Origin of the sequence: Pseudomonas graminis (assembly GCF_001705435.1) — a bacterium.
GTDB lineage: Bacteria > Pseudomonadota > Gammaproteobacteria > Pseudomonadales > Pseudomonadaceae > Aquipseudomonas > Aquipseudomonas graminis_B.
The window spans coordinates 1-57,671 of sequence record NZ_MDEN01000046.1; the positions used below are offsets into that span (position 1 = coordinate 1).

Sequence of the window (57,671 nt, forward strand, 5' to 3'; positions counted from 1 at the left end):
CGACGACGCTCCGTGGGCCCGCGCCGAACGGACATCCATGTCCTGACGGCGCTCTCGCCGCATCCATGCGGCTCGACCCACTACGCATCGTCTACGTTCGGCCTGCACCCAAGTCGCGTTTTGCGGTGACTGGGCTTTTTGCGTATGAAGATCAAAAGCAGATCAAAAGCTTCCCGGCTGAAGCCGGTCCTACGGGCGTACGCGCTGCTGTCAGCAGGACCGGCTATAGCCGGGAAGACGGCCTCACTGACTGCACGCGTTGCTTTAGTGGGACCGGCTTTAGCCGGGAAGGGGCCGGTGTGGGCGAGGGCAATTTCACGGCCTGGCACGTTGATCGTTCCCACGCTCCGCGTGGGCATGCATCCCGTGACGCTGCGCGTCACAACGTGCGATATCCATGCTTCTAGCCGTAGCCACGGCCGCAATCAGCCGCTTAGACTGTCCCCTCTTTCTGTTTTCAAAGGATGAATCCAGTGAATGTTGCTGTTGATCAGGTGGTGATCCATCGTTTTACCGAGGCCCATATCGAGGGTGTCACTGCGTTGTATAACGACCCTGAGGTGTGCCGTCAGGTGCTTCAGATGCCGTATCAGTCGGCCGATGTCTGGCGCAAACGGCTGGCGGGGGCGGATGACCGGTCTGTGAAGCTGGTCGCTCTGCATCAGGGTCAGGTGATCGGCAACATTGGTCTGGAGCAATACGCGCGCATTCGCCAGCGTCATGTCGGCGCGATCGGCATGGGCATCGCGGCGGCCTGGCAGGGCAAAGGGGTGGGGTCGAGGCTCATGGCCGCTGTGCTGGAAGTCGCGGACAACTGGATGAACCTGCACCGGGTGGAACTCACTGTGTTTGCCGACAACGAAGCCGCTTTGGCGCTGTACCGCAAATTCGGCTTCGAAACCGAAGGCCGCCTGCGGGACTACGCCATACGCGACGGCGTCCTCGTCGACGCTATCAGCATGGCGCGCTTTAAATAACCGATCAGCCTGTGGAAGAGCGACGCAGAGCGTCTGGGGATGCATACCCACGCGGAGCGTGGGAATGATCAACAGCATTCGCGAGCAAGCTCGCCCCCACAGGCAGGGTGTCCGATCAGCAAAACTGCCAGCATCCCCACTGGCCGCTTCCCGGCTAAAGCCGGTCCCACTAAAAGCACACCGCGTACACCCTGTGGGACCGGCTTCAGCCGGGAAGCTGTTGATCTGCCTTGCTTTTGATCTTTGAACACAAACAGTCCAGACACCGCCAATCGCGACTTGGGTGCAGGCTGAACGCAGGTTTCGCGCAGTGGGCCGAGCGGCATGGATGCCGCGAGAGCCGCCCCCCGCCATGGATGGCGGATGGCGGCGGTCCCACGTAGCGAGACCGGAGTGAAGGAACCCTGAGGAACGAAGGGCCAAACCAGGAGCAAGCACCCTTGGTTACTTGGGGTGCTTTTCCAAGTAACTCGCCGAAGGCGAAACAGTCTGCCCCCAGGCAGGCGCCCTTGACCTTGATCTCCCAAACGCAAAAACTAAAAAGCCCCGCGTCTCACAACGCGGGGCTTCCGATTACAGACGACTAAACCATCACACCACCGCCGTCTGCCCACTCATTGCCAGATCCAGCAACTCACGGTTAGCGACCGCATACATCGCATAATCATTACCACTCGCCGCACGCAACTCCACCAACATCGCGCGCCAGCGCTCGACCATCGGCAAATGCTGCTCCAGCCACAGACTCAAACGCTCCTCGACATCCGCAGGACCATTCGCCATCTGCAACACCGACACCGTAATCGCCCGCTGCTGCCAATCGATATCATCACGGAACGCCTCACGGGCCAGCGCCTGCCAATTGTTCTCCACCGGCAACGCACTGATCTGCTGCAAATACCACGTCACATCCAGCGAACTGCCCACCGCGAAATACACCTTCGCCACGTCCGCTGCATTCTGACCAGTCACATCAGACGCCTCGATGATCGGCAACAGCGTGTACAGGTGACTGGTACCCGCCACCATCCGCGCCAGCAGCTCCGGCACGCCGGCCGCGACGTACTCCTGATAACGCGTCTGCCAGACCTCACGGGTCGGCCCTTCCAGCAACTCGTCCAGCTTCAGACCCAGCGCCGCGATGTGCGGACCGAAGTGCGCCACATCACGCCCTGCGTCCAGCTCATTGCGACGGCTGCGCAAGAACCAGCGCGTCGCGCGACGACCCAGACGCATCAACTCATCCATCAACGCCAGCTGAATCTCCGCCGGGACCTTGTAGTCCAGCGCCTCGATCTGACGGAACCAGTGCGGGAGGTGGAAAATGTCACGCACGATCACGTAAGCACCGGCCACGTTGGCGGCGGTCATGCCGGTCGACTCTTTGAGCCGCTGCACAAAGGTGATGCCCATGTGGTTGACCAGATCGTTGGCGATCTGCGTGCTGACGATTTCGCGCTTCAGACGGTGGCGACGCATCGACTCGGAGAACTTAGCGCCCAGTGACGGCGGGAACGCCGTTTCCATGTCACGCGCCAGATAGTCGTCGTCCGGAACGCGGGATTCCAGCAGCGCTTCCTTGAGGTCGATCTTGCTGTAGGAGATCAGCACCGACAGCTCGGCCCGGGTCAGGCCTTTCTTCTCGGCGATGCGCTCGGCCAGTTGATCTTCCGCCGGCAGGAACTCGATGGCACGGTCCAGCTTGCCCCGCACTTCCAGGTCGCTCATCAGGCGCTTGTACTCGGCGATGCGCTCGTAGGCACGGCGCTCCGCCAGAGACAGGGCCTGGGTCTGCTTGTAGTTGTTGCCGAGGACGAGGTTGCCCACTTCGTCGGTCATGCTTTCGAGCAGCAGGTTGCGCTGCTTCTCGGTCATGTCGCCGGCCTGGACCACTTCGTTCAGCAGGATCTTGATGTTCACTTCGTGGTCGGAGCAGTCCACACCACCGGCGTTGTCGATGAAGTCGGTGTTGGTCGCGCCGCCCATCAGGCCGAATTCGACGCGGCCCAGCTGGGTCATGCCCAAGTTGCCGCCCTCGCCCACTACCTTGCAGCGCAGCTGATTGCCGTTGACGCGCAGTGCGTCGTTGGCCTTGTCGCCGACGTCTGCGTGGGTCTCGGTGCTGGCTTTGACGTAGGTGCCGATGCCGCCGTTCCACAACAGATCCACCGGCGCCATGAGCAGCGCGTGCATCAGCTCGGTCGGGGTCAGTTTGTCAGCGGTGATGTCGAAGCGCGCTTTCATCTGCGGGGTGATCGCGATGCTTTTCGCACTGCGCGGGAAGATACCGCCGCCTGCGGACATCAGGCTGGTGTCGTAATCGGTCCACGCCGAACGCGGCAGGTCGAACAGACGCTGACGCTCGGCAAAGCTGCTGGCCGGGTCCGGATTCGGGTCGATGAAGATATGCAGGTGGTTGAAGGCCGCCACCAGTTGCAGCTTGTCGGACATCAACAGGCCGTTACCGAACACGTCACCGGCCATGTCGCCGACGCCGATCACGCTGATGCTGTCCTGCTGCACGTTGATGCCGCGCTCGCGGAAGTGGCGCTGTACGCCAACCCACGCGCCCTTGGCGGTGATGCCCATTTTCTTGTGGTCGTAACCTGCCGAACCGCCTGACGCGAAGGCGTCGCCGAGCCAGAAACCGTAGTCGATGGCGATGCCGTTGGCGATGTCGGAGAAGGTCGCGGTGCCTTTGTCGGCGGCGACGACCAGGTACGGGTCATCGTCGTCATGGCGCACGACGTTGGCCGGCGGCACCAGTGCGCCTTCTTTCAGGTTGTCGGTGATGTCCAGCAGACCGGAGATGAAGAGGCGGTAGCACGCGATCGCTTCGGCCTGAATCTCGTCGCGGGTGCCGGTGGTCGGCAGACGACGGGGCAGGAAACCGCCCTTGGCGCCGACCGGCACGATGACCGAGTTCTTCACTTGCTGGGCTTTGACCAGACCCAGCACTTCGGTGCGGAAGTCTTCTTCACGGTCGGACCAGCGCAGGCCGCCACGGGCCACGTTGCCGAAGCGCAGGTGAACGCCTTCGACGCGCGGCGAGTAGACGAAGATTTCAAACTTCGGCACCGGCTTCGGCAGCTCGGGGATCAGGCGCGGGTTGAACTTGAAGCTGAAGTAGCTCTTGCTCTGGCCGTTGGCGTCGGTCTGGTAGAAGTTGGTGCGCATGGTCGCCTTGATCAGGTCAAGGTAGCGACGCAGGATGCGGTCTTCGTTGAGCACTTGCACGCCGTCCAGCGCAGTCAGAATCGCCTGCTCCAGACGCTGCTGCATGTCGTCGAGGTCACCGCCGCTCAGCTTGCGCGCCAGATAGAAGCGGGTCTTGAACAGACGCGTCAGCTCGCGAGCGATGTCGGCGTGGTTGTTCAGCGTGCTGGCGATGTAACCCAGGTCGAAGCCCAGACGGATCTGCTTCAGGTAACGCGCGTAGGCACGCAGCAACGCCACGTCGCGCCACGGCAAACCGGCGGTCAGCACCAGACGGTTGAAGGCATCGTTCTCGGCTTCACCACGCACGATGTGGACGAAGGCGTCCTGCAGCGTGTCGTTGAGCTGCTGCAGGTCCAGGTTCAGGCCTTCGCCGTAAGTGAACGCAAAATCGTGAATCCAGAACTCGCGGCCGTTGGTGTGGCGCAGGCGGTACGGGAATTCACCGAGTACGCGCAGGCCGAGGTTTTCCAGGATCGGCAGCACGTCTGACAGCGCCAGCGGCGTGTCAGCGTGGTACAGCTTGCAGTGCAGCTGCGCCTTGTCGCCGGACAGCGGCTGGTAAAAGCTCATGACCAGCGGATTGGCTTCGGACAGGCTCAGCACGTGTTGCATGTCGACCACGGCGGAGTGCGCGGCGAAACGCTCGCGGTAGCCGGCCGGGAAACCTTTCGGGAAGTCGGCCAGCACGTTGGTGCCCTGAGCTTCGCCGAAGCTTTCGATGACCAGACTGGCGTAGTCGTCTTTCCACGAACGGCAGGCCTGGATGACTTCGTTTTCCAACTGCTGCGGATCGATGTCGAGGGTGACTTTCGGGTCCACACGCAGGATCAGCTGCACGCGCGCCAGCACCGACTCGGAGAAGAAGGTCCAGAACTCGCAGTCGGTGGCTTTCAGGCGATCCATCAGCACTTGCTGAATCTTCTGACGGACTTCGGTGGAATAGACGTCGCGCGGCACGTAGGCCAGGCAGTAGCAGAAACGGCCGTACGGGTCCTTGCGCAGGAACACGCGAATCTTGTTGCGCTCCTGGATCTGCACGATCGACATGACGGTGGTGAACAGCTCGTCCACCGGGGTCTGGAACAGGTCGTCGCGGGGCAGCACTTCAACCACTTGCGCCAGTTCCTTGCCCAGGTGCGCCTTGGCGTCGAACCCGGAGCGGCGCTCGACTTCAGCGACCTTGCGGCGGATGTACGGAATGGCACGCACGCTTTCGCCATACACCGAGGAGGTGTACAGGCCCATGAAGCGCGATTCCTTGATGACCTTGCCGTCGGCGTCGATCTGGCGGATGGACACGTAGTCCGGGTACGCCGGGCGATGCACGCGGCTCGGGTGCGCAGCCTTGGCGAACGACAGCAGGGTCGGCTCCTGCAGGTAGTTCACTGCATAGCCTTCGATGTGCAGGTCTTCGGCGGTGAGCCCTGCGCGCAGCAGTTTGGTCAGGCCAAGGAAGGACGACGGGTCGTACTGGAGCTGACCGCCCTCGCCTTCGCTGCTGACGGTGAATTCTTCATAGCCGAGGAACGTGAAGTGGTTGTTGACCAGCCATTCGAGGAACACCTTGACCTCGGATTTCTCCTCCGGGTCAATGGTGTACTCCGTGGCGTCGATGCCGGCCAGCAGCTCGTGGAGCTTGGCTTTCATCGGCTCGAAGTCTTCCACCGCGACGCGGACTTCACCCAGCACCTGCTCCAGTTCGCGGGCGAGCACGTTCAGCTCCGCGGCATTGGCGCAACGGTCGATCTCCAGGTACATCAACGATTCTTGCAGCACGCCGTCGCCGCTGGTGCCTTTTGGCAGCAGTTCGAGCAGTTGGCCTTTCTCGTCGCGACGCACGCTGAGCACGGTGGTCTGCAGCGTGTGGATGCTGTAGCCGCGGCGGTTCAGTTCGGTGCGCACCGAGTCGACCAGGAACGGCAGGTCGTGGTGCAGCACTTCGACGGCGGTGTGGGTGGACTGCCAGCCGTGACGTTCGTAATCGGGGTTGTAGACCCGTACCTGCGGCGTGCCGTGCTCGAAGCGTTCGAGCAGGCGCCAGGCCGAGAGGGTGCAACCGGCCAGGTCAGAGAGTCTGCGCTGGGTGAGTTCGTCGAGGGAGATGATGCCGAAGAATTGTTCGGCGAACAGCGCCACTTGTGGCAGTGCCTGTTCGCTGATGTGCTGAGCCAGTGCCGCTCGCAGTTGGTGCTGGAAGTCGGACTTGCTGGCTGCGGTGAAGAACGCCATCTGTGGTACTCCGATTGGCTTGAGCTTTTATATAGGAGAGATGCGTGTGTCGGGTGGAGCTTTGTGTTTGCCTCGTTTGCGTCTGGTCGATGATAGTCAGCATAACGTGACAGAGGGCAATGCGATTGGCACTGCGTGAATTACTAACGCTTTTGGTGTGTGTGCCGTCACATTTGTTCGGCTCGGGTGCAGCTTAACGAGTGGCGCCCTGAATCTGCTTGCGATGCTGCGACATATTCGGACATCGGGTTGCAGACAGCGGCTTGAGGGAGCGGCTTGAGGGGACTGATTTATTTACAGTGCTTCATCGTAAATCAATCTGTCCCCGGGGTACGCGGTGCGGCTAGAAGAAGATCAAGAGCGTCGGCCTAACGGCCTTGGTTTCGCCTTCGGCGAGTTACTTGGAAAAGCACCCCAAGTAACCAAGGGTGCCTGCTCCTGGCTTGGCCCTTCCTTCGTCAGGGTTCCTTCACTCCGGTCCCGCTCCGTGGGCCCGCGCCGAACGGACATCCATGTCCTGACGGCGCTCTCGCCGCATCCATGCGGCTCGGCCCACTGCGCGAGACCTGCGCTCAGCCTGCACCAAAGTCGCGTTTGGCGGTGCCTGGACATTTTGTGTACGAAGATCAAAAGCAAAAGCTTCCCGGCTGAAGCCGGTCCTACAGTCATCGCCAATCCCACTTAGTGCTAAGGGGACTGATTTATTTACAGCGCTTCACCGTAAATTAATCTGTCCCCGGCGGATCGGTCATTCAACTGCCAACCGCAATATCCAGCAAATCTCCCACAAGACTGGCAAAATCCATCCCTGCCCTGCCCCCCAGCCACAGGAATCACCGCCATGCAAATGACCACCGACAGCTTCATCTATAACCCATGCGACGAGGAGGAAGATGATATGGCGCTGGCCTGTTGCTATGGCAGCAGCACCGGTGATCTGTTTCTGCTCGCGCGTTTCCCCGATGAGGATGAGGTCGATATCACGTTTCGTGACGACACTATCCATGTCGAAGACAACATCACCGTCACCCTGAGCGCCACTCGGCTGTTGGTCGAAATCAACGCCGCCGACGCCAAACCCTTGGGCGGCGACGCCACGTACGACATTACCCACAGCACACCTGCCAATGAGCTGACCGAGCTGGACGCCACGCTGCGGATCATCCTCAGCGGTGTCGGGACGTACGTCAGCCAGATCAACTGAGACCTCCCCGGCATCGGGCCCCAATTGACGCAAATGTAAGACAGTTCTTGTTTTTGCCCCGTCCTTTGCTGAAAAGCCGAAAAAACCCGCCGGCCGATTAGTCGGCGCCCCTGCGATGGATTAAAGTAACGCCCCCAGCTTCGGCGCCACTTGGCGCTGCTGCCTCTCCTGCCAGGAACTGTCATCGATGGAACATCGTGAAGCGTTGATCGCGCTGCGGACCTTTCTCTCCACCCAGATTCTCGGGCAGGAGAAACTGGTTGAGCGCTTGCTGATCGCGCTGCTGGCCGACGGTCACATGCTGGTCGAAGGCGCGCCGGGACTGGCGAAGACCAAGGCGATCAAAGAGCTGGCTGAAGGCATCGAAGCGCAATTCCATCGCATTCAGTTCACCCCCGACCTGCTCCCGGCCGACATCACCGGCACCGAGATCTATCGTCCGGAAACCGGCAGTTTCGTGTTCCAGCAAGGCCCCATCTTCCACAACCTGGTGCTGGCCGACGAAATCAACCGCGCGCCGGCCAAGGTGCAATCGGCGCTGCTGGAAGCCATGGCCGAGCGTCAAGTCAGTGTCGGGCGCAGTACCTACGACCTGTCGCCGCTGTTTCTGGTGATGGCGACGCAAAACCCCATCGAGCAGGAAGGCACCTACCCGCTGCCCGAAGCGCAGCTCGATCGGTTTCTGATGCACGTCAAGATCGGCTTCCCGGACGCCACCGTCGAACGCAAGATCCTCCAGCAGGCCCGGGGCGAAGCGCTCAACGGCGAGACCAAGCCCGAGCGCCGGGTCAGCCAGCAGGCGATTTTTGCCGCGCGCAAGGAAATCCTCGGCCTGTACATGGCCGATGCCGTTGAGGAATACCTGGTGCAGCTGGTAATGGCGACCCGCACGCCCGCCAAGTTCGATGCCGAGCTGGCCGAGTGGATCGGTTATGGCGCAAGCCCCCGCGGTTCGATTTCCCTGGACCGCTGCGCCCGGGCCCACGCCTGGCTGGCCGGGCGGGATTTCGTCAGCCCGGAAGACATCCAGGCCATGGTCTTCGACGTGCTGCGTCACCGCATCATTCTGTCGTTCGAAGCAGAAGCGGCGGGTATCGATCAAGACCGCGTGATCCAGCGCATTCTCGACGTCGTGGCCGTCGCCTGACCCCATGCAACCCTATCTGATTTCCCAACCGGGCATTCGCATCAGCCTCGCCGAGCTGATTGAAATGCGTCATCGCGTGCGGGAAGTGCAGCTGTTCTCCACCCCCAGCCAGCGCAGCCCGCTAATTGGTCTGCACCATTCCAAGCTGCGGGGGCGCGGGGTGGACTTCGATCAGGTCAGGGTCTATCAGGCCGGCGACGACGTCAGGACCATCGACTGGCGCGTCACCGCCCGCACGCAAGAACCCCACACCAAGCTGTTTCACGAAGAACGCGAGCGGCCGATTTTCATCATGGTCGAGCAAAGCCGCCGCCTGTTTTTCGGGTCCGGGCTGATGTTCAAGTCAGTCCTCGCCGCCCAGGCTGCCGCGCTGGTGGGATGGGCCGCACTGGGCCACAACGACCGGGTCGGCGGGCTGGTGTTCGGTGACAACGAGCATTACGAAATCAAGCCGCGACGCAGCAAGCAAAGCCTGCTGCAACTGCTGAACCGGCTGGTGCGAGTCAATCAGTCGCTGCATACCGAGGCGGCTGCCGACCGTGACACCTTCGGCGTGGCGCTGCGTCGTGCGCGGGAGGTGATGCGTCCGGGCAGTCTGGCGATCATCCTGTGCGACGAGCGCGCGCTGTCCGATTCGGCCGAACAGCAACTGGCCTTGCTGTCACGGCATTGCGACCTGTTGCTGCTGCCGCTGTCCGATCCGCTGGACCATGCGTTGCCCGCCGCCGGTTTATTGCGCTTCGCTGACCGCGGCGCGCATCTGGAGCTCGACACCCTGAACGCCGACCTGCGCCAGAGCTACCGTGCCCAGGGCGAGGCGCGTCAGGCGCGCTGGGAACTGCTGGCGCAGAAACTGCGCGTGCTGTTGATGCCGCTGAGCACTCAGCGTGAAATGGTCGAGCAATTGCGCGAGTACCTCAACGGCCAGCGTCCGGTGAAACAGCCATGAGTGCGCTGGACCAGCTGCAACCGCTGATCCTGCCGGAGCCGGTCGGGTTCTGGCCGCCCGCGCCGGGCTGGTGGCTGTTGCTGATCCTGCTGCCCGCGCTCGGCTACGGCCTGTGGCGAGCGCGCACGCTGCTGCCAAAAAAGGCCAGCGCTGACACCGTCGAGCCATTGGACCCCTTGCGCCAGGCCGCACTGGTCGAACTCGCGCAGATGCCCAAACCCTACGACGGCGCACCGGCCGGAGCCTGGCTGCAACAGATCAACGGCCTGCTCAAGCGCCTGTGCCGCAATCACTACCCCTACAGCCAGAGCCACACCCTCAATGGCCGCAAATGGCTGGCGTTCCTCGACAACCGCTGCCCGGCCGCCGGCCTCACGCGCTGGATGATCCTCGTCGAGGGCGCCTACAAGCCCGAATGCAAACTCGACGACAAGGCCATCAACGGCCTGACCCAGTCGGTCGAGACCTGGATTCGCAAGCATGTTTGAGTTCGCCTGGCCGTGGCTTTTCGCCCTCCTCCCGCTGCCCTGGCTGATGCGCCTTGTGCTGCCCGCCGCAGACAGCGGCGAAGCGGCGCTGAACGTCAGCTTTCTCCAGGAGCTGGAAGGTCTGGCCGGGCGCCGTGCGCGAACCCATTTGCCGGGCTGGCGGCGACAATTGCCGTTCGTGACCGTCTGGCTCCTGTTGCTGGTCGCTGCCGCCCGTCCACAATGGCTGGGCGAGCCGTTACCGGTTGCCGCCAGCGGCCGCGATCTGCTGGTCGCAGTGGACGTGTCGGGATCGATGGATTACCCGGACATGGTCTGGAAAAACGACGAGGTCAGCCGCCTGACCCTGGTAAAAACACTGCTGGGGGACTTTCTTGAGCACCGTCAGGGTGATCGCATCGGACTGATTCTGTTCGGCAGCCAGGCATATCTGCAGGCGCCGCTGACCTTTGACCGCAAGACCGTGCGGGTCTGGCTGGACGAAGCGCGGATCGGCATTGCCGGCAAGAACACCGCTATCGGCGACGCGATCGGCCTGGCGTTGAAGCGTCTGCGCCAACGCCCGGCCCAGAGCCGCGTGCTGATTCTGGTCACCGACGGCGCCAACAACGCGGGCCAGATCGACCCGAGAACGGCCGCGCGTCTGGCCGCCAGCGAAGGCGTGAAAATCTACCCCATCGGCATCGGTGCCGATCCCGATAAAGGCGCCACCAGCATTCTTGGCCTCAACCCCAGCCTGGATCTGGACGAGCCTGCGCTGCGGGAAATCGCCGCAGTCAGCGGTGGGCAGTATTTCCGCGCGCGCAACGGTGCCGAACTCGCCGGCATCGGCAAGGCGCTGGACCGGCTTGAGCCGGTGGCACAGCAACCGACCCAGGCACGTCCGGCCCGGGCGCTTTATCACGTGCCGTTGGCGATGGCCCTGTTGCTGAGCCTTCTGCTGGTGGTCCAGGAGCGCTGGCCGAACAACCCGGTTTACCGCCTTTTTTCGCGCCGCCCGACGCTTGTACAGGCCACGCTGTGGCGTGAACGCTTGAAGCGCCTGACGAGGCGCCCATGATCGACTTTCTCTCCGGTCTATGGCCCCATTGGTCCCGCCCTGGCTGGCTGCTCCTGTTGCCCGCGCTCGGCTGGCTGTTGTGGCGGTTATGGAATCGGCAGAAGCGCGTCGGGCGCTGGCAGATGATTTTGCCCAGCGCGTTTCATTCAGCGTTGCTCAGTGGCGGCGGTGGCCGGGACAGCAAATGGCCGTGGGTGGTACTGGGTCTCGGCTGGTTGCTGGCGGTCCTGGCACTGCTCGGCCCGAGCTGGCAGCGTGTCGAGCAGAACAGTCAGCGGCCGGTTGATCCACTGGTGGTGATGCTCGAACTGACGCCGGAAATGCTCGCCGCCGACAGCCCGCCCACCCGCCTGGAACAGGCGCGACGCAAAGTGCTCGACCTGTTACAGGCGCGCAGCGATTCACAGACCGCGATCATCGTGTATGCCGGCAGCGCCCACACGCTGGTGCCGCTGTCGGACGACCTGGCGACCAGCAAAAACCTGCTGGATGCGATCAAGCCGTCGATCATGCCCGAAGCCGGCCAGCGCGCAGACCTCGCCGTGCGCAAGGCTCTCGACTTGCTGGAACAGGGCGACCTCGGTCAAGGGCGGCTGCTGTGGATCGGTTCGTCCCTCAGCGACGCCGAGCGTCAGGGCATTCGCACCGCGATGACCGGCCGCGACGCCCCTCCTTTATTGATGCTCGGCGTCGGCACCGCTGAAGGCGCCCCGGTCACCCAGGAGAAAGGCGGTTTTCTGAAGGACGCCCAGGGCGGCATCCTTGTGCCGCGTCTGGACGGGCCGGTGCTCAAGGATTTCGCCGACGGCATGGGCGGTCGCTACACGTCGCTGCGCCTGGACAACCAGGACCTCAACGACCTCGGCCTGCTCGACGGTCCGAAGAGTCTGATCAGCCAGGGCCAGAAAGTGCGCCTCGACCGCTGGGCCGACCAGGGCTACTGGTTGCTGTTGCCGCTTCTGCTGCTGGCCGGTTGCGCCGGGCGACGCGGTTGGTTGTTGTGCCTGCCGTTGCTGCTGATGGCCGTGCCGCAACCCAGCTATGCCTCTGGTTTCGACGACCTGTGGCGCCGCCCCGATCAACAGGGCGAGCACCTGCTCAAGCGGCATCACCCGGCAGAAGCCGCGCGGCATTTCGAAGACCCGCAGTGGCAAGGTGTCGCGCTATACCAGGCCGGTGACTACGCCGGCGCCGTCCAGCGCTTTGCCCAGGGCAGCAGCGCCGCCGACCATTACAATCGCGGCAATGCGCTGGCCCGAAGCGGTGAGCTGGAAGCCGCCATCGACGCCTATGAACAGGCGCTGGAGCGTCAACCGGACTTCCCGGCGGCGTTGGCCAACAAGGCGTTGGTGGAACAGGTGCTGGAGCAGACCAAGGCATCGGATCAGGGGAAAGCCGACGAGAAGGCGAAGACTGACGAGAATGCCGACAAGGCCCGCGAAGGCAATGCCGGACAGTCGTCGTCGAGCGCGCAGTCGGCGCCGCAGGAGGCCAATGCCGACCGCTCGGCCAGCGATCAGCAAAGCGCCGCCGACGAGCAGGCTTCCGGCGCAGGATCCGACAGCGATGAGCCGGCGCGTGCCTCGGGTAAGCCGGGCGACGGGCAAATCGATGGCGAGCAGAAACAGGCGCTCGAACAATGGCTGCGGCAGATCCCCGACGAACCCGGTGAGCTGTTGCGGCGCAAATTCTGGTACGAACAACAGCAGCATCAGGAAAAGACCCGATGAGTCGTCTGCACAGGTTGCTGATTGCAGGAATGTGGTGCCTGTTCGCTCTAGTGGCGCAGCTGGCCCAGGCCGACAGTGCGGGCTCCACGCTGCAATCCAGCGTCGACCGCACGCGCGTCAACACCGGCGAAACCGTTGAACTGACCCTTGAAACCGACGACGCGACCGTCTTCGGCAGGCCGGACATGACCGCGCTGGACACCGACTTCGAAGTGCGCGACACCCGCCAGCTCAACAGCCTGACCACACTGGAAGGCAACGTTCACGCGACGACTCGCTGGCTGATCACGCTGATGCCGCGCCACAGCGGCTCGATTGAGATCCCGTCGCTGAAGCTGGGCGAAATGATCAGCAAGCCCATCGTGCTGCAGGTGGTCGATGTCGGCCCCGTCACCCAGGGTCAGGAGCAGAAGCTCGCCCCGGTGTTCATGGAGGCGAGCCTCGATCAGGACAGCGTGTATGTTCAGGCGCAGGTCTTGCTCACCGTGCGCATCTACCACTCGGTGTCGCTGTTCGACGACAGCAGCCTGACGCCGCTGCAAGTGCCGGACGCGCGCATCGAAAAGCTCGGCGACACCCGCACGTACGAGAAGCAGATCAACGGCATTCGCCACGGCGTGATCGAAATGCGCTACGCGCTGTACCCCCAGCACAGCGGTAAGCTGACCATCCCGGCCCAGGCGTTCAGCGCCACGCTGGTTCAGGACACCACCGACGCCAGTGCGGCCGCCGCCATGGCACCGGGCGCAATCGCCAGCGGGCCGAAGCCGGGCCGATTGATGCACGTGACATCGCTGCCCCTGACCCTCGACGTCAAGCCGCAACCGGCGCACTACCCCGCCGACACGCCATGGCTGCCGGCGCGCAGTGTCAGCCTCAGTGAGAACTGGAGCCCGGAGCCGGCCCACAGCCAGGTCGGCGATTCCCTCACGCGCACCTTGCAACTGAAAGCCGAAGGCTTGTCCAGCGCGCAGTTGCCGCCGCTGCCTGCCACCGACGTCAGCGCATTGCGGCGTTACCCCGATCAGCCGCAACTGAGCAACAAGCCCGGTGAGCGCGGTTTGACCGGCGTGCGCGAGGAGCGGGAAGCGCTCGTCCCCAACCGTCCCGGCGCCATCGAGATTCCCGCTATCGATCTGGTCTGGTGGAACACCCAGGAAGATCACCTTGAACACAGCGCCCTGCCCGCCCGCACCTTGCAGGTCAGCCTCAATCCGGCGTTTGCCGTGGACACGCCCGTGAGCGACAACAGCAATGTGACGGTGATCGGCCCGCCGGTGTGGCCGTGGCAGTTGAGCACAGTGCTGTTGAGCTTCACCACGTTGCTGGGCTTCGGCCTGTGGTGGCGCGGTCGTTGGCAACCGGCGCTGGCCCGGGTCGCGCAAACGGGGCCGAGTCCGCGTACAGTGCTTGACGACCTGAAACGCGCCTCCCTGGCCAACGATCCCCACGCCACCCGCCAGGCGCTGGACGCCTGGGCCCGACAGCAGCCGGAAACCCTGGCCGATATGGCTGCGCGCTTCGTGCCGCTGTCCCATGCGCTGGACGGCCTGAACGGCGCGTTGTACAGCGAGACCGAAAAATTGTGGCTGGGCGAAGACCTCTGGCGCGCCGTCAAAGCGCTGCCCGCCATCGAAAACCCCCAGGACCCGAGCGGGGGCGACAGCTTGCCGCCGCTTTATCCGAAATGATTTCCATCGATCAGCGCATTCTCCGGTCACAGATAAAATGCGCTGATTGTTAAACCAAGGTACCCCCATGCGTCTGTTCCACACCTCCGACTGGCACCTCGGCCAGAACCTCCATGGTCAGGAGCGAGATTTCGAACACGCCGGCTTCCTGACCTGGCTGCTGGCCCGTCTCGCCGAGCGCAAACCGGATGTCCTGCTGATCGCCGGCGACATCTTTGACACGGTCAATCCGCCGGTCAAATCCCAGGAGCGGCTGTACGACTTCATCGTCAGCGCCCACGAACAGAACCCGCACCTGACCATCGTGATGATCGCCGGCAACCACGACTCCGGCTCGCGCATCGAGTTGCCCGCGCCGCTGATGCGACGCCTGCGCACCCACGCGCTGGGTCGGGTGCTGTGGCTTGACGATGGCGTGCTGGACGTTGACCGACTGCTGCTTCCACTGAGCAACGCCAAGGGCAAAGTCCTCGGCTGGTGCCTGGCGTTGCCTTTTCTGCGGCCGGCCGAAGTCACCGGCGCGGCGTTGGGCGACAACTACCTGCGCGGCATCGGGCAGGTCCACGACATGCTTATCGCCGCGGCGAATCAGCGGCGCAAGAAAGGCCAGGCCCTGATCGCCATCAGCCACGCGCACATGGCCGGCGGCTCGGTGTCGGAAGATTCCGAACGCAGCCTGATCATCGGCAACGCCGAAGCCCTGCCCGCCAGCCTCTTCGGCGAAAGCATCACCTACGTGGCGCTCGGGCATCTGCACAAACCCCAGCGGATCAACGGCGAGGACCGCATTCGCTACTGCGGCTCTCCCATACCGCTGTCGTTTTCGGAAATCGGCTACCAGCATCAGATCCTCGAAATCGAGTGCGACGGCGACAAGCTGGTCAGCGTCAAACCACTGCTGATCCCCCGTGCCGTCAACCTGCAACGGGTCGGCCCGGCGCCACTGGCCGAGCTGTTGCTGCAACTGCGGGATCTTCCGGACATCGATTTGCTGGCTGACGTCGACCGTCAGCCGTGGCTCGAAGTCCGTGTGCGTCTGGACGAACCTCAGCCGGACCTGCGCAACCAGATCGAAGCCGCGCTGGAGGGCAAGGCCGTGCGACTGGTGCGCATCGCCGCCGAATACGCCGGCAAGGGCAGTCGTGATGAAGACGCCAATCAAGACCTGATCGAACTGGACCAGTTGAGCCCGCAGGAACTGTTCAGCCGTGCATGGCAGGACAGCTACGGCAGCGAAGTGGATGAGCAGACGCTGCAGGACTTCGCGACCCTGCTTCAGGACGTGCAGCTGGAGAGCGAGCAGCCATGAAAATCCTCGCCATTCGCCTGAAAAACCTCGCCTCGCTGGCCGGCCCGTTCGAGCTGGATTTCACCGCCGAGCCCCTCGCCAGCGCCGGCCTGTTCGCCATCACCGGCCCCACCGGCGCGGGCAAAAGCACGCTGCTGGACGCCCTCTGCCTGGCGCTGTTCGGCGCGATTCCCCGGCTCAACAACATCGGCCAGTCCCGCGTGCCGGAGATCGACGGCGACATCAGCACCAACGACCCGCGCAACCTGCTGCGTCGCGGCACCGGCAGCGGTTACGCCGAGGTGGATTTCGTCGGCATCGACAAGCGCCGTTATCGCGCGCGCTGGGAAGCCAACCGCGCCCGTGACAACGCCACGAAAAAACTCCAGGCCAGCCGCCAGACGCTGATCGACCTGGACAGCGGGCAGATTCTCAGCACGCAGAACAAGACCGAGTACAAGACCCTGCTGGAAGCGCGCCTGGGGCTGAACTTCGAGCAGTTCACCCGGGCGGTGATGCTGGCGCAAAGCGAATTCAGCGCCTTCCTCAAGGCCGACGACAAAGACCGCAGCGAACTGCTGGAAAAGCTCACCGACACGGCGATCTACAGCCAGCTGGGCCGTCGCGCCTACAGCAAAAGCAAGGAAGCCGAGGAAGCACTGAAAACCCTCCAGGCCCAGGCCGGCACGTTGACGCCGATGGAGCCTGCGCAGCGCGCCGAGCTTGAGCAGCGCTTCAACGACGCTCAGCAGCAACTGAAGCTGGAACAGGCGCAACTGCGCCAGTTGGAGCTCAAGCAGCAATGGTTCAAGGAATTGAATCGCCTGCGCGACAGCCACCAGGCCGCCAACGAACAGCTCGCCAGCGCCCAGCAGACGTGGGACGCACACAGCGCCGATCGTCAGCAGCTCGCGCTGCTGGAGCGTCTGGCGCCGCAGCGGCATCTGTTCGGTCAGCGCGCCCGGCTGCAGGCTCAGCTCGCGCCGCTCACCGCCGCGATTCAGGCCCATCAGCTCAAGCAAACCGGGCTCGATGGGCGCATCGCCGAGCTGGACAGCACACGCATCAGCGCCGAAGGGGCGTTGCAGCAGGCGCAGGAACAACTGCTCAACGCGCGGCCGGCCCTGAGTGAAGCGTTCGAACAGCAGGCCCAGCTCAATCATCTGAATCAGGAGCTGCAACCGCTCGGCGAGCAGGCGCGCGCCGCGCAGCAAGCCAGCATTGAGGGCCAGTCGATGCTCGAGCACCTGGGCGAGCAGCAACGCCAGGTCGAAGTGCGTTTGCAATCGATCGCCGAGCAACTGGAGCAGAGCGCGTCGCTGACCACCTTGAGTCAGTCGTGGAGCGCCTACAGGCCGCGTCTGCAGCAAACCGTGCAACTCAGCGCGCGCCTGATTCAGGGCCGTGGCGAGCTGCCGCAGCTGGAGAAAAACGCCACCCTCGCCGAGCAGACCCTGAGCGAACGCCGCAGCGCCCTGCAGGCGCTTTACGACGACGCCGAGGTCAAGGCCGATGCGGTCAGCCACGACATCGAGCGGCTGGGGCAACTGCTGCAAGACAACCGCCAGCAGCACAGCGCCAGCGACTCACTTGAACGTCTGTGGCAGCGCCATCAGGACGTCGCCGGCCGCCTGCTCGACGTGCAAACCCGCCAGCAGCAGGCCACCGAACGTCGTGCCCAAGGCATCGCCCAGGGCCTGAAACTCAAGGCCGAACATGAAGCCGCCGAGCAGGCGCTGAAGGTCACCGTTGAACTGCTGCAACGCCAGCGCCTGACCCGCAGCGCCAGTGTCGAGCAACTGCGCGAGCAATTGGTCGATCAGCAACCGTGCCCGGTGTGCGGCAGCGAAGACCATCCGTATCACCAGTCCGAGGCACTGCTTGAAGCGCTGTCGGGCCACGACGACGGCGAGGAAGCGCGCGCCCGGCAGACCGTCGGGCAGCTCAGCGAAAAGCTCGCCGAGCTGCGCGCCGAAGTTGCTGAGCTGAACAATCAGCTTAAGCAGTCCAAGCCGCAGCAAGACCAACTGGCCGAACAGTTGCAAACCCTCGCGCCTGAACTGGAAGCTCACCCGCTGCATCCGCGCCTGATGGAGCAACCCGAGCACCTGCGCGGGGACTGGCTGAGCGAACGCCTGCATCAACTGGCCCAGGACATCCTCAGCGCCGAGCAGCGCCAGAGCCGTCTGCTGAAAGTGCAACGGGATGCCGAATCCCTGCAGCAGCAGGTGCTCGATGCCCGCGAGGCCAGTCAGCAGGCGATGAAGCTGCTGGACGATCAGCAACGCCACATCGCTCTGGACAACCAGGAGTTCGAAGCGGTGCTGCAGGAGTTCGAGCCCCTGCTCCCCGCCGAAAGCCTGAGCCAGTGGCGCGAGTCGGCGACCCAGAGCTTCATGCAGCTGGACAACGACATTGCCGCCCGCGTCGAGCAGGTCGATCAGCAAAAGACCGAACAACAGGAGCACAGCGAGCGGGCGCAAAAACTGGAGCGCGAGCAGGTTGCGCAGCAGAGTCGCGAGACAGAACATCAGAAGTTGCAGGCGCAACTCGCTACCCGTCAGCAGCAGCAACAGACTGTGCAACAACAATTGGCGCGGACCCTCGGCGACCATGCATCGCCCGAGCGCTGGCAGCACGCCCTTGAACAGGGGGTTGAGCAGGCCCGTGAGGCTCATGCCGCCATCGCCCACGAACTTCAAGTGGCGCGCAGCGAACTGATCAAGGTGACTGCGGAGCTGGAGGGCGAACAACAGCGCTTGCAAACCCTCGAACAGGAGGTGGCAGAGCTCGAACGGCAGATCGCCGAGTGGCGCAGCAGCCACAGCGAGCTTGACGATGCCGCCCTTGAAGCCTTGCTGGGGCTGAGCGACGACAGCGTCAGCGGGTTGCGTCAGCAATTGCAGTCCAGCGAAAAAGCCATGGAGCAAACCAGGGTTCTGGTGGCAGAGCGCGCGGCGCAGTTGCAGCAGCATCAGGCCCAGCACAGTGACGGTGGCGACGCTGAGCAGTTACTTGCGGCGTTGACCGAAGCGCAGGCGCAATCGGTGGTTCAGGATCAGCTGTGCGCCGACTTGCGTGCCCAGGTCAGTGAAGACAACCGCCGTCGCGACGCCAGCAGCGAGCTGCAAGAGCGCATCGCTCACGCGCAGTCCGAATACCAGCGCTGGGGCCGCCTCAACGCGCTGATCGGCTCGGCCACCGGCGACACGTTCCGCAAGATCGCCCAGGCCTACAACCTTGATCTGCTGGTGCACCACGCCAACGCGCAGCTCAAGCAACTCGTGCGTCGCTATCGCCTGAAACGCGGCGGCAGCATGCTCGGCCTGCTGGTCATGGACACCGAAATGGGCGACGAACTGCGCTCGGTTCACTCGCTCTCGGGCGGTGAAACGTTCCTGGTCTCCCTGGCCCTGGCGCTGGGCCTGGCGTCCATGGCGTCCAGCACGCTGAAGATTGAATCGCTGTTCATCGACGAAGGCTTCGGCAGCCTCGACCCCGAATCCCTGCAACTGGCCATGGACGCCCTTGACGGACTGCAGGCCCAGGGCCGCAAGGTCGGGGTGATCTCCCACGTACAGGAAATGCACGAGCGAATCCCCGTGCAGATTCAGGTCCGGCGTCAGGGCAACGGCCTGAGCACCGTCGAGGTCAGCAGCGGCTAAACCGTTTTTTCACGACGCACGGACACGCCTGATAGCGTTTCTGTGCAACCCTGTATCCCTTGCGCGGCAGCAGTCGCGCCAAACTCGAAAGAAGGTAAACCACGTGGCAAATTCCAAAGTATTTTTCGACATCACTGCCAACGACGAGCCAATGGGTCGCATCGTCATGGAACTGCACAACGACGTCGTTCCGAAAACCGCTGAAAACTTCCGCGCCCTGTGCACCGGCGAGAAAGGCGATGGCCTGAGCTACAAGGGTTCGTCGTTCCACCGCGTGATCCAGAACTTCATGCTGCAGGGCGGTGATTTCACCAACCACAACGGCACTGGCGGCAAGTCGATCTACGGCAACAAGTTCGAAGACGAAAACTTCACCCTCAAGCACACCGCCCCGGGTGACCTGTCGATGGCCAACGCTGGCCCGAACACCAACGGCAGCCAGTTCTTCATCACCACCATCGTCACCGAATGGCTGGACGGCAAACACGTCGTGTTCGGCAAAGTCGTTGAAGGCATGGAGGTGGTCAAGGCCATCGAAGCGCTGGGTTCGCAATCCGGCCGCACCAGCAAGAAAGTCATCATCGCCGACTGCGGCGAACTGACCGAGGCCTGAGCATGACGTCGGCGCCTCACGCTGAATCGACGGTGCCGACGCTCTACTCGTTCCGCCGCTGCCCCTACGCCATGCGCGCCCGCATGGCGCTGGGGTATTGCGGCGTACCGGTGCATACCGTGGAAGTCAGCCTCAAGGCCAAACCGGCCGAGATGCTCGAACGCTCACCCAAAGGCACGGTGCCGGTTCTGGTGCTGCAAGACCGGGTGCTGGAGCAAAGTCTGGACATCATGCATTGGGCCCTGGCGCAGCATGACCCGGACGATTGGTCCCTGGCCGACGACGTCGACGGGCAGCGGCAGATCGCCGAGCTGATCGCGGAAAACGACGGCAGCTTCAAGCAGGATCTGGATCACTACAAATACGCCGTGCGGTATCCCGAATTCACCCAGGAAGAATACCGCCAGCGGGGTGAGGATTTTCTGCACAGGCTGAACGAATTACTGGCGTCACGGGACTTTCTGATCACCGATCGACTGACCCTCGCCGACATCGCCATAGCGCCGTTCATACGGCAGTTCTGCGCGGTGGATGCGGACTGGTTCTGGCAAAGCCCCTACCCCAACCTACAACGCTGGTTACAGCGATTTCTCGCATCGGACCTGTTCATCACCGCGATGGCCAAGGGCTGATTGCAACCGCGTTGGTTAATAGCCAAACCCTTTCGCTACACCACTTCCATCTGAAAGATCGGCGAAATCATTTCGCTGTGCCGTGGCGGCGGGTTGCCGGCGTTGAGCTTCTGCGAGCGCTGCATCTCGACCGCTTCCCCGACCTCAGTCTTGAACGCCATGCTGCGTGCCACACCGCCCACCGAACCTTCGCCATGGCCGAGCAATGAGCAGCCGTTGTTGATGAGCGCAAAAAACACAATCACCCAGAAGTTCGCGCCTTTCACGACGCACGCCCCTGGGACTGAACTGCCGCGCGATTGAGTTCAACGGATGCTGTTTGCGTCGACATCTGCGACGGGGCATTGAGTGGTGGGTTCGTGCTGATGACGGTGACCACTGCTATGAAAACAACATACAACGCGATGGCGGTATAAGCGCCGTGTTTGATTGAATTGAGGATGGCAGTGGCCATGTTTGAAGCTCCGGGACGTGTCTGTTTCAGGCGCCCAGAATGCTTGAAGGTGCTCTTATTAAAAAACGATGGCGGACGATTCAAAACATCGACGGGCTTGATTATTCAAGAAGTTAATCAGCTTGATAGACCAACGCATTGGTCCTATTGACATCAATCCAAGTGGGAGCGAGCTTGCTCGCGAATAGGCTGGGACATCCACCAAATCTCCAGAGGCTGAAATGCAGTCTTCGCGAGCAAGCTCGCTCCCACATGATCGGTGCCTGCTGTTGGAAACCGGGCGTCGCCCCTTGAATCCAGCCCACAAAAAAATCCCCATCGCTTATCCAGCAGACGGGGACCAAAGGGGAGGGAATCAACGCTTTCGCGAACAAGCTCGCCGACACTTGATGCATGGCCTGACACGCGGTGGTCAGTGGGTCGCATCAACCTGTAGAAGACGAAGTTGCTCGCGAAAGCGTTTTCCGGCTTTCAGAAAGTTGCAGATCAAATCAGGTTTTTACAAATCCATTCCCCGGCAACGATACGTTCGTTAACGGGGAATGGATTCACTTCGAAGTGCTGTTCATTGTTGAATCTTGTGATCCAGAGCGGCGTAGAAGTTGGCGCTTTGTTGCAGGTACTTCGGGGTGTAACTCTGGGTCGAACTGACTTTCTTGTCGGTCGCTTCAACACTGGCACTGGCGGGCAATGCAACAGTGGCGGAGATGGCGGACGCGGCGATGATGGAGAAGAGATTGAAGTTCATGGTGGGTACCTCGCTGTGGCGTATCGTTTCAAGTCTTGACCGTCGTGGCCGTGGAATGAAAGTTACGCCCGAGGATGTTCTGGAAAAAATCTTTTCTGGCACTAGCCCTTATCACCTGAATTGATACAGGCCCGGAGCCCTTGAGAACCAAGGGCTGAGCCTGCGTCAAAGTGTCGCTGAGGTGCTTGCTCGGGGATTACTTGGCCGTGAGGAAATGAAAGTCGGACGGCGAATCGAAGTCGACTTTCTGCACGGTGTCGCCCAGCAGGCCGGTTTTCGGGTCAAAGCGAACGGTCACGATCTGGTTGCTCTTCTGGTTGGCGATCAGCACAAAGTGGCCGCTCGGGTCGAAGGCGAATTCGCGCGGTTCCTTGCCTTCCACGGCGCGGCGCTGGATTTCCTTGAGCTGGCCGTTGGCAGCATTAATGCTGAACACCAGCAACTCATTCACTTCGCCACGGTTGGCAACGTAGAGGAATTTGCCGTCCGGCGAGGTGTGCAGGCCACCGGCAGCGCGGTTTTGCTGACCTTCCTTGTTGGCGAGGTCCACCAGTTGGGTCTGCTTGAACACGCCGTCGTGGTAGTCAAACACCGCCACTTGCGCCGTCATTTCCATCGTCAGCCAAGCGTGCTTGCCGTCTTTGCTGAAGGTCAGGTGACGCGGACCGCTGCCCGCTGGCAGATCGACCGAAGGCACTTTCGCGGGTTGCAGCGGCTGGGGCTTCTTGGCGTCGTAGTTGAAGACGAACATCTTGTCGGCGCCCAAGTCCATCGCGATCAGGTACTTGCCATCCGGCGTCGGTACCGCGGCGTGGACGTGGGATGAAGCCTGACGCTCCGGATTGACCTTGCTCGCTTCGTGGGTCGCGGTCTGCACCACCGGCGCGAGTTTGCCGTCCTTGCCGACCGGCACTACCGCCAGCAGGCCACCCGGATCGGGGTTCACGGCGTAGTTGGCGACGAAGAGGAAACGGCCGTCCAGGCTCAGGCTGGAATGGGTCGGCTCCTCACTTTTGGTTTCGACCTGATTGAGGAACGACACCGCGTGGGTCTTGGGGTCGATGGCGTAGCTGCTAACTTTGCCGACGACATCAGTCTGGCCCGGCCCGTTTTCGTTGACCGCGAACAGGTGGCGCTGGTCCTTGGAGAGGGTCAGCCAGGACGGGTTTTCAGTGTTGATCACCTGACGCGGTTTGGCGTCGAGCTGACCGGTTTGGGTGTTGAAACCGAGTCGGTAGATGCCTTCGCTGGCGCCGGCGGTGTAGGAACCCACCAGTACGTCGTAATCAGTCATGGGTTTGGCCTGAGCAGAGAGCGCGGAAAGGCTGCTGGCGAGCGCTAACCACGGCAGAAGTCTGGGAGTCATTTGGGGTGTTCTCTTTTTGGAGTTGTTGGCGCGGCGTACGCGCGGGGGTCTCCGGCTATGACAGCGGATTGCGGAAAGTAGTTGCCGACTGGGCGCTGTGAAACCGCGAGGGCATGAGGCTTGCCGGGGTTGGATTGACTTACGGTTGACCGCCGCATGCCCGGGGACAGATTGATTTACGGTGAAGCGTTGTAAATAAATCAGTCCCCTCGATACACACACCTACAAATCCTCTGCAGTGCAACAGTGCGCGGTTACGCCTGCTCGCCCTCTTCGTCCTCATCACTCGCCGAGATGCCATTGAACACCACGATGCGGTGGTCGGCGTTGCCGTCGTTAACGATCCAGCTTTGCAATTCGGCATCAAATTCGGCGGCGTCGATCTGCGCCAGCGAGAAGCGCCAGACCTTGCGCTCGCGGCCGTCCATGCTTTCGATCTGGAGCATGTCGTCGAGGGTAAATTCGAAGGCGTGCAGGCCGTCGATTTCCAGCATGCTGTGGGCGGTCAGCGCGTTCTGGAGTTCAGTGCGCAGGGATTGAGGTGTCGAGGTCATGGCAGTCGTTCGCATCAGTGAAAGCGCGAATGATAGGTGAAAAGACGCCGAAGCGCTGGCCTCGGCGTCTGGCGACCGCAGGTTTAGTCCTGAACCGCTTCCCTGGCGTAGTAACGCGCCGGGATGCCCCAGACGATCAGCGCGATGGCCAGCACGCTGACGGCGAACAACGCAAACAGCGCAGGCGTCGCCGTGCCGGTGAGGTCCTTGATGCGGCCAACCATGAACGGCGCGATGATCCCGCCCAGTTGCCCGAGGGAGTTGATCAGCGCGATGCCCGCCGCCGCAGCGATACCGGTGAGAAAGCGCGGCGGGATGGTCCAGAAGATCGGCATCCAGGCGATGATGCCGGTCATGATCATGGTCATGCCGATCATCAGCGGCAGCAGTTGGCCGGGAAACAACGCACACACCAGATAGCCCGCAGCCGTCAGCGTTGCGCAGCCCGCCATGTGCCAGCGGCGCTCGCCGTGGCGGTCGGAGCTGGCGCCGATCAGCAGATTGCCGATCACCGCGCCCACATACGGAATCACCGTCAGCAGGCCGATGTTCAGCGTATCGATCACACCGGCAGTTTTGATCAGCTGCGGCATCCAGAACAACAGCCCGGTCAGCGCCATGACCAGGCACAGGTAAATGCCTGACATCACGTAGGTGGTCGGGTGCTTCCAGATGTCTTTCACGGTTTGTTTGACGACGGGTTTGGCCTCTTTCGCCATCCGCGCCAGCACCACCTGTTTCTCCTGATCACTGAGCCAGGTGGCGTCTTCGATACGGTCCTTGACCAGCCAGAACACCACGCCGCCGAGCAAGATGGACGGGATGCCTTCGATCAGGAACAGCCAGCGCCAGCCGGCCAGGCCCATAACGCCATCGAAGTGACCGAGGATCAGCCCGGCAATCGGACCGCCGACAATCCCGCACAGGCAGATGGAGCTTTTGAAGTAGGAGTTCACCCGCGCCCGACGTGAGCCCGGATACCACTGGGTGAAGAAATACAGCACGCCGGGGACGAACCCTGCTTCCATTACGCCGATCAGAAAGCGCAGGGTGTAGAACCAGAACTCGGTCTGCACGAACATCATGCACGCGGACGCGATGCCCCACGACACCATGATCCGTGCAATCCAGATCCGCGCGCCGATCTTGTGCAGCAGCACGTTGCTCGGCACTTCGAACAGGAAGTAGCCGACGAAGAACAGGCTCGCGCCCAAGCCGTAAACGGTTTCGCTGAAGCCCAGATCGCTGGCCATCTGCAATTTGGCGAAGCTGATGTTGACGCGGTCCAGGTAGGCAAACAGGAAACAGGCGATGAACAACGGCACGATTCGCCAGCTCACCTTTCGATAAATGCTGTCCTCGAGCGCGTCGACATCGACCCGTTCCAGCGGGATGGCAGTGGCGGTCATGGGTCGCACCTCGTTTTGTTTTTATGGGGGTGTCGGGGTGTGCAGGACGCGGATACGAAAAGCCCTGCAGGAGCGTGCTTCTGCAGGGCTTGATGACTTAAAGCTGCTTGATGCCACCCGGCTGGAAAACGGCCTCGGCCGGTGCAATACCGTTGATCAACGGCGCGCCAAATTCATGCTGGCTGATTTCGAACTTGTCCCCCGGCCGGGTCTTGATGCCGTCGGCAAACGACAGCGTCGCGGTGCCGAAGAAATGCACGTGGACGTCGCCCGGCCGCAGGAACTGGGCGTATTTAAAGTGGTGGTACTCAAGGTTTTCCAGGCTGTGGCACATGTTGGCCTCGCCGCTGAGAAATTCCTTCTCCCACAGCACCTGGCCGTCACGGTGGATGCGGCTGGTGCCCGCCAGGTTCTGCGGCAGATCGCCAACCCGCAGCTCCGGCCCGAACGAGCAGGCGCGCAGTTTGGAATGGGCGAGATACAGGTAGTTCTTGCGCTCCATGACGTGATCGGAGAATTCGTTGCCGATGGCGAAACCCAAACGGTAAGGCTTGCCGTCGTGACCAATCACGTACAGGCCGCTCAGCTCGGGCTCTTCGCCAGCGTCTTCAGAAAAGGGAGGCTGCGGGAACGACTCGCCCGGACGAATGACGATGCTGCCGTCGCCCTTGTAGAACCACTCCGGCTGCACGCCCAGCTGACCGGCCGCCGGCTTGCCGCCTTCCAGGCCCCATTTGAAGATACGCATGGTGTCGGTCATGCCCGCTTCGTCATTGCCTTGCTGGTGCATTTTGTCCCGCGCCGAGGCGCTGCCCAGGTGCGTCAGGCCCGTGCCGCTGACCAGCAAGTGGGCCGGATCCGGATGGTCCAGCGGCGGCAGAATCATCAAATCGGCGCGCAGCTGCGAGTAATCGTGATTGTCAGCCAGGCCCAGGCTGTCGACCTGCTCGGCGAGGGAGATGTGTTTTTCGATGGCCGCCAGGGCCAGCTCACGGGTGCTGGTCGCGCCCTGGATTTCGCGCACCAGCGGACCGTCCACCAGACCGACGCGACGCTGGCCATTGCCCAGCTCGAACTGTACTAAATGCATGGGGTTCTCCTGTTTGGGGTCTACACGGCCGCTCCACGGAGCGGCCTGCGGTTAACGAGAGCCGCGCGCGCTGGCGGCAAATTTCGATTCGGGCAACACGTGCTTGCGTTCCAGAACGCGGTAGACCACACCGGTCAGGATCAGGCCGCAGATCATGACGCCGGAGAGGAAGTACAAGCCGCTGGCCAGATTGCCGGTCAGTTCTTTCAGCCAGCCGATGACGAAGGGGCCGATGTAGCCGCCCAGATTGCCCACCGAGTTGATCAGCGCAATGCCCGCCGCCGCACTGGCCCCGGCGAAGAATCGACCGGGCAAGGTCCAGAACACCGCGGTGCAGGAAAACAGCGAGAACGCCACCAGCGACAGCGCCGCCAGTTGCAGCACCGGAACCGTCAGGTACGCGCTGAGAAACAAACCGATGGCGCCGATCACATACAGCACCGCCAAGTGGCCATAGCGGTCATTGAGCCGGTCGGAGCTGCGCGGCACGATTAACAGGCCGACGATGCCGAAAATGTAGGGCACGGCAGAAATGAAGCCCGTGGTCAGGTCACTGCCGCCAAACTGTTTGATCAGCGTCGGCAGCCACAGGCCGAGGCCATAAATGCTCAGGGTCACAGGGAGATAGAACAGCGCCAGGAGCAGGACGCGTTTGTCTTTCAGCGCGTGCAGCGGATTGCCATGGCGGGTCTGGCCGTATTCTTCCAGGTCCTTTTTCAGCTCGCCGGCGAGCCATTGCTTCTCGACCGGGTCCATCCATTTCACGTCTTTCGGGCCGTCAGGCAGCCAGCGCAGCACCGGCAGGGTCAGCAGAATCGCCGGCGCGCCGATGCACAGAAACAGCCACTGCCAGCCGTGCAGACCGGCCACCCCTTCCAGGCCCAGCAAACCACCGGAAATCGGGCCGGTGATCATCATCGCGATGGGTTGGGAAAGGATGAACAGGCCGAGGATCTTGCCGCGATGGCGGACCGGGAACCATTGGGTGATGTAGTACAGAACGCCCGGGAAGAACCCAGCTTCGGCAGCGCCAAGCAAGAAGCGCATGACATAGAAACTGGTCGGGCCCTGGATAAAGGCCATGCCCATGGTGATGACGCCCCAGGTGACCATGATCCGCGCGAACCAGCGCCTCGCGCCGAAGCGTTCGAGCATCAGGTTGCTGGGTATTTCCAGCAGGAAGTAGCCGATGAAGAACAGGCCGGCACCCATGCCATAGGCCGCGTCGCCGATGCCGACGTCCGCGCCCATGTGCAGCTTGGCGAAACCGACGGCTGAGCGATCCACGTAAGCAATCAGGTAGAGCAGGATCAGGAAGGGAATGAGTTTCAGGGTGATGCGACGAATAAGCCTGAGTTCCTGGCTCATGGATGCGGTCCTCATTGTTTTTGTTATGGAAGCCTGCGGGGATCGCCTCTGCCTTCGTGTGCGCATTGCTGCGGGTGAAGCCGGCAGGGTCGTCCCTCGGTTGAGATCGACTATATAGTATTACTATTTGAGGTTACAACTCTTCCACTCGTGACATTTTCGGCCTATTTTAGTCAGCACCTGCAGCCTTTAGTCTTACAAATAAAGCCTTACAATAAGAGTGCTGATTTATGTCTGATTCCAATAAGAAACCCGTGCTGCGCTCCGCCCAGTGGTTCGGTACCGCCGACAAGAACGGCTTCATGTACCGCAGCTGGATGAAGAACCAAGGCATCGCCGACCACCAGTTCCAGGGCAAGCCGATCATCGGCATCTGCAACACCTGGTCCGAACTCACGCCCTGCAATGCCCACTTCCGCACCATCGCCGAACACGTCAAACGCGGCGTGATCGAAGCCGGTGGTTTCCCGGTTGAATTCCCGGTCTTCTCCAACGGCGAATCGAACCTGCGCCCGACCGCCATGCTGACCCGCAACCTGGCAAGCATGGACGTCGAAGAAGCGATCCGCGGCAATCCCATCGACGGCGTCGTGCTGCTGACCGGATGCGACAAGACCACCCCTGCCCTGTTGATGGGCGCTGCCAGCTGTGACATCCCGGCCATCGTCGTCACCGGCGGGCCGATGCTCAACGGCAAACACAAAGGCAAGGACATCGGCGCCGGCACCATCGTCTGGCAGATGCACGAATCCTACAAAGCCGGGCAAATCAGCCTCGACGAATTCCTTTCCGCCGAATCGGGCATGTCGCGCTCAGCCGGCACCTGCAACACCATGGGCACTGCTTCGACAATGGCCTGCATGGCCGAAGCGCTGGGCACCTCGCTGCCGCACAACGCTGCGATTCCTGCGGTGGATTCGCGCCGTTACGTACTGGCGCACATGTCCGGCATGCGGGCTGTTCAGATGGTCAACGAAGACCTGCGCCTGTCAAAAATCCTGACCCGCGAGGCTTTTGAAAATGCCATCCGCGTCAACGCAGCCATCGGCGGTTCGACCAACGCAGTGATCCACCTCAAGGCCATCGCCGGTCGCATCGGCGTGGACTTGGAGCTGGACGACTGGACCCGCATCGGTCGCGGCACGCCAACGCTGGTGGACCTGCAGCCTTCCGGGCGCTTCCTGATGGAAGAGTTCTACTACGCCGGTGGCTTGCCGGCCGTATTGCGTCGTCTGGGCGAGAATAATCTGATCCCCCATCCCGACGCCTTGACCGCCAACGGCAAGACGCTGTGGGAAAACGTGCAGAACTCGCCAATCTATGGCGACGATGAAGTCATCCGCGCCATCGACAATCCGCTGGTCGCCGACGGCGGCATCTGCGTGCTGCGCGGCAACCTTGCGCCACTGGGCGCGGTGCTCAAGCCATCCGCCGCCACGCCTGCGCTGATGAAGCACCGGGGTCGGGCGGTGGTGTTCGAAAACTTCGACATGTACAAGGCACGCATCAACGATCCGGATCTGGACGTCGACGCCAGCAGCATCCTCGTGATGAAGAACTGCGGGCCGAAGGGTTATCCAGGCATGGCCGAAGTCGGCAATATGGGCCTGCCGGCCAAGCTGCTGGCCCAGGGCGTGACCGACATGGTGCGGATTTCCGATGCGCGCATGAGCGGCACGGCATACGGCACGGTGGTTTTGCACGTGGCGCCCGAGGCCGCAGCCGGAGGTCCGCTGGCGGTGGTGCAGGAAGGTGATTTCATCGAACTGGATTGCGCGACCGGCCGTTTGCACCTGGACATTCCGGAAGCGGAACTGACCGCGCGCCTGGCCGATTGGCAAGCGCCGCCACAGTTGTTGATCGGCGGATACCGTCAGTTGTACATCGACCATGTGATGCAGGCGGATCAGGGTTGCGATTTTGACTTCCTGGTGGGTATGCGCGGCTCGGAAGTGCCACGGCATTCCCATTGATTAGGAGCCATTGATTGAATGCGCCACGCCCTTACAGGTGGAGGCAGAGTCCACCCTCGCGCTCTGTCGCCAATGCTATGATGCGCCGCATTCACCGCTCAGGATTGCCCCGCGCCCCATGGATTACCGTAAGCCCTCCGACCGTAAAAGCATGCACTCGCGCATTGTCCAGGACATCGGCATGCAGATTGTCTCGGGCCGCTTCAAGCCTGATGACAAACTCCCCGCCGAAGCCTTGCTTTGTGAAGAATATGCCGTCAGTCGTCCGGTGCTGCGCGAAGCCACGCGGGTGTTGGTCGCCAAAGGGCTGGTGTATTCCCGGCCGAGGGTGGGCACGGTGGTCAAGCCGCGCCGGGAGTGGCACATTCTTGATCCGGACGTGCTGCACTGGCTGATGCAAAGCTCGCCGCAGAATGAATTTTTCGCCCTGCTCACCAGCGTGCGCAGCATCATCGAACCGGCTGCCGCCGCGCTCGCTGCGCAACACGCGACCCCCGAAGACCTTGCGTCCATCGGCGAAGCCTACGACCGCATGGCCGCCGCGCCCACCGTCGAGGACGTGCTGCAACCGGACCTCGATTTCCACAGCCGCATTGCCGACGCCACCCACAACGACCTGCTCGCGCACTTGTGCAACATGCTGTCGCTGGCACTGCGCGAGGCGTTGAAGCATTCCAACAAGCGCCCGAACCTGCACGAACTGGCCCTGCCCCGTCATCGTGCGATCCTCACCGCCATCGAAAACCGCGATGCGCTGGGTGCCCATCACGCCACGCTGGTGCAACTGGACGATGCACGCAACGCGCTGAATGTGGTGTTGGGGCAAGGCGTGAAGCTTTAACGCCACAAAACGACGCGTGCACTTCGTAGGACCGGCTTTAGCCGGGAAGCCTTTGATCTGCTCTCGACCGCAGCAAAGCGCACGCAATCTCAGGGCAGATAAATGCTGAACAACCCGCCGCCCAGCTCGCCGCCGTTGGTAATTTCGATGTGGCCGGGGACGCCTTTTCGCTGGTGCTGCTTGGCGATGTTCGCCGCGAAATACAAACCCAGCCCTGTGCTGCCGCTGTTCTGGTTAATGCCCAGCACGTAGTCGGTGTGCTCCTCGATCATGCGCGCAGGAAACCCCGGGCCGTCGTCGTTGATGCTGATCACCAGCTGCTCGCCGACCTGGCCTGCCGTGATCAGCACTTCACTGCGCGCAAAACGAATGGCGTTGATGACCACGTTGGACACCACCGACCCCACCAGCTCCCGATCAAAGAACCCCGGCAGACCGAAATCGTCCACCGCATAGCGGGCCGTGATGCCGCGGCTGACGAGCACCTCCTGATGGAAAGCCAGCTGCGCTTCGATGAAGTCATCCAGCTCGTGATAATCCGGGCGCAACGGCAACTGGTTCACGCCCAGCTTGTACAGCCCCAGCAACTGCACGAGCATGCCGTTGAGATGAGCGAACTCGTAGTCGATGACGCCCTGATCCGGCGTACCCCGACAGGCCTCGGGAAGCTGCTTGACCCACTGGCCGTGGGCCTGGATCAACGACCCCAGCGAGTTCTTCATGTCATGGACGGTGGAAGCAATCACCATCGAGAAGTCGAGCCCGAGATCCTGATCTTTCATTCGCCGAAAGCCCTGAGCCGCAGTTTCTGGAAACGTTCGAAGCGAGCGTCGCTTTCCGGCATCTTGCCCACCATCTTCAGACTGTTCTGACATTCCGCCAGGCTCGCCGCGTCGAGGTTATGAACGCCCATGTGCAGCAGCGACTGCGCCATGTTCAGCGCGATACTGATGTTCTTCGGTTGCAGGGCCAGGCCTTGGCGGAACAGGTCCTGCGCCTCGCCGAGCTTGCCGGCGCGGTAACAGCGAATGCCCTGAATGTTGAAATCGATGGCCGCCTTGCCCGCGCCCAGAATTTCAGGATCGTCGGTCTGCCTGGCGATGTTCTGCATGACCTGAGGGTCGTCACCGTAAATTTCGGCACAGCTTTTCAGAATGCCCGCGCCAGCGTCTTCCTGGCCGAGGGCCTTGAGCTGCGAAGCCACTGCCAGTGCCGCATCGGCGCTCAGAAACTGCTCCATGCCCTCGAGCCGCTCCATCGCCTGCTCGGTCAGCTTGGCGGCCATTTCAGGGTCGGAGGACGCGACGCTGGTGGCTTTCATCAGACGCGCGCGCACTTGCAGGCCGGCGTCGTTGCCGTTTTCCTTGGCCACTTCGGTCAGGGTCTGGTTGATCTCCACGCGGGTGCGCGCATCCAGGCCGCGTTCGCCGCCACGGCTGATCAGGGCCTGCGCAAAACCCAGGTTGGTTTCCGGGTCTTTGAAGCGGGAAAACTGGCCCTGGGAAACGGCCTGACGATACGCCTTTGAAGCGCCGTCGAAATCCTCGTTTTCCAGCGCCAGCTTGCCCAACAGACGCTGACGGCGCACGGCGTAGGGCGATAAGCGCACCGCTTCTTCCAGCATCTTTTGCGCACGCTTGCTATCGCCGGTGGCCACCAGCACATCCGCCAGCCCGTCATACAGCACCGGCATGGCATTGAAGGCGCGAATGGCTTCTTCGTAAACGGTCTGCGCTTCAGCATGGCGCCCACGCTTGAACAACAGTTTGCCCAACGCCGCATAGGCCCAGGGTTGCGGACGATCAGCGAGGATCGACTTGAGAAAGGCTTCCAGCGGCTCGTGCTGATTGAGGTCACGCAAGGCGTCGGCTTTATAGCGCAGGCAAAGCGGCGCGAAGCGGGGTTCCTGTTGGGTCAGTGCGACGCAGGCGTTCAGCACCTCGGTCGGATTGCCACGGTCCAGCGCCTGCAAAATCGGCTTGAGCAACGTCTTGCGCTGGACGATCTTCTCCAGACGCTGAGCCAGGCTCGCGCGGTTGAACGGCTTGGTCAGGTAGGCATCCGGCTCCCACTCCAGCGCACTCATCACCATCGCCTGGCTGTTTTCGGCGGTGACCATGACGAACACACTTTCATGGCTGATCAGCCGATCGGTCATCAGGTCTTCGAGCACCTGCTGGCCGTTCTTCTTGCCGTCGCCCAGATTGAAGTCGTGGAGAACGAAGTCGTAGCGCTTCTGCGCGCACATCTTCAACGCCTCCTCGCCGGTGTCGGCGGTGTCCACCACCTTGACCCCCAACTCGCGCAGCATCGATCGGACCGAACTGCGGAAGTCGGAAAAATCGTCGACGATCAGAAAGTTTTTTTGGTTCCACGCCAGCATCGAGATTCCTGTCACCGGATAAAAATTCGGCCCTGAGGCACTTGCAAGAGCGGCGGTCTCGTTCCCGACGTCGGGGTAGAGACGGCCAATAGAGTTGCGGCATGACGCCACTTGTCCGAGTTATCGGCGGCAGGGGAGCAAAGCTTAGGCACCCGGCGCGGGAAAAGTGACGCATACGCGCCGTTGCGACGGAGGATCAACGCCCAAGGAAGCGCAGGAGAATGGGTAAAGTCCTCGGCCGTCCCGCCGATATCCAGTCATGCAACGCGTAGCCAACAGCCACAACCCCACCCTCTCCGAGTGCGCCCTATGTCCTGGCTGACCGATCTGAAATTGAAGACCAAGCTCCTTTCGGCATTCTGCCTGTGTGCGCTGATCACTGTAGTGGTGGGTGTGCTGGGACAGAGCGGTATCTCGCGCCTGTACGAGCTGTTTGAAAATACGGTGAGCGACAACCTGGTGTCGATCGCCAAGGTCGATTCGGTCAAGGCCAACGTCATCGCCACCAACCGCGACTTTTTCAAGGCCATCGGACTGAGCGCGCTCAAAGCCAACCCTGAAGACATCAACGCCGCGATCCAGTCACTGAAAGAAAACCAGGCCCAGGCCGAGACGGACTTCAAGACCTACCGCGCCACGCCGCTCGATCCGGATGAAAAAGCCGCAGGCGATGACTTCGAACGCGACTGGGCCGCTTATATCAGCGCCGCCCTCAATGCGCTGTCTGTGGCGCAGAGCGGAGACCTGGAGCAAGCCAGCAAACTGGCCGCGACCAGCGTGACGCCCAGCTATCGCAAGACCATGGGCGAATTGAAAATCATGATCGAATCCAATCTGCGCCAGGCCAACGAGCAGGCACAGGCCGGGGTTGAAACCGACACCCAGGTGACGTGGATTCTGATCATCGGTTCGCTGATCGCGGTGGTGTGCGCCATTGCGCTGGGGCTGATCGTCACGCGCATGATCACCCGTCCGATCTATCAATCGGTGGCAAGCGCCACTCGAGTGGCGGCCGGCGATCTGAGTCAGCCCATCCACGTCGGCGGCCAGGACGAAACCGGGCAGTTGCTCAAGGCGCTGTCCACCATGCAGGGCAGCCTCAAAGGCACGGTTCAGCAGATCGCCACCGCCTCGGATCAACTGGCTTCTGCGGCTGAAGAGCTGACCATGGTGACCGACGACAGCACCCGCGGGCTGATGCGTCAGAACGATGAAATCCAGCAGGCCGCCACGGCCGTCAACGAGATGACCGCCGCGGTGGAAGAAGTGGCGCGTAACGCCGCCAGCGCGTCGCAGGTTTCTGCGCAGACTTCCGAAGACGCCATCAAGGGTCAGCAACAAGTCCAGCAGGCTGTCACCGCGATGAACACCATGACCGTGGAAATCACCGAATCGACCGAGCGCGTCGGAGCGCTGGCCGGGCAGATCCGCGACATCACCAAAGTGCTCGACGTGATCCGCGGGATTGCCGAGCAGACCAACCTGCTGGCGCTCAACGCGGCCATTGAAGCCGCCCGCGCCGGCGAGCAGGGTCGAGGCTTTGCGGTGGTGGCGGACGAAGTACGTGCCCTCGCCCACCGCACCCAGACCTCCACCGGCGAAATCGAATCAATGATCACCAAGGTGCGCAATGGCGCCGACGAAGCCGTGCAGGCCATGGGCAAGAGCCAGGCGATCGCCGTGCATACCCAGTCACTGGCCACCGAAGCCGGCCGGGCACTGGAGCGCATCAGCGAAGGCGTCAGCCAGATGAACGAACGTAATCTGGTGATCGCCAGCGCGGCCGAGGAACAGGCGCAAGTGGCTCGCGAGGTAGACCGCAATCTGGTGAACATTCAGGACCTGTCGACGCAGACCGCGGCAGGCGCCAATCAGACCAGCGCGTCGAGTCAGGCGTTGTCGCGACTGGCCGTGTCGTTCCACGGCATGGTGGGCAAATTTACGCTGTAATCCGCTTGGCGTTTCGGCGCCAGGCCAGCCAATCGTCCCCCTGAGACAAAATGGCGTATTGACTAATTTGACACTCGATTTGTCGAAAATGACATTTCGGGTACAATCCCCGCCCGCCGCAGGGGATGGACCTGATGACCAGGTTCTGCGGTGGATGATGTTTACTCAAGCTGCTGATTCCAATGATCGAATAAAAAGCACAGCGCCGAGGGACATAGAACACGAGGTCGACCTGTTGACTGGCCTCTTGACCCTTCCTCCTCGTTTTCCGAGAGCGAAGCCTGTCTGACGTTCGCGCCGCACGATGGCGCCCGGCACTGCAGGACGTTGCGCGACGAATGCGGCAGGCGGATAACTTTCTATCTATTGGATGATTCGATGTTCAAGAAAACGAGCACCGCTCTACTGGGCCTCGCGATTTCGGCCACCTTCCTGCAAGCCCACGCCGCAGAGAGCAAGAAAGTCGATGTCCTGCTGATCGGCGGCGGCATCATGAGTTCGACCCTGGGCGTCTGGCTCAATGAACTCGAACCAAGCTGGTCGATGGAAATGGTCGAGCGCCTCGACGCCGTCGCCGAAGAAAGCTCCAACGGCTGGAACAATGCCGGCACCGGTCACTCCGGTCTCGCCGAGCTGAACTACACGCCTGAAGACAAAGACGGCAAGGTCAATATCTCCAAAGCCATCGAGATCAACGAAGCCTTCCAGGTCACCCGTCAGTTTCTGTCCTGGCAGGTCCGCCAGAACGTCCTGAAGAACCCGCCTTCGTTCATCAACACCACACCGCACATGAGCTTTGTGTGGGGCGATGACAACATCAAATTCCTGAAAAAGCGTTATGACGCGCTGCAAGCCAGCCCGCTGTTCCGCCCGATGCAGTACTCCGAAGACCCGGCGCAGATCGCCAAGTGGGTCCCGCTGATGATGGAAGGCCGTGATCCTTCGCAGAAGCTGGCGACCACCTGGACGCCAATCGGCACCGACGTGAACTGGGGTGAAGTCACCCGTCAGTACGTGTCGTACCTGCAGACCCGCCCGAACTTCGATTTGAAGCTGTCCAGCGAAGTCAACGACATCACCCGCAACGACGACGGCTCGTGGCACGTTGAATACAAGAACCTGAAAGACGGCACCACCACCGGTACCGACGCCAAGTTCCTGTTCATCGGTGCAGGCGGCGGGGCATTGAAGCTGCTGCAGAAATCCGGCATTCCCGAAGCTCAGGAGTACGCAGGCTTCCCGGTTGGCGGCTCGTTCCTGGTGACCGAGAACCCGACCGTGGCCATGCAGCACATGGCCAAGGCTTACGGCATCGCCTCCACCGGCGCGCCGCCCATGTCGGTTCCGCACCTGGACACCCGCGTGCTGGACGGCAAGCGTGTCATCCTGTTTGGCCCGTTCGCCACCTTCTCTACCAAGTTCCTGAAAGAAGGTTCGTACTTCGACCTGTTCAGCAGCATGACCACCCACAACATCTGGCCGATGACCAAGGTGGGCGTGGAGCAGTACCCGCTGGTCGAGTACCTCGCCGGTCAACTGATGCTGTCTGACGACGACCGCTTCAAAGCGCTGCAGGAATACTTCCCGCACGCCAAGAAAGAAGACTGGCGCCTGTGGCAAGCCGGTCAGCGCGTGCAGATCATCAAGCGTGACGCGGACAAGGGCGGCGTGCTGAAACTGGGCACCGAAGTGGTTTCTTCCCAGGACGGTACCATCGCTGCCCTGCTGGGCGCATCGCCAGGCGCATCGACTGCTGCACCGATCATGATGAATGTCCTGGAGAAGCTCTTCAAAACCCAGGTCGCGACGCCTGAGTGGCAAGCGAAGATCCATCAGATCGTGCCGAGCTATGGCACCAAGCTGAATGACTCGCCAGCCGCTGTTCAACAAGAGTGGAACTACACCGCCGAAGTGCTGCAACTGGGCAAGCCGCCTGTGCTCGATCAGAGCGTCGGCACCAGCACTGCCGCGCCGGGCAAGCCTGCTGAAAGCAAGCCCGCCAGCGACATGGCGCTGTAACAACGCCTGACCGGTTGCATCGATTCCGATGCCGCTGATCACGAAAGCCACGAGACTCCGCGTCTCGTGGCTTTTTTATTGCCCATGATCCCGTCGAGTGACGCGCGAATTGCACGAGGAATTCGTCGGCCGCTGATGACGTGAAAATGAACGGCAAGCGCTTGCGTTGTGTCCACCCTATAGAACCAGTGAGGGGCAACGGTATGGACGCTACAAACACGCAAGTGCTGAGGGATGTTGTCGTCATCGCAGGTTCACGAGGCGCCCCCGAGGCCCTCCGTCACCTCCTCGCCAAGCTGCCGGCGGATTTTCCCGCTGCAGTGCTCATCGTGATTCACACCCACCCATTAGGTCCGGACTACCTGGCGTCTGTGCTCGCTCGGTACTCGACGCTGCCTGTGGACTACGGAAAAGAAGGCGAACCGGTACTGCCGGGCCGTGTGTATCTGGCTCCTGCGGACCGGCATCTGGAGATCGTCTCGCCCGGGATCATTCATCTCGACGACGGCCCCAAGGTACACCTCGCACGTCCTGCCGCCGATCGCCTGTTCGCCACGGCTGCCGAAGTGTTCCGCGAGCGGGTGATCAGCCTGGTGCTGTCGGGCGGCGACTCCGACGGTTCGGATGGCGCGGTAGAGGTCAGGAACGCTGGCGGGTTGAGTTTCGTACAGCGTCCCGAGGAAGCGCCGGTGCCCAGCATGCCGATTGAGACGATGCGAAAAACTATTTTGAGCCCTCAGCTGAGTGCGGAAGAAATGGCGGACGCGCTGACCAAAGCGGTCCGCACCGTCAACAGCTGACATATCACAGGAGGCCAGAGAGCATGCCAGGAGGCGAACAGCATCCGCCGCCGTCAGGCGCCTTCGATCTATTGGACTTGGGGCCGGGGCGCAATACAGCCGTGTTTCGCCTGACCCTCGCGTTCATGATCATGGTGCTGATGACGTTCCTTTCGGTCGAGGGGTGGCGCGCCTGGCGCGATTACACCCACGCCTACGACTTCGCCCGAGACTCGGTCACCAACCTGGCCCGTGCCACCGCGCAGCACGCCGAGGACGCCATCCGGCAAGTCGACATCCTTACCTACGCCCTGGGCGAGCGGGTGGAGGGCGATGGCTTGGCCGCTATCAACGTTCCGCGCATCCACACACTGATGGCGGAGCAATCGAAGCTCATGCCTCAGCTCCACGGGCTGTTCATCTATGGTGCCGACGGGCGATGGATCGTCACCGACAAGGACGTGACCCCGGACACCGCAAACAACGCCGACCGTGACTATTTCAACTATCACCGCACCCACACCGATCGCCGTGTGCGCATCAGCAACGTTGTCAAAAGCCGCTCCACAGGCGAGCTGATCATTCCGGTCTCCCGAAGGCTGAATAACGCTGATGGCTCGTTCGCAGGTGTGTTGCTGGGGACCATCAAACTCAGCTACTTCATGGATTATTACGGCGACTTCAAGATTGATGATCGCGGTGCGCTGGTGCTGGCGATGCGAGACGGGACCATTCTGGTCAGACGCCCGTTCATTCATTCCGTGGTGGGGCAAAGCCTGGCTGACAGCGAGATCTTCAAACGCTACCTGCCGACCGTCAACGAAGGGATCGTCGAGATCAAAGCCGTGGTAGACGGCACGTACCGGTTGTATGGATTTCGTGCGCTGTCGAGTTATCCGCTGGTGGTCGCTGCCGGGCTGTCGAGAGAATCCTTCGTCGGGCCGTGGCGTCGCGATCTGCTCAAGTCCGGACTTGTGCTGCTGGTCCTGGTCGCCGGCTTTATCGGATTTGCCTTCATCGTGCTCACTCAACTGCGCGGACGGATGGCCATGGAGAGCGAGATTCGCCTCGCCCATCAGGCCGTCAGAGACATGGCCCTGACCGACAGCCTGACCAGACTGGGCAACCGGCGCCGCCTCGACATGACCCTCGAAACCGAGATCGGCCGGGCAAAACGACAGCGCTACCCACTCGCCTTGATCATGCTTGATATCGACTACTTCAAGCGCTTCAACGACCGCTACGGCCATGCGGCGGGTGACGACTGTCTCCAGCAGGTCGCCCAGGCCATCAGCGGCGTATTGAAGCGGCCTGCGGACCTCGCCGTTCGCTACGGTGGCGAGGAATTCACCGTGCTGCTTCCGGATACCGACCTCCAGGGCGCGGGCCGCCTCGTGGAGGACATCCTGCAGGCCATCCGGGCGCTCGCGCTGGAGCACGCCGATCATCCTGAAAAGATCGTCACCGCAAGCGCAGGCGTGACGGTCAGGTTCCCTGCGCGGGAAGACACGACGCCTGCCGGCATGATCAAAGCGGCGGATGCCTATCTTTACTACGCGAAAAATAATGGCCGCAATCGGTGGTACGCGGATCAGCACCCACAGGCGAGCGCGCAGGCATGAATGACAGCTCGGGTTGACTGGCGGGTGGGCGAGATGTGAGACAGGTGTTCGGGCGGGAGTAAAAGCGAGTCAGATATGTCCCCTGCAGGAATCGAACCTGCATCTAGCCCTTAGGAGGGGCTCGTTCTATCCGTTGAACTAAGAGGACACCAAATCGGACGGCGTGCATCTTAACGACAAGGCGCTGGCTTGTCATGTCGTCATTATCAATGGGAGCTGTAAGACGCTGCCTCTCGCTCACATCATAGGGCTATCGTGCAGAATGCAACAATGGCCATGGGCCTTATTGCAAAACGCAACCCTACAATCCTGAAAATCCTAATTATCCTATTGATTTTAATAGCATTTTTTCGGACTAAGGGTTGGCATGCAGACTGCAACATACTCTTCGCGAATCACCCCTCTGAACGCCGTCCAAGCGAAGGTACCCGAGATGAACATGACACTGTCCCTGCTCAATGCTGCCGCGCTTGTCGCATTGGTCGCCTTCCACTTCCAGAACGATGGCAGCACGTCAGAGACCGTGAAATCAGAGAGCATCGCGGTTCAGGCTCAGCCTCATCACCTCATGCCACAAACGCCACGGTTCGCAGTCATGCCAAGTCAGGGCACGGAAGCCATTCTGGCCCATGACAGTGAAGAAGCCGTGCCGGTGAGTCGCTCGGAGCGCTGGGTGTTCTGAACAGCGGGTGCTGATCAGCTACCACAACGGCTTCGACCCGCTTTCCATGAGAGAGCAACCCATTAGAGAGCAGCCATGTCCAAAGCAGCAACTTCGTTCCTGATCCTGGCCGTCATGGCCCTCGCCACTGACCAACTGCTGGCTCCGTCAATGGAAACCATGAGTACCCTGGCGAAAGCAGCCGCAGCAATTTTCGCCAGCCTGTTCGTTGCAGCGCTGTTTGTGGGTCGCCGTATCAAGTTTGACCCGGTTTTGCGTTAAGCCAAGCCCCGGCCCTTCGCCAGCACTTGCTGGCGCATCAAGTCGCCAAACATACGACGCCGGATACCCTGCCTCTGTGGGCTTAGGCTTACGCTACAGCAACAAGGGCGCAATGAACCCTTCGTCTCTTTCTTGAATGCCTCCTCGTATTATCCTCAGTCTCCCTCTACGATGAAGACAGATTGCCATCACGGCGTTTGCCCAGCACTGCAAGGGTGATCAGACTTTCACTTTGCAAACCAGGACGCATTTCGGATAATTGGTGCTGGCTAAAAGCCTTTATGTAGTTCAATATTTGTCACACATTTGACGCCAAGGAATCGACACGTTGGTGCAGGATGGCGATCCTTTATGCGGGCTGGTTGAACATTTCGACCAAAAGACAGTCAGAGCATGACATCTGCGGCCTAATGTAGAAACCGCCTCTCTCTTTGAACTAATTCGGTTAAATATATGAGCCCTATGAAACAGGCCAATTATTCCAGTCGCACAGCTGACAAGTTCGTAGTTCGCCTACCGGAAGGCATGCGCGAGCGTATTGCGGACGTCGCCAAACAGCACCACCGCAGCATGAACTCGGAAATCATTGCGCGTATTGAGCAGAGTCTGATTCAGGAAGGCGCACTGGGTGATGAGCCGAGTCTGCGTCTGGACAGTCCGGAGCTTTCGCTCCACGAACGCGAGCTGCTGCAGCGTTTCCGTCAGTTGGCTCACCGCCAGCAGAACGCACTGGTTTCGTTGATTGCCCATGACACTAGCCTGGCAAACGACGACGAATAAGTCGTTTAAACCAGAGACTTTAAAGCCAGCACACTGCTGGCTTTTTTGTGCCTGAAACTTGATGAATTCATAGCTTCCAACCCATTAAGCGGCATCGCGCACATTAAAAAACCGCCCTGAAGGCGGTTTTGGGTGAAGCGTGGGGGTCAGAGCAAAAACACGGTGGCCAACCCCAGAAAGATAAAGAACCCGCCGCTGTCGGTCATGGCCGTGATCATCACACTGGCGCCCATCGCCGGATCGCGACCCAGCCGAGAAAGGGTCATGGGAATCAGCACGCCCATCAATGCTGCCAACAGCAGATTCAATGTCATGGCGACGGTCATCACCACGCCGAGAGACCAGCTGTGGTACAGCAAGTAAGCGACGATCCCGATCACGCCACCCCACACAAGACCGTTGATGAGCGCGACGGCCAGCTCCTTGCGCATCAGCCGTGAGGTGTTGCCGGTGTTCACCTGATCGAGGGCCATGGCCCGGACAATCATCGTGATGGTCTGATTGCCCGAGTTGCCGCCAATCCCCGCCACGATCGGCATCAACGCCGCCAGCGCCACCAGCTTCTCGATGGAGCCTTCGAACAGGCCGATTACCCGCGACGCAAGAAAGGCGGTAATCAGGTTGACCGCCAGCCAGGACCAGCGGTTGCGCAGTGAACGCCAGACCGAGGCGAAGATGTCTTCTTCTTCGCGCAGACCCGCCATGTTGAGCACTTCGGTCTCGCTCTCCTCACGGATGAGATCGACCATTTCATCGATGGTCAGACGGCCGATCAGCTTGCCGTTCTTGTCGACCACCGGGGAAGAAATCAAGTCGTAACGTTCGAACGCCTGGGCGGCTTCATACGCATCGCCGTCAGGATGGAAGCTCACGGGATCACTGGCCATGACCTCCGACACCTGCTTCTCCGGGTCGTTAACCAGCAAACGCTTGATGGGCAGCACGCCCTTGAGGACGCCATCGGAGTCGACCACGAACAGTTTGTCAGTGTGACCGGGCAGCTCTTTGAGGCGGCGCAGATAACGCAGAACGACTTCCAGGCTGACATCCTCGCGGATGGTCACCATCTCGAAGTCCATCAGGGCGCCTACCTGCTCCTCGTCGTAGGACAGGGCCGAGCGCACGCGCTCACGCTGCTGGCTGTCCAGCGCCTCCATCAGCTCATGGACAACATCACGCGGCAGCTCTGGTGCAAGGTCTGCCAACTCGTCGGCGTCCATTTCCTTGGCGGCCGCAAGCAGCTCGTGATCGTCCATGTCGGCGATCAGGGTCTCCCGAACGGAGTCCGACACTTCAAGAAGGATGTCGCCGTCACGCTCGGCCTTCACCAGCTGCCAGACCGTCAGACGGTCTTCGAGGGGAAGTGCTTCAAGGATGTAGGCAACGTCGGCAGAGTGCAGGTCGTCGAGCTTACGCTGCAGCTCGACGAGGTTCTGCCGGTGAACGAGGTTCTCGACACGATCCTGGTGCTGGCCTTCCTGACGGTGTGTCAGGTCTTCGACGATGCGCTGACGTTGCAGCAAGTCGATGACTTGGGCGAGACGATCCTGAAGGCTTTCCTGCGTCTTTTTTACTTCGATTTGGGTCATAGGCGAACTCCACTCCCAGCAGTGGAACCCGCCAGAAGATCAATCAGTCGATTCTTGATTGGTGAAACTTAGTGTTGAGTTGCTACTGGGTAAGTCCATGGAGGTAGTCCACAAGCCCCGGCGGGGCTGACGGGCGCAATCATACACCGCTTGCCGTGGCGGGAGGCTAAAAATTCAACGTGAAACAATCGGTTGCAACACAACGTTAACGCTGACGAAGTCACTCCTACCCCCTCGTCACATCCGGTGAACAAAACTCGCTCGCCGTGGGAAATCTTCACCGCTACCCTTTCCGCACTTGGGTCAGGGAAGACATTGCGATGCCGCGCAACACTGGAGAGCTCCTCATCACCCTGGTGCTGTTTTTGCCACTCGGCGCAGGCGCCACCATCGTTAATCGCTGCGAGGATCAAAGCGGCAGCGTGACATTCACCACACTGAGCTGCCCCAGCGGTCAAGCCATGACCCCACAAGGTATCAATCCAGCATCGGGCATGACCTTCACTCCCACTCCTCCGCCTGCAATCGCGGACACCCTGCAAAAGCGCAAAAGCAACGAAGTGGTGGTTGTGGGCCAGCGAGATGACGGTTGCGGAAATGTCCTGAGTGCGGAGCAGCGCCGAAAGGCGATCATCAATCAGCAGACGCCAACAGGGATGAGCAAACGTGACGTGGAAAGTTTGCTGGGGCGACCGGACAAGATCGTCAGCCGTAACGCTGAAGTCCGGTATGTGTATGAAGAGAAGAAGGGGCGCAGCCGACAGGTGTCATTCGATGAACACGGCTGCGTAAAAGGCAAACGCTAGAAAGCAAAAAGCCCGCATTTGCATGCGGGCTTTCCGTTTTATGGTGCACTCGACAGGATTCGAACCTGTGACCGCTCGGTTCGTAGCCGAGTACTCTATCCAGCTGAGCTACGAGTGCATATGGCGCTTTTTAAACCAGTTCACCTCTGGGTATCGCATTTTACTTCTGGAAGTGAGTGGTTCTTCCGAAGACCTGTTGAAGCCAGGCTCTTTCTAACTTAAGACTGCTGTTCGTATCACTACAAACAACGCTTAAATGGTGCACTCGACAGGATTCGAACCTGTGACCGCTCGGTTCGTAGCCGAGTACTCTATCCAGCTGAGCTACGAGTGCATTTGTTGCCGCGCATTATAGGCCGTCAAATCTCTTGGTCAAGCACTTTTTCTAGTAAATTCAACAACTTACCGATCAAGCCAGATTACAACGTACTACGCAAATAATGGCGGAGAACGGGGGATTCGAACCCCCGACACCCTTTTGAGGTGTACTCCCTTAGCAGGGGAGCGCCTTCGGCCACTCGGCCAGCTCTCCGCAACACGGGGCGTATAATAACCACCCTTTTCCCCGTTTGCAAACCAAAAATTCAATAAAAATTAATGGCTTGGTTCTTCGTCCTTCTCTTTCTTTATACGCAGGTAAATCTCTTCGCGATGAACAGCCACTTCCTTGGGCGCGTTGACCCCAAGGCGTACTTGATTGCCTTTAACGCCGAGCACGGTCACGGTGATTTCACCATCACCAATGATCAGACTTTCCGCGCACCGCCGAGTCAGAATCAGCATACCTATCTCCTTACCGCTTGCATTCAAGGGACAACAGTCTGCATAGACAAACGGCAGGGGCCCGAGCCGGAAGCGGCCGCAGGTCTATGTCTCAGTATCGACCAGCGCCGGAAAAAGAACAGTTTATTGCCCACATTCAGTATCGGAAGGCGCGACCTAAACCGCGCCCCCTGCCCAAGGCTTACTCGCCCTGACGTGGTGCGTCGAGTTCGAAGGCAGTGTGCAGCGCGCGCACGGCCAGCTCCAGGTACTTCTCTTCGATCACTACCGAGACCTTGATTTCGGACGTCGAGATCATCTGGATGTTGATGCTCTCCTTGGCCAGCGCTTCAAACATGCGACTGGCCACACCGGCGTGGGAACGCATGCCGACACCGACGATGGAAACCTTGGCGATTTTGGTGTCGCCAATGACTTCACGGGCGCCGATTTCGTTGGCCGTGTTCTGCAGAACCTGCAGCGCCGCCTGGTAATCATTGCGGTGTACGGTGAAGGTGAAATCGGTGGTGTTATCGTGCGAGACGTTCTGCACGATCATGTCGACTTCGATGTTCGCGCCGCTGATCGGGCCGAGAATCTTGAACGCAACGCCCGGGGTGTCTGGCACGCCACGGATGGTCAGCTTGGCTTCGTCGCGGTTGAAGGCGATGCCCGAAATGATCGGCTGTTCCATGGATTCCTCTTCATCAATGGTAATGAGGGTGCCTGGACCCTCCTTGAAGCTGTGCAGTACGCGCAGCGGGACGTTGTACTTGCCGGCGAATTCGACCGCGCGGATCTGCAGGACCTTGGAGCCCAAGCTCGCCATCTCCAGCATTTCTTCGAAGGTGATCTTGTCCAGACGCTGGGCCTGCGAGACAACACGCGGATCCGTCGTATAAACGCCATCGACGTCGGTGTAGATCTGGCACTCATCGGCTTTCAACGCTGCAGCGAGCGCCACGCCGGTGGTGTCGGAACCGCCACGACCCAGGGTCGTGATGTTGCCGTCTTCGTCGACGCCCTGGAAACCGGCGACCACCACCACACGACCGGCCTTCAGGTCAGCGCGAATTTTCTGATCGTCGATCTGGAGGATACGCGCCTTGTTATGGGCGCTGTCGGTCAGGATGCGGACCTGATTACCGGTGTACGAAACAGCCGGCACGCCACGCTTGATCAGCGCCATGGCCAGCAGAGCGATGGTGACCTGCTCGCCGGTGGAAACGATGACGTCCAGCTCGCGTGGCACCGGCTGATCGCTGATCTGCCGGGCGAGTTCGATCAGGCGATTGGTTTCGCCGCTCATGGCCGACAGCACGACCACCAGATCATCGCCCGCATCGCGGAATTTCTTGACCTTGTCGGCCACCTGTTCGATGCGCTCGACCGAGCCCACCGAGGTGCCGCCAAACTTTTGTACGATTAAAGCCATCTCAAAGCCGCCTCAGCCCATGAAGGGCGCCCGTTATCATTCAAACCGCGAAGCGCCGGAGCCCGAACGACGGGCCCCGGGTGGGTCGACTTAAATACCTTGTTCGGCGAACGGAACAGCCAGTGCCAGCGCTGCTTCGAGTCCGGCAGCATCAACACCACCGCCTTGCGCCATGTCAGGACGACCGCCGCCTTTACCGCCTACCGCGGCAGCCGCTTGCTTCATCAAATCACCGGCTTTGAGTTGGCCAGTCAGGTCTTTGGTGACGCCTGCCACCAGCACGACCTTGTCTTCATGCACCCCGCCGAGCAGGATCACTGCGCGGCCGAGCTTGTTCTTCAGTTGATCAACCAGGGCCAGCAGCGCCTTGCCATCCTGACCGTCGAGACGGGCAGCGAGGACCTTGACGCCGTTGACGTCCACTGCCGAGCCCGACAGGTCGTCGCCCGCAGCACTGGCCGCCTTGGCCTGCAGTTGTTCCAGCTGCTTTTCCAGCAGACGGTTGCGTTCCAGCACCGCCGACAGCTTGTCCAGAACGTTGTCGCGATTGCCTTTGACCAGGTTCGCGGCTTCCTTCAGTTGTTCTTCAGCAGCGTTCAGGTATTCCAGCGCCACAGCGCCGGTCACCGCTTCGATACGGCGCACGCCGGCGGCCACACCGCTTTCGCTGATGATCTTGAACAGCGCGATGTCGCCGGTGCGGTTGGCGTGAATGCCGCCGCACAGCTCCACCGAGAAACCGCCGCCCATGCTCAGCACGCGGACGCTGTCGCCGTACTTCTCGCCGAACAGCGCCATGGCGCCCTTCTGCTTGGCGGTCTCGATGTCGGTCTCTTCAGTCTCGACGGCCGTGTTCTTGCGCACTTCGGCGTTGACGATGTCTTCAAGCGCCTTGAGCTGCTCGGGCTTGATGGCTTCGAAGTGGCTGAAGTCGAAACGCAGGCGCTGACTGTCGACCAGCGAGCCTTTCTGCTGGACGTGATCGCCCAGGACCTGACGCAACGCGGCGTGGAGCAAGTGCGTGGCGGAGTGGTTCAGCGATGTGGCCTGACGAACTTCGGCGGCGACGTCGGTGCTGACGGTGGTGCCTACTTTCAGGCTGCCCGACACTTGAACACCGTGGTGCAGGAACGCGCCGCCGGTCTTGGTGGTGTCGCTCACGTCGAAGCGCACTTCGCCGCCGGCAGTCAGGTAACCGCTGTCACCGATCTGGCCGCCGGACTCTGCGTAGAAAGGCGTCTGGTCGAGGATGACCACGCCGTCCTCGCCTTCGCTCAATTGCTCGACCGCGAGGCCGTCTTTGTACAGCGCGACGACCTTGGCCTCGCCTGCAGTGGCTTTATAGCCGGTGAACTGCGTGGCCACATCGACCTTCACCAGGCTGTTGTAGTCCATGCCGAAGGAACTGGCGGAGCGCGCTCGTTCACGCTGGGCATCCATCTCACGCTCGAAACCCGCCTCGTCGAGGGTCAGGTTGCGTTCGCGAGCGATGTCGCCGGTGAGGTCCATCGGGAAACCGTAGGTGTCGTAGAGCTTGAACACCACGTCGCCAGGGACGATGGTGCCCTTGAGCTCGGCGAGATCCTGCTCGAGGATCTTCAAGCCTTGCTCCAGGGTCTTGGCGAACTGCTCTTCTTCAGCCTTCAGCACGCGCTCGATGTGCGCCTGCTGGTTTTTCAGTTCGGGGAAGGCTTCGCCCATTTCGGCGACCAGTGCAGCCACGATCTGATAGAAGAAGCTGCCCTTGGCGCCCAGCTTGTTGCCGTGACGGCAGGCGCGACGAATGATGCGGCGCAGCACGTAGCCACGGCCTTCGTTGGACGGCAGCACTCCGTCGGCAATCAGGAAGCCGCATGAACGAATATGGTCGGCGACGACTTTCAGGGACGCCTGATTGTCATTGCTGCAGCCGATGGCTTTGGCAGCGGCGGCCAACAGGCTCTGGAACAGGTCGATTTCATAGTTGGAATTGACGTGTTGCAGCACGGCGCTGACGCGCTCGAGGCCCATGCCGGTGTCCACCGATGGCGCTGGCAGCGGGTGCAGAACGCCGTCGGCCGTGCGGTTGAACTGCATGAATACGTTGTTCCAGATCTCGATGTAGCGGTCGCCGTCTTCTTCCGGCGAACCCGGCGGGCCACCCCAGATGTCGGCGCCGTGGTCGTAGAAGATCTCGGTGCAAGGACCGCACGGGCCGGTGTCGCCCATGGTCCAGAAGTTGTCGGAGGCGTATGGCGCGCCCTTATTGTCACCGATGCGAACCATGCGCTCGGCCGGCACGCCGATCTCTTGGGTCCAGATGTCGTAGGCTTCGTCGTCCGAGGCGTAAACGGTGACCCAGAGTTTTTCCTTGGGCAGGTTCAGCACGCCGGTGAGGAAGGTCCAGGCGTAGGTGATTGCGTCGCGCTTGAAATAGTCGCCGAAGCTGAAGTTGCCCAGCATTTCGAAAAAGGTGTGGTGACGCGCGGTGTAGCCGACGTTTTCCAGGTCGTTGTGCTTGCCACCGGCACGCACGCACTTCTGGCTGCTCACGGCGCGGGTGTAGGCCCGTTTTTCCTGGCCGAGGAAGCAATCCTTGAACTGGTTCATGCCTGCGTTGGTAAACAGCAGGGTCGGGTCGTTGCCCGGGATCAGGGAGCTGGAGGCGACTCGGGTGTGGCCTTGCTCTTCGAAGAAGCGAAGGAAGGCTTCACGGATTTCTGCGCTTTTCATAGGTTCTTCCACGGAAACTGCGGCCTGGCACATGCATAGCGTCATTCGACGCAGCGACGGCAAAGGGCCGCATTATATAGGCGTTGTACGCTCGGTACAGCGTGTTATTCGATAGAAACCGGCAATCGGGCTGATCACACGATCAGCGAACGCCAAATTCGGCAAAGGCCGCCACCACCTTGTCCAGATGCGCAGACGTCACATCCAGATGGGTGACCATGCGCAACCGCGGCGCAGCACTGAGCACGATACCGCGCTCGGCACACAGGGCCTTGAGCGACGGGGCACGATCGCCGATGTGCACGTAGACCATGTTGGTCTGCACCGGCTCGACGTCAAAACCGAGGTCCGCGAGGGCCTTGCCGAGGGCGGTGGCATTGGCGTGATCGTCGGCCAGCCGCTCGACCTGATGCTCCAGCGCGTATAAACCCGCCGCTGCCAGCATCCCGGCCTGACGCATGCCGCCGCCGACCATCTTGCGCAGGCGCCGCGCCTTGGCGATGAACTCGCTTGAGCCGCACAGCACCGATCCGACCGGCGCGCCGAGCCCTTTGGACAGGCACACCGACACCGAATCGAAATGCCGGGTGATTTCCCCCACGTCCACGCCCAGCTTGACGGAGGCGTTGTACAGGCGCGCGCCGTCGAGGTGCAGGCTCAGGCCTTTTTCGCGGGTGAATGCCCGGGCCGCCGAGAGGTACTCCATTGGCAGGACCTTGCCCTGCATGGTGTTTTCCAGGGCCAGCAAGCGGGTGCGGGCGAAATGGAAGTCGTCGGCCTTGATGGCGGCGGCCACCTGATCCAGGTCCAGCGATCCGTCCGCCTGGTTGTCCAGGGGCTGAGGCTGAATCGAGCCGAGCACCGCCGCCCCGCCGCCTTCGTATTTGTAGGTGTGCGCCTGCTGTCCGACGATGTATTCGTCGCCGCGCTCGCAGTGGGCCATCAGGCCGAGCAGGTTGCTCATGGTGCCGGTCGGCACGAACAGCGCGGCGGCATAACCCAGACGTTCCGCCAGCCACGACTCCAGGCGATTGACCGTCGGGTCTTCGCCATACACGTCATCGCCAAGGGGCGCGCTGGCCATGGCGTCGCGCATGCCGGCAGAGGGTTGGGTCACGGTGTCACTGCGCAGATCGATAACCGCCACGATGAAGCTCCCACTGGTAAGGGTCGAGCCTCAGTTCTGAGGCCCGGGGCATCGATAATCAAGGCTTGAGGCAGGAATGCCAAGACGCCTTATAAGAAAAGCTGATGAAAACCATCAAAAAGGCTCCAAGCGGATCGCGGGAATCTATGTTACAAACTGCACGCCGACGGAAAAAACCGTTGGCAACGTTCTCAGGGCGGGGTGCAATTCCCCACCGGCGGTAATGGCGCGCAATGCGTCTAGCCCGCGAGCGCTTGCAGCGAGCTTATGCGCGATGCAAGGTCAGCAGACCCGGTGTGATCCCGGGGCCGACGGTCATAGTCCGGATGAAGAGAGAACGGGACTGGCACAGCAGGATCGTTTCGAGACGGGTTCAGGCGCTTGGCGTCGAGGACGGTTTCGCACGAACCCTGGCATCCCATTCGATCCAAAACGCCCTGTTTTTTTCATTAAACAGGAGTCAGAACACATGCAACCTACCGCCATTCACGCTCACGAGCGCATCGCCTTCATTCAAGCCTGCTGGCACAAGGAAATCGTCGATCAGGCGCGCAAGGGCTTTGTCGCCGAGATGGCGCAACACGGTTACGCCGAGACCGACATCGATTTCTTCGAGGTCGGCGGCGCGTTTGAAATCCCGCTTCACGCCAAGTTGCTGGCCAAGTCAGGTCGCTATGGCGGCGTCGTGGCGGCTGGTCTGGTGGTCGACGGCGGCATCTATCGCCATGAGTTCGTCGCGCAATCGGTGATCAGTGCGCTGATGCAGGTTCAGCTGGAAACCGAAGTGCCGGTGTTCTCGGTCGTGCTGACCCCGCACCACTTCCACGCCGGTGAAGAGCACCAGAAGTTCTTTTTCGATCACTTCGTGCACAAGGGCCAGGAAGCGGCCAAGACCTGCGCGGACACGCTGACTAAATTGCGTGCGGTGCGTCGGGTGGGTGAGGTGCAGAAAGCGGCGGGTTGATCAAACCGACGGCAGTTCATCCGCTGCACATCGAGCGGGTGTAACTGCCCCTGTGGGAGTGAGCTTGCTCACGAAGACGGCATTCCAGCCGCTAGATATTTAGCGAATGTACCGGCCCCTTCGCGAGCAAGCTCGGCTCCCACAGGTCCCCATCAGCGGGAAAATTACTGATGCCCTGCCTGACCCAACCAAAGCCGTCACAAGCAAGCGCGCTCCTGCAACCATTGAGCGAGGGCGGTTTGAACAGGTCGTGTCAGACCAACGCCTCTTCCGTCGCCGGCACGATCAGAATCCCCGCGCGCAGCCCGTTTTTGACGTTCGGGTTGGGGAAGATGATCCGGGCGCCCTCCTCTTCTATCACCCAGCGTGAATCGGCCAGGTCTTCGGCCAGCACGTAGCCTTTTTCCAGCTCCGAGAAGTTCTCGATGTCCGCCGGCAAGTGCAGCTGGAAGGCGTCGCTGTGCTTGATGATCTCCCGGGCCACGCTGAACAGCTGCAAGCCGTTCAGATCCGCAGGCTCATCGGCTTCGGTGCCGGCGATCAGGTGTTCGAGGCAGGTTTTCAGTTTGTCGAGATTGACCTGCTGGTTCTGCCCGAACGGGCGCGCCTTGCCCAGCTCCAGGGTGAAGGCTTCGGCGTCGAGCTTGTCGTAGGTGTAGGCGCTGAAAACGATCGATGACTTGTTCTGCAGCAGCACCGCTTCCATGCCGGCCGTCCGCAGCCGGGCGAGTTCGCGGCGGGAATGGGCGCGACCTTCCTTCCACGGGTACAGCGCGAACTGCTCGATCTTCGAACCGCGAATCGCCGTGTGCAGGTCGTAGTGCAGGCGGTAGCGGTCCGGAATGTTGAAGAAGCTGGCGGCCAGACGCTCGAGTTCGCAGGCGCGCAGGGCTTCGCTGCCGCCGCTGTGCTCGTGACGGCCGCTGAACAACCGATTGACGTCCTGCTCGACGTAGCGCTCGCCGCGACGCATCGCTTCGGGGTTGCCGAACAGGAACAGAATACGCGCGCGGGGCTTGAGTTCGCCCCGGGCGATGGCGTGAATCAGCGCGTCGAGCAGTTCGATCGGCGCGGTTTCATTGCCGTGGATGCCGGCGGACAACAGCAGGTCGGTGCCATTGTCCCGCGCTTCGGGAGGCCGGACTTCCAGTGCCCCTTCAGCGAGCCAGCGCATGCGAACGCCGTCGACGGTCAGCTGAGTCTTTTCCGCGGGTTCGCGACCCGCGAGGGTCAGTTCAAGCAGTTTGCCGAGGGCGAGCATGGGGAGCTTCCTGCGCAGGCTTAGTCGTGGGTGCAGTCGGGACCGTGCACGTGGCCTTCTTCGTCGTCGCCGCTCATGTCAGCCGGTTCCATTTCCAGCTGCAGGCTGACCAGGTTGGTCGCCAATGGACGCAGCAGCAGGTTGGCGTATTCGGCATCGCCTTCTTCGACGTCCACGCCGATCAGCAACTGGCCACGGCCATCCTGTTGAATCCAGACCTCTTTGCCCTGCCAGATAACGGCAAGACGGGTGCAGGACGTTTCCAGCTGAGTGCCGTCGGTGTCTTCAAGGATCAAACGCAGCGCGTCGGTCATGGCAAAACTCTCTCTTTAAAAGCAAAAACATCGTCGCCTGACACCGTTTGGGCGCAGGCGTAACGGATGGGGTGCATCAGTTGATCTGGAAAGGATAGACCGCGCCCAGTTTCAGGTGCTGCGTCAGTTCGTCCAGCGCCGTACGGCATTCGGTCAGCAATTGCGGATCGGCCAGATCACTGTCGCTCATGCGGTCGCGATAGTGCTTGTCGACCCACTGCGTCAGCGTGTCGTACAGCGGCGCGGTCATGATAACGCCTGGATTGACCGCCGCCAGTTCGGTTTCATTCAGCGCCACGCGAAGACGCAGGCACGCCGGGCCGCCGCCGTTCTGCATGCTCTGCTTGAGGTCGAACACCTTGACCTCGCGGATCGGGCTGTCGTCCGCCAGCAGGCGCTGCAAGTAATGCCACACGCGCTCGTTGCTGCGGCACTCTTCCGGCACGATCAGCAGCATCGAACCGTCGGCGCGGGACAGCAACTGGCTGTTGAACAGGTACGAACGCACCGCGTCTTCCACGGCCACTTCACTGCGCGGCACGCAGATGGCCTGGAAGCGACCGCCGCGTTGACCGAGCTTGTTGTGCAGTTCGGCGAGCATGGGCTCGGTATTGAGGAAGGCGTCCTCGTGATAGAACAGGACTTCACCGTTACCGACCGAGATCACGTCGTTGTGGAACACGCCCTGATCAATCACCGCCGGGTTCTGCTGGGCGAAGACCACGCCCTCGGCGCTCAGGCCATGCAGACGCGCAACGGCCTGGGACGCTTCGAGGGTCTGACGAGCCGGGTATTTCTGCGGTGCAGGGAAACGGCTGTCGAACGCGGCGCGGCCGAAGACGAAAAATTCGACGCCGGGCTCTCCGTAGCTGCGACAAAAGCGCGTGTGATTGGCCGCACCTTCGTCGCCGAACTGGGCGACGGCAGGCAGCGCCGCGTGGTGGGCGAAATGCTGCTGATCAGCGAACATCGCGCCGAGGACACGGCTGGTGGTCGGGTGCTCGATGCTGCGGTGGTATTTGCAGTTGAGGTTGGCGGCGGTGAAATGCACGCGGCCGTCGGCGGTGTCGGCGCTCGGGCTGACCGTGGCGGCATTGGCGACCCACATGCTCGACGCGGAGCAACTGGCGGCCAGCAGCGGCATCGACTCTTTGGCGGCGCGCTCGATCACCTGTGCGTCGCTGCCGCTGAAGCCCAGCTTGCGCAGACCGGCCACGTCGGGGCGTTCCTGGGGGGCCAGTACGCCCTGGGTGAACCCCATCTCCATCAGCGCTTTCATTTTGGCCAGCCCCTGCAAAGCGGCCTCGCGCGGGTTGGAGGATTGCTGGCAGTTGTTCTGGGACGCAACGTTGCCGTAGGACAGCCCACCGTAGTTGTGGGTCGGGCCCACTAGACCGTCAAAGTTGACTTCACAGGATTTCATCGGTGAGGCTCCGTGGATCTGTTTTTATGTGCACGTTCTTCGACGTGCGCTGCGCTATCAAGGAGCGCGCTCAATTCAGGGTGATGCCGGGCGTCAGGGTGGCAGGCAGTGCCAGGGTCTCCGTCTCCAGCGAGGCCACCGGGTACGCGCAATAATCCGCCGCGTAATAGGCGCTGGCGCGATGGTTACCGGAGGCGCCGACACCGCCGAACGGTGCGGTACTGGCCGCGCCGGTCAGCTGCTTGTTCCAGTTCACGATACCCGCGCGGCTCTGCAGCCAGAACTGTTGATAGCGCGCCTGGGAGTCCGACAACAGCCCCGCCGCCAGCCCGTACTGCGTGGCGTTGGCCTCTTCGATCGCGGCGTCGAAATCAGCGTAGCGAATGACCTGCAACAGCGGCCCGAACAATTCCTCATCCTCGCGATCAGCCACGTCACTGACGTCGATGATGCCCGGGGTCAGCAGCGCCGACTGCGCGCCAGGCTGGGTCATTTCGAGCAGGGCAACCGCGCCGTTGGCCAGCATCACTTCCTGGGCATCAAGCAGCGCACGGGCAGCGGCAAGGGAAATCACCGAACCCATGAACGGCGCAGGTTGTTGATCGAACGCGCCGACCTGAAGGGTCGATGTCACCTCAACCAGCCGCGCCAGGAATGCATCGCCCCACGCTCCTTGGGGCACCAGCAGACGGCGAGCGCAGGTGCAGCGCTGGCCGGCGGAAATAAACGCCGACTGAATCACGGTGTAGACCGCGGCATCGACATCGGCGACCTGATCGACCACCAGCGGGTTGTTGCCACCCATCTCCAGGGCAAGAATCTTGTCCGGACGGCCGGCGAACTGTTGATGCAGCGAATTGCCAGTGCGGCTCGAACCGGTGAAGAACAACCCGTCGATGCCTGAATGGCCGGCCAGCGCGATGCCGGTGTCACGGGCACCTTGCAGCAGATTGAGCACGCCCGCAGGCAGACCGGCTTCGATCCAACATTGCACGGTCAGTTCAGCGACTTTGGGGGTCAGCTCGCTGGGCTTGAACACCACGGTGTTGCCCGCCAGCAACGCCGGGACGATGTGCCCGTTAGGCAAGTGCCCCGGGAAGTTGTAAGGCCCGAACACCGCCACCACGCCGTGGGGCTTATGGCGCAGCACAGCGGTGGCGTCGCCCAGGGGGCCGCTCTTCTCGCCCGTCCGCTCGCGGTAGCTCTGAATCGAGATCGCGACTTTGTTAGCCATGCTGGTCACTTCAGTCGCCGATTCCCACAGCGGTTTGCCGGTTTCCTCACCGATGCAACGGGCGATTTCATCAGCGCGGCTCTTCAGCGCAGCAGCGAAGGCTTCGAGCACGGCAATGCGCTCGTCCAGGCTACGCGTCGCCCAGGCCGGAAACCCCTGACGAGCCGATTTGACCGCCGCGTCGACCTGTTCAGCCGTTGCGCTTTTGCCGGACCAGATCACCTGCTGGGTCACCGGGTTCAGGGAATTGAATGCGTCGCCCTGGCCGTCCTGCCAGGCACCGCCGATATACAAGGTGTTCATCAAATACTCTCCCGGGCAGGCGACAGCGGCACGGCGCGAACCTGATCACCGGCGCTGAGGCGCAAGCGCTTGGCCGTCTGCGGGTCCACCACCAGGGTGCCGGCGGCGAAACGCGCCGGCGCAGCGGTCACGCGGCAGTCTTCGCGCTTGCGGTTATGAATAAGGAATGGCGTCGCATCGTCACCCGGCGTCCCGACCGCCAGCACCAGGGCCTGGCTGTCACGGACTGCGCGGATCTTGCTGGTCTCACACTCGATAGCGGGTCCTGCGTCGAAGATGTCGACGTAACCCTGATAGCTGAAGCCTTCGGCCTTGAGCATGGCCAGCGCCGGTTCGGTGCTGACGTGTACGCGGCCGATGACCTCGCGCGCGGCCTCCGAGAGGAAGCAGCTGTACAGCGGAAACTTCGGCATCAGCTCGGCAATAAAAGCGCGGTTACCGACACCGGTGAGGTAGTCGGCCTGACTGAATTCCATTTTGAAGAAGTGCCGGCCCAGGCTTTCCCAGAACGGCGAGTGTCCCTGCTCGTCGGAGATGCCGCGCATTTCCGCGATGGTCTTGGTGCCGAACAGCTCCGGGAATTCAGCGATGAACAACATCCGCGCCTTGGACAGCAACCGGCCATTGAGGCCATTGCGGTAGTCCGCGTGGAGGAACAGCGAGCACAGCTCGGAGTTGCCGGTGAGGTCGTTGGCCAGAAACAGCGTCGGGATCTCGCGGTAGATGTTCAGCTCTTGAGAAGCGCTGACCGTCAGGCCCACCCGATAGTTGTACCAGGGCTCGCGCAGTCCCACAGCGCCGGCGACCGCAGAAATGCCCACGACTTTCTCGTCGTCGTCTTCGAGCACAAACAGGTAGTCGGCGTCGCCCCGCCCGGCCTCGCCACGGAAGGTTTTCTCGGCCCAGCCGACCCGGTGCGCCAGACGCTCTTCATTGGCCGGCAAGGTGGTCAGGCCTGCGCCGGTGCTACGCGCCAGCTCGATCAGCGCCGGAAGGTCACTGCTGCGTACGGGACGAACGATCATGCTTTCTCCTCAAGCCGTGGGTTCTGCAACCCCCGGCGAACTCGCTAACCTGCTTTACGGCGTCGGCCTGCCACTGCAGCACCGGTCGCCGTCAACTCATCTCAACCCAACATGACCCGGTTGTCAGACCGCGACGATACGCACACTGGCGCCTTCGCCGACGCCCAGCGCTTCGGCCGCGGCCAGGCTCAGGGCCACCGGTTTGCCGGGCACCCAGTCCAGTTCCAGCATCACCGCGCGGTAATCCTGCAGCTGGCCATTGGAAACCAGATAAGGTCGGCCACCCTTGACCGCATCACCGGTGCTGACCGTGTCGACCTTGACCGGCACGACGCGGCTCTGGGCGATGGAGCGAATGCCGGACACCCGCGCGTGCAGAGTCGGCCCGCCGTCGAAGATGTCGATGTAGTGGTCGGTCTCGAAGCCTTCGCGCATCAGGATGTCGAAGGTGATCTGCGCGCGCGGATGGACCTGGCCCATGGCTTCTTGCGCTTCATCGGGCAGCAGCGGCACGTAGATCGGGTAATGGGGCATCAGCTCGGCGAGGAAGGTCCGGCTTTTCAGCCCGCACAGGCGCTCGGCTTCGGCGTAGTTGATGTCGAAGAAGTTGCGCCCGATGGCGTCCCAGAACGGGGAGTCGCCGTGGTCGTCGCTGTAACCAACGATCTCGGTGACCACTGAATCGGCGAAGCGCTCCGGGTGGCTGGCGACGAACAGCAAACGGCCGCGGGAGTTGAGCTCGGACCACAGCGTGCCAACCAGTTCAGGCAGCACGTAGAAGCTGGTCAGCAGGCTGTTGCCTGTGAGGTCGTGGCACTGCGAAAGCACGTGAATCTTGTTGTGGATCTTCAGTTCGCGGGAGGCGTGGACGAAAGTTTCGTTGCGAAAGCTGTAGAACGGCTCGGAATAGCCCGCCGAGGCGACGATCCCGGAACAACCCACCAGACGACCTGCTTCTGTGTCTTCGAGGACAAAGAAGTAGGTCTCTTCGCCATTGAAGCTGACTTCCGCCGAGAACGAGGCTTCGGACGCGGCAATCTTGTCACCCAGACGTCCAGCGTCATCCGGCAGGGATGTGACACCAATCGGGCTGTCTGCCGCGAGTCGTTGAACCTCGCTCAGATCCGCCATTTGCGCGGGGCGCATCACCAGCATGGTGTCACTCCTTGAGAAAAAATCGGGCCGGTTGACCGGCACAGGAAAAAACAAAAGGTGAAGCGGTGCTCAACCTAGTGGGAGCGAGCTTGCTCGCGAATGCGTCGTGTCTGATCCAAGTGTTTCGCTGACACACCGTTATCGCGAGCAAGCTCACTCCTACAGAGGTTATGCGTCCATCAGCGAAGGGCGTTACGCCCCGGCCAGCTTGGCCACCGCCCGTTCAAAACGGTTCAAGCCTTCGTCGATGTCGGCGTCTTCGACCACCAGACTCGGCGCGAAACGCACCACATCCGGACCGGCCTGAAGCACCATCACGCCTTCTTGCTCGGCGGCGTTGAAGAAGTCCTTGGCCTTGCCCTTCCAGGCC

45 protein-coding genes, 4 tRNA genes, 1 pseudogene and 1 riboswitch (1 of these 51 running past the window's edge) are annotated in these 57,671 nt (G+C 61.5%); of the genes and pseudogenes, 23 read left to right on the plus strand and 27 right to left on the minus strand.

Annotation, left to right across the window (positions count from 1 at the left end; all coding sequences use genetic code 11):
• The first annotated feature begins 473 nt into the window (after positions 1–473).
• Positions 474–977 (plus strand): GNAT family N-acetyltransferase, encoded by a 504-nt coding sequence (locus BBI10_RS00980; protein ID WP_296312797.1) that lies wholly within the window; start codon positions 474–476, stop codon positions 975–977.
• 591 nt (positions 978–1,568) lie between these two features.
• On the opposite strand, the gene BBI10_RS00985 is transcribed toward BBI10_RS00980, so the two are convergent.
• Positions 1,569–6,425, minus strand: a complete 4,857-nt coding sequence (locus BBI10_RS00985; protein ID WP_065986158.1) for an NAD-glutamate dehydrogenase — start codon at positions 6,423–6,425, stop codon at positions 1,569–1,571.
• An 841-nt stretch (positions 6,426–7,266) separates the two neighbouring features.
• Here BBI10_RS00985 and BBI10_RS00990 point away from each other — a divergent pair.
• From BBI10_RS00990 to BBI10_RS01040, 11 genes and pseudogenes are all read left to right on the plus strand, one after another.
• Positions 7,267–7,629: a hypothetical protein gene (locus BBI10_RS00990; protein WP_065986159.1), complete on the plus strand. Its 363-nt coding sequence runs from the start codon at positions 7,267–7,269 to the stop codon at positions 7,627–7,629.
• 187 nt (positions 7,630–7,816) lie between these two features.
• A complete protein-coding gene (locus tag BBI10_RS00995) occupies positions 7,817–8,776 on the plus strand; it encodes an AAA family ATPase (RefSeq protein WP_037013687.1) in 960 nt (319 codons plus the stop codon).
• Between the two features lie 4 nt (positions 8,777–8,780).
• Positions 8,781–9,725: a DUF58 domain-containing protein gene (locus BBI10_RS01000; protein WP_065986160.1), complete on the plus strand. Its 945-nt coding sequence runs from the start codon at positions 8,781–8,783 to the stop codon at positions 9,723–9,725.
• The gene (locus BBI10_RS01005) at positions 9,722–10,213 is read left to right on the plus strand and encodes a DUF4381 domain-containing protein (RefSeq protein ID WP_065986161.1); all 492 of its coding nucleotides are present in this window, start codon (positions 9,722–9,724) and stop codon (positions 10,211–10,213) included. The genes BBI10_RS01000 and BBI10_RS01005 overlap by 4 nt, the downstream gene beginning before the upstream one ends.
• Positions 10,206–11,273 carry a vWA domain-containing protein gene (locus BBI10_RS01010; protein WP_065986162.1) on the plus strand — a complete coding sequence of 356 codons (1,068 nt, stop codon included), beginning with the start codon at positions 10,206–10,208 and terminating at the stop codon, positions 11,271–11,273. The genes BBI10_RS01005 and BBI10_RS01010 overlap by 8 nt, the downstream gene beginning before the upstream one ends.
• Positions 11,270–12,638 (plus strand): annotated as a pseudogene (locus BBI10_RS01015) (VWA domain-containing protein); the annotation flags it as partial. The gene BBI10_RS01010 and the pseudogene BBI10_RS01015, both read left to right, overlap by 4 nt.
• A 361-nt stretch (positions 12,639–12,999) precedes the next feature.
• The gene (locus BBI10_RS01020; protein WP_065986164.1) at positions 13,000–14,694 is read left to right on the plus strand and encodes a BatD family protein; all 1,695 of its coding nucleotides are present in this window, start codon (positions 13,000–13,002) and stop codon (positions 14,692–14,694) included.
• A 67-nt stretch (positions 14,695–14,761) separates the two neighbouring features.
• Positions 14,762–16,003, plus strand: a complete 1,242-nt coding sequence (locus BBI10_RS01025; RefSeq protein WP_065986165.1) for an exonuclease SbcCD subunit D C-terminal domain-containing protein — start codon at positions 14,762–14,764, stop codon at positions 16,001–16,003.
• Positions 16,000–19,647: an AAA family ATPase gene (locus BBI10_RS01030; RefSeq protein ID WP_065986166.1), complete on the plus strand. Its 3,648-nt coding sequence runs from the start codon at positions 16,000–16,002 to the stop codon at positions 19,645–19,647. Before BBI10_RS01025 ends, BBI10_RS01030 begins: the two co-directional genes overlap by 4 nt.
• A gap of 103 nt (positions 19,648–19,750) precedes the next feature.
• Entirely contained in the window at positions 19,751–20,260 is a 510-nt protein-coding gene (locus BBI10_RS01035) for a peptidylprolyl isomerase (RefSeq protein WP_065986167.1), read from the plus strand.
• Positions 20,261–20,262: 2 nt separating this feature from the next.
• Positions 20,263–20,892, plus strand: a complete 630-nt coding sequence (locus BBI10_RS01040) for a glutathione S-transferase (protein WP_065986168.1) — start codon at positions 20,263–20,265, stop codon at positions 20,890–20,892.
• A gap of 35 nt (positions 20,893–20,927) precedes the next feature.
• Here the strand turns inward: BBI10_RS01040 and BBI10_RS01045 are convergent, their stop codons facing one another.
• The 8 genes from BBI10_RS01045 to BBI10_RS01080 all read right to left on the minus strand — a co-directional run bounded on the left by BBI10_RS01045 (position 20,928) and on the right by BBI10_RS01080 (position 27,881).
• On the minus strand, positions 20,928–21,158 hold the full coding sequence (locus BBI10_RS01045) for a hypothetical protein (protein ID WP_065986169.1): 231 nt from the start codon (positions 21,156–21,158) through the stop codon (positions 20,928–20,930).
• Entirely contained in the window at positions 21,155–21,346 is a 192-nt protein-coding gene (locus BBI10_RS01050; protein ID WP_065986170.1) for a hypothetical protein, read from the minus strand. Before BBI10_RS01050 ends, BBI10_RS01045 begins: the two co-directional genes overlap by 4 nt.
• 565 nt (positions 21,347–21,911) lie before the next feature.
• Positions 21,912–22,094: a hypothetical protein gene (locus tag BBI10_RS01055; protein ID WP_065986171.1), complete on the minus strand. Its 183-nt coding sequence runs from the start codon at positions 22,092–22,094 to the stop codon at positions 21,912–21,914.
• Between the two features lie 196 nt (positions 22,095–22,290).
• Entirely contained in the window at positions 22,291–23,460 is a 1,170-nt protein-coding gene (locus BBI10_RS01060; RefSeq protein ID WP_065986172.1) for a lactonase family protein, read from the minus strand.
• A gap of 254 nt (positions 23,461–23,714) precedes the next feature.
• Positions 23,715–24,014: a DUF5629 family protein gene (locus BBI10_RS01065; protein ID WP_065986173.1), complete on the minus strand. Its 300-nt coding sequence runs from the start codon at positions 24,012–24,014 to the stop codon at positions 23,715–23,717.
• Between the two features lie 83 nt (positions 24,015–24,097).
• Positions 24,098–25,423: an MFS transporter gene (locus BBI10_RS01070; protein WP_065986174.1), complete on the minus strand. Its 1,326-nt coding sequence runs from the start codon at positions 25,421–25,423 to the stop codon at positions 24,098–24,100.
• A gap of 97 nt (positions 25,424–25,520) precedes the next feature.
• Entirely contained in the window at positions 25,521–26,513 is a 993-nt protein-coding gene (araD1, locus tag BBI10_RS01075; RefSeq protein WP_065986175.1) for an AraD1 family protein, read from the minus strand.
• Between the two features lie 51 nt (positions 26,514–26,564).
• A complete protein-coding gene (locus tag BBI10_RS01080; protein WP_065986176.1) occupies positions 26,565–27,881 on the minus strand; it encodes an MFS transporter in 1,317 nt (438 codons plus the stop codon).
• A 230-nt stretch (positions 27,882–28,111) separates the two neighbouring features.
• Here BBI10_RS01080 and BBI10_RS01085 point away from each other — a divergent pair, with 230 nt between their 5' ends.
• Together BBI10_RS01085 and BBI10_RS01090 are read left to right on the plus strand one after the other, a co-directional pair.
• Positions 28,112–29,854: an IlvD/Edd family dehydratase gene (locus tag BBI10_RS01085; protein ID WP_065986177.1), complete on the plus strand. Its 1,743-nt coding sequence runs from the start codon at positions 28,112–28,114 to the stop codon at positions 29,852–29,854.
• A gap of 118 nt (positions 29,855–29,972) precedes the next feature.
• Positions 29,973–30,695, plus strand: a complete 723-nt coding sequence (locus tag BBI10_RS01090; protein ID WP_065986178.1) for a FadR/GntR family transcriptional regulator — start codon at positions 29,973–29,975, stop codon at positions 30,693–30,695.
• Positions 30,696–30,784: 89 nt separating this feature from the next.
• Here the strand turns inward: BBI10_RS01090 and BBI10_RS01095 are convergent, their stop codons facing one another.
• Together BBI10_RS01095 and BBI10_RS01100 are read right to left on the minus strand one after the other, a co-directional pair.
• Positions 30,785–31,477 carry a sensor histidine kinase gene (locus BBI10_RS01095; protein WP_065986179.1) on the minus strand — a complete coding sequence of 231 codons (693 nt, stop codon included), beginning with the start codon at positions 31,475–31,477 and terminating at the stop codon, positions 30,785–30,787.
• The gene (locus BBI10_RS01100) at positions 31,474–33,078 is read right to left on the minus strand and encodes a response regulator (protein WP_065986180.1); all 1,605 of its coding nucleotides are present in this window, start codon (positions 33,076–33,078) and stop codon (positions 31,474–31,476) included. The genes BBI10_RS01095 and BBI10_RS01100 overlap by 4 nt, the downstream gene beginning before the upstream one ends.
• Positions 33,079–33,387: 309 nt before the next feature.
• Between BBI10_RS01100 and BBI10_RS01105 the strand changes: the two genes are divergently transcribed.
• The 4 genes from BBI10_RS01105 to BBI10_RS01120 all read left to right on the plus strand — a co-directional run bounded on the left by BBI10_RS01105 (position 33,388) and on the right by BBI10_RS01120 (position 39,448).
• Complete coding sequence (locus tag BBI10_RS01105) at positions 33,388–35,028, plus strand: methyl-accepting chemotaxis protein (protein WP_065986181.1); 1,641 nt, start codon at positions 33,388–33,390, stop codon at positions 35,026–35,028.
• A 378-nt stretch (positions 35,029–35,406) separates the two neighbouring features.
• Positions 35,407–37,047, plus strand: a complete 1,641-nt coding sequence (gene mqo, locus BBI10_RS01110; RefSeq protein WP_065986182.1) for a malate dehydrogenase (quinone) — start codon at positions 35,407–35,409, stop codon at positions 37,045–37,047.
• A gap of 203 nt (positions 37,048–37,250) precedes the next feature.
• A complete protein-coding gene (locus tag BBI10_RS01115) occupies positions 37,251–37,847 on the plus strand; it encodes a chemotaxis protein CheB (protein ID WP_065986183.1) in 597 nt (198 codons plus the stop codon).
• A gap of 23 nt (positions 37,848–37,870) precedes the next feature.
• Entirely contained in the window at positions 37,871–39,448 is a 1,578-nt protein-coding gene (locus tag BBI10_RS01120; RefSeq protein WP_065986184.1) for a sensor domain-containing diguanylate cyclase, read from the plus strand.
• A 76-nt stretch (positions 39,449–39,524) separates the two neighbouring features.
• Here BBI10_RS01120 and BBI10_RS01125 read toward each other — a convergent pair.
• A tRNA-Arg gene (locus BBI10_RS01125) sits at positions 39,525–39,596 on the minus strand.
• A gap of 285 nt (positions 39,597–39,881) precedes the next feature.
• On the opposite strand from BBI10_RS01125, the gene BBI10_RS01130 reads away from it, so the two are divergent.
• The 3 genes from BBI10_RS01130 to BBI10_RS01140 all read left to right on the plus strand — a co-directional run bounded on the left by BBI10_RS01130 (position 39,882) and on the right by BBI10_RS01140 (position 41,171).
• Complete coding sequence (locus BBI10_RS01130; RefSeq protein ID WP_065986185.1) at positions 39,882–40,130, plus strand: hypothetical protein; 249 nt, start codon at positions 39,882–39,884, stop codon at positions 40,128–40,130.
• A 75-nt stretch (positions 40,131–40,205) separates the two neighbouring features.
• Complete coding sequence (locus BBI10_RS01135; RefSeq protein WP_065986186.1) at positions 40,206–40,391, plus strand: PA3371 family protein; 186 nt, start codon at positions 40,206–40,208, stop codon at positions 40,389–40,391.
• A 453-nt stretch (positions 40,392–40,844) separates the two neighbouring features.
• A complete protein-coding gene (locus BBI10_RS01140) occupies positions 40,845–41,171 on the plus strand; it encodes an Arc family DNA-binding protein (RefSeq protein ID WP_065986187.1) in 327 nt (108 codons plus the stop codon).
• Between the two features lie 146 nt (positions 41,172–41,317).
• Here BBI10_RS01140 and mgtE read toward each other — a convergent pair whose 3' ends face one another.
• Positions 41,318–42,760, minus strand: coding sequence for a magnesium transporter (gene mgtE, locus BBI10_RS01145; protein ID WP_065986188.1), 1,443 nt, complete (start codon positions 42,758–42,760; stop codon positions 41,318–41,320).
• 320 nt (positions 42,761–43,080) lie between these two features.
• Here mgtE and BBI10_RS01150 point away from each other — a divergent pair, with 320 nt between their 5' ends.
• A complete protein-coding gene (locus tag BBI10_RS01150) occupies positions 43,081–43,566 on the plus strand; it encodes a cell envelope protein SmpA (protein WP_065986189.1) in 486 nt (161 codons plus the stop codon).
• Between the two features lie 41 nt (positions 43,567–43,607).
• On the opposite strand, the gene BBI10_RS01155 is transcribed toward BBI10_RS01150, so the two are convergent.
• From BBI10_RS01155 to ltaE, 7 genes are all read right to left on the minus strand, one after another.
• Positions 43,608–43,684 (minus strand) — tRNA-Arg (locus BBI10_RS01155).
• Positions 43,685–43,823: 139 nt separating this feature from the next.
• A tRNA-Arg gene (locus BBI10_RS01160) sits at positions 43,824–43,900 on the minus strand.
• A 107-nt stretch (positions 43,901–44,007) separates the two neighbouring features.
• A tRNA-Ser gene (locus tag BBI10_RS01165) sits at positions 44,008–44,098 on the minus strand.
• A gap of 62 nt (positions 44,099–44,160) precedes the next feature.
• Complete coding sequence (csrA, locus tag BBI10_RS01170) at positions 44,161–44,349, minus strand: carbon storage regulator CsrA (RefSeq protein ID WP_037013733.1); 189 nt, start codon at positions 44,347–44,349, stop codon at positions 44,161–44,163.
• A 181-nt stretch (positions 44,350–44,530) separates the two neighbouring features.
• Entirely contained in the window at positions 44,531–45,763 is a 1,233-nt protein-coding gene (locus BBI10_RS01175) for an aspartate kinase (protein ID WP_065986190.1), read from the minus strand.
• Positions 45,764–45,853: 90 nt separating this feature from the next.
• Positions 45,854–48,475 carry an alanine--tRNA ligase gene (gene alaS, locus BBI10_RS01180; protein ID WP_065986191.1) on the minus strand — a complete coding sequence of 874 codons (2,622 nt, stop codon included), beginning with the start codon at positions 48,473–48,475 and terminating at the stop codon, positions 45,854–45,856.
• 142 nt (positions 48,476–48,617) lie between these two features.
• Positions 48,618–49,622 carry a low-specificity L-threonine aldolase gene (gene ltaE / locus BBI10_RS01185; RefSeq protein WP_065986192.1) on the minus strand — a complete coding sequence of 335 codons (1,005 nt, stop codon included), beginning with the start codon at positions 49,620–49,622 and terminating at the stop codon, positions 48,618–48,620.
• Positions 49,623–49,805: 183 nt separating this feature from the next.
• Positions 49,806–49,965: riboswitch (FMN riboswitch) on the plus strand.
• A 126-nt stretch (positions 49,966–50,091) separates the two neighbouring features.
• On the opposite strand from ltaE, the gene BBI10_RS01190 reads away from it, so the two are divergent.
• The gene (locus BBI10_RS01190) at positions 50,092–50,586 is read left to right on the plus strand and encodes a 6,7-dimethyl-8-ribityllumazine synthase (protein ID WP_065986193.1); all 495 of its coding nucleotides are present in this window, start codon (positions 50,092–50,094) and stop codon (positions 50,584–50,586) included.
• 253 nt (positions 50,587–50,839) lie between these two features.
• On the opposite strand, the gene astE is transcribed toward BBI10_RS01190, so the two are convergent.
• From astE to BBI10_RS01225, 7 genes are all read right to left on the minus strand, one after another.
• Positions 50,840–51,847, minus strand: a complete 1,008-nt coding sequence (gene astE, locus BBI10_RS01195; RefSeq protein ID WP_065986194.1) for a succinylglutamate desuccinylase — start codon at positions 51,845–51,847, stop codon at positions 50,840–50,842.
• 20 nt (positions 51,848–51,867) lie between these two features.
• A complete protein-coding gene (locus BBI10_RS01200) occupies positions 51,868–52,161 on the minus strand; it encodes a topoisomerase II (RefSeq protein ID WP_065986195.1) in 294 nt (97 codons plus the stop codon).
• Positions 52,162–52,237: 76 nt separating this feature from the next.
• The gene (gene astB, locus BBI10_RS01205; protein ID WP_065986196.1) at positions 52,238–53,584 is read right to left on the minus strand and encodes an N-succinylarginine dihydrolase; all 1,347 of its coding nucleotides are present in this window, start codon (positions 53,582–53,584) and stop codon (positions 52,238–52,240) included.
• Positions 53,585–53,654: 70 nt separating this feature from the next.
• A complete protein-coding gene (gene astD / locus BBI10_RS01210; protein ID WP_167355759.1) occupies positions 53,655–55,124 on the minus strand; it encodes a succinylglutamate-semialdehyde dehydrogenase in 1,470 nt (489 codons plus the stop codon).
• A complete protein-coding gene (gene astA / locus BBI10_RS01215) occupies positions 55,121–56,146 on the minus strand; it encodes an arginine N-succinyltransferase (protein ID WP_065986198.1) in 1,026 nt (341 codons plus the stop codon). Before astA ends, astD begins: the two co-directional genes overlap by 4 nt.
• 123 nt (positions 56,147–56,269) lie before the next feature.
• Entirely contained in the window at positions 56,270–57,301 is a 1,032-nt protein-coding gene (gene aruF, locus BBI10_RS01220; RefSeq protein WP_065986199.1) for an arginine/ornithine succinyltransferase subunit alpha, read from the minus strand.
• A gap of 192 nt (positions 57,302–57,493) precedes the next feature.
• Positions 57,494–57,671: the final stretch of an aspartate aminotransferase family protein gene (locus BBI10_RS01225; RefSeq protein ID WP_065986200.1), read on the minus strand. It continues 1,043 nt past the right edge of the window; the window shows 178 of its 1,221 coding nt (coding positions 1,044–1,221); its start codon lies beyond the right edge, outside the window — the gene reads right to left on this strand; it ends in the stop codon at positions 57,494–57,496.

Bases quoted from the DNA above. Each gene is read 5' to 3' on its own strand.
- BBI10_RS01080 (WP_065986176.1), bottom strand. From the start codon at position 27,881: ATGAGCCAGGAACTCAGGCTTATTCGTCGCATCACCCTGAAACTCATT.
- BBI10_RS01070 (WP_065986174.1), bottom strand. From the start codon at position 25,423: ATGACCGCCACTGCCATCCCGCTGGAACGGGTCGATGTCGACGCGCTC.
- BBI10_RS01005 (WP_065986161.1), top strand. From the start codon at position 9,722: ATGAGTGCGCTGGACCAGCTGCAACCGCTGATCCTGCCGGAGCCGGTC.
- BBI10_RS01200 (WP_065986195.1), bottom strand. From the start codon at position 52,161: ATGACCGACGCGCTGCGTTTGATCCTTGAAGACACCGACGGCACTCAG.
- BBI10_RS01090 (WP_065986178.1), top strand. From the start codon at position 29,973: ATGGATTACCGTAAGCCCTCCGACCGTAAAAGCATGCACTCGCGCATT.
- aruF (WP_065986199.1), bottom strand. From the start codon at position 57,301: ATGCTGGTGATGCGCCCCGCGCAAATGGCGGATCTGAGCGAGGTTCAA.
- astE (WP_065986194.1), bottom strand. From the start codon at position 51,847: ATGCTCGCCCTCGGCAAACTGCTTGAACTGACCCTCGCGGGTCGCGAA.
- BBI10_RS01120 (WP_065986184.1), top strand. From the start codon at position 37,871: ATGCCAGGAGGCGAACAGCATCCGCCGCCGTCAGGCGCCTTCGATCTA.
- BBI10_RS01100 (WP_065986180.1), bottom strand. From the start codon at position 33,078: ATGCTGGCGTGGAACCAAAAAAACTTTCTGATCGTCGACGATTTTTCC.
- BBI10_RS01000 (WP_065986160.1), top strand. From the start codon at position 8,781: ATGCAACCCTATCTGATTTCCCAACCGGGCATTCGCATCAGCCTCGCC.
- BBI10_RS01020 (WP_065986164.1), top strand. From the start codon at position 13,000: ATGAGTCGTCTGCACAGGTTGCTGATTGCAGGAATGTGGTGCCTGTTC.
- BBI10_RS01175 (WP_065986190.1), bottom strand. From the start codon at position 45,763: ATGGCTTTAATCGTACAAAAGTTTGGCGGCACCTCGGTGGGCTCGGTC.
- BBI10_RS01115 (WP_065986183.1), top strand. From the start codon at position 37,251: ATGGACGCTACAAACACGCAAGTGCTGAGGGATGTTGTCGTCATCGCA.
- araD1 (WP_065986175.1), bottom strand. From the start codon at position 26,513: ATGCATTTAGTACAGTTCGAGCTGGGCAATGGCCAGCGTCGCGTCGGT.
- mqo (WP_065986182.1), top strand. From the start codon at position 35,407: ATGTTCAAGAAAACGAGCACCGCTCTACTGGGCCTCGCGATTTCGGCC.
- BBI10_RS01065 (WP_065986173.1), bottom strand. From the start codon at position 24,014: ATGACCTCGACACCTCAATCCCTGCGCACTGAACTCCAGAACGCGCTG.
- BBI10_RS01055 (WP_065986171.1), bottom strand. From the start codon at position 22,094: ATGAACTTCAATCTCTTCTCCATCATCGCCGCGTCCGCCATCTCCGCC.
- BBI10_RS00990 (WP_065986159.1), top strand. From the start codon at position 7,267: ATGCAAATGACCACCGACAGCTTCATCTATAACCCATGCGACGAGGAG.
- astA (WP_065986198.1), bottom strand. From the start codon at position 56,146: ATGATCGTTCGTCCCGTACGCAGCAGTGACCTTCCGGCGCTGATCGAG.
- BBI10_RS01030 (WP_065986166.1), top strand. From the start codon at position 16,000: ATGAAAATCCTCGCCATTCGCCTGAAAAACCTCGCCTCGCTGGCCGGC.
- csrA (WP_037013733.1), bottom strand. From the start codon at position 44,349: ATGCTGATTCTGACTCGGCGGTGCGCGGAAAGTCTGATCATTGGTGAT.
- mgtE (WP_065986188.1), bottom strand. From the start codon at position 42,760: ATGACCCAAATCGAAGTAAAAAAGACGCAGGAAAGCCTTCAGGATCGT.
- BBI10_RS00985 (WP_065986158.1), bottom strand. From the start codon at position 6,425: ATGGCGTTCTTCACCGCAGCCAGCAAGTCCGACTTCCAGCACCAACTG.
- BBI10_RS01010 (WP_065986162.1), top strand. From the start codon at position 10,206: ATGTTTGAGTTCGCCTGGCCGTGGCTTTTCGCCCTCCTCCCGCTGCCC.
- BBI10_RS01050 (WP_065986170.1), bottom strand. From the start codon at position 21,346: ATGGCCACTGCCATCCTCAATTCAATCAAACACGGCGCTTATACCGCC.
- BBI10_RS01095 (WP_065986179.1), bottom strand. From the start codon at position 31,477: ATGAAAGATCAGGATCTCGGGCTCGACTTCTCGATGGTGATTGCTTCC.
- BBI10_RS01130 (WP_065986185.1), top strand. From the start codon at position 39,882: ATGAACATGACACTGTCCCTGCTCAATGCTGCCGCGCTTGTCGCATTG.
- astB (WP_065986196.1), bottom strand. From the start codon at position 53,584: ATGAAATCCTGTGAAGTCAACTTTGACGGTCTAGTGGGCCCGACCCAC.
- BBI10_RS01150 (WP_065986189.1), top strand. From the start codon at position 43,081: ATGCCGCGCAACACTGGAGAGCTCCTCATCACCCTGGTGCTGTTTTTG.
- BBI10_RS01040 (WP_065986168.1), top strand. From the start codon at position 20,263: ATGACGTCGGCGCCTCACGCTGAATCGACGGTGCCGACGCTCTACTCG.
- BBI10_RS01105 (WP_065986181.1), top strand. From the start codon at position 33,388: ATGTCCTGGCTGACCGATCTGAAATTGAAGACCAAGCTCCTTTCGGCA.
- BBI10_RS01190 (WP_065986193.1), top strand. From the start codon at position 50,092: ATGCAACCTACCGCCATTCACGCTCACGAGCGCATCGCCTTCATTCAA.
- BBI10_RS01135 (WP_065986186.1), top strand. From the start codon at position 40,206: ATGTCCAAAGCAGCAACTTCGTTCCTGATCCTGGCCGTCATGGCCCTC.
- BBI10_RS01085 (WP_065986177.1), top strand. From the start codon at position 28,112: ATGTCTGATTCCAATAAGAAACCCGTGCTGCGCTCCGCCCAGTGGTTC.
- BBI10_RS01060 (WP_065986172.1), bottom strand. From the start codon at position 23,460: ATGACTCCCAGACTTCTGCCGTGGTTAGCGCTCGCCAGCAGCCTTTCC.
- alaS (WP_065986191.1), bottom strand. From the start codon at position 48,475: ATGAAAAGCGCAGAAATCCGTGAAGCCTTCCTTCGCTTCTTCGAAGAG.
- BBI10_RS00995 (WP_037013687.1), top strand. From the start codon at position 7,817: ATGGAACATCGTGAAGCGTTGATCGCGCTGCGGACCTTTCTCTCCACC.
- BBI10_RS01025 (WP_065986165.1), top strand. From the start codon at position 14,762: ATGCGTCTGTTCCACACCTCCGACTGGCACCTCGGCCAGAACCTCCAT.
- BBI10_RS01140 (WP_065986187.1), top strand. From the start codon at position 40,845: ATGAGCCCTATGAAACAGGCCAATTATTCCAGTCGCACAGCTGACAAG.